55 protein-coding genes and 1 pseudogene (2 of these 56 only partly in view) are annotated in these 55,351 nt (G+C 75.0%); 34 read left to right on the forward strand and 22 right to left on the reverse strand.

What is annotated here, in order from left to right; all coding sequences use genetic code 11:
• On the forward strand, nt 1–532 hold the 3' portion of the coding sequence (locus tag ACGF15_RS26800; RefSeq protein WP_392802624.1) for an ABC transporter ATP-binding protein. It extends 491 nt beyond the left edge of the window; the window shows 532 of its 1,023 coding nt (coding positions 492–1,023); the start codon falls outside the window, past its left edge; it ends in the stop codon at nt 530–532.
• Entirely contained in the window at nt 525–1,679 is a 1,155-nt protein-coding gene (locus ACGF15_RS26805) for an ABC transporter ATP-binding protein (RefSeq protein ID WP_392802627.1), read from the forward strand. Before ACGF15_RS26800 ends, ACGF15_RS26805 begins: the two co-directional genes overlap by 8 nt.
• A gap of 244 nt (nt 1,680–1,923) precedes the next feature.
• Here the strand turns inward: ACGF15_RS26805 and ACGF15_RS26810 are convergent, their stop codons facing one another.
• Entirely contained in the window at nt 1,924–4,080 is a 2,157-nt protein-coding gene (locus ACGF15_RS26810; protein WP_392802630.1) for a prolyl oligopeptidase family serine peptidase, read from the reverse strand.
• 167 nt (nt 4,081–4,247) lie between these two features.
• Between ACGF15_RS26810 and ACGF15_RS26815 the strand changes: the two genes are divergently transcribed.
• From ACGF15_RS26815 to ACGF15_RS26830, 4 genes are all read left to right on the forward strand, one after another.
• A complete protein-coding gene (locus tag ACGF15_RS26815; protein ID WP_256524700.1) occupies nt 4,248–4,442 on the forward strand; it encodes a hypothetical protein in 195 nt (64 codons plus the stop codon).
• A gap of 173 nt (nt 4,443–4,615) precedes the next feature.
• Complete coding sequence (mshB, locus tag ACGF15_RS26820) at nt 4,616–5,584, forward strand: N-acetyl-1-D-myo-inositol-2-amino-2-deoxy-alpha-D-glucopyranoside deacetylase (protein ID WP_345612746.1); 969 nt, start codon at nt 4,616–4,618, stop codon at nt 5,582–5,584.
• On the forward strand, nt 5,581–5,982 hold the full coding sequence (locus ACGF15_RS26825; protein WP_392802635.1) for a DUF6113 family protein: 402 nt from the start codon (nt 5,581–5,583) through the stop codon (nt 5,980–5,982). Before mshB ends, ACGF15_RS26825 begins: the two co-directional genes overlap by 4 nt.
• 377 nt (nt 5,983–6,359) lie before the next feature.
• Nucleotides 6,360–8,390: a hypothetical protein gene (locus ACGF15_RS26830; protein WP_392802638.1), complete on the forward strand. Its 2,031-nt coding sequence runs from the start codon at nt 6,360–6,362 to the stop codon at nt 8,388–8,390.
• A gap of 109 nt (nt 8,391–8,499) precedes the next feature.
• On the opposite strand, the gene ACGF15_RS26835 is transcribed toward ACGF15_RS26830, so the two are convergent.
• Nucleotides 8,500–9,351 (reverse strand): transglutaminase-like domain-containing protein, encoded by an 852-nt coding sequence (locus tag ACGF15_RS26835; RefSeq protein WP_362615763.1) that lies wholly within the window; start codon nt 9,349–9,351, stop codon nt 8,500–8,502.
• A gap of 148 nt (nt 9,352–9,499) precedes the next feature.
• The gene (locus ACGF15_RS26840; protein ID WP_392802641.1) at nt 9,500–10,504 is read right to left on the reverse strand and encodes a GNAT family N-acetyltransferase; all 1,005 of its coding nucleotides are present in this window, start codon (nt 10,502–10,504) and stop codon (nt 9,500–9,502) included.
• A 113-nt stretch (nt 10,505–10,617) separates the two neighbouring features.
• Here ACGF15_RS26840 and fdxA point away from each other — a divergent pair, with 113 nt between their 5' ends.
• Nucleotides 10,618–10,938, forward strand: a complete 321-nt coding sequence (gene fdxA, locus ACGF15_RS26845) for a ferredoxin (RefSeq protein ID WP_003985062.1) — start codon at nt 10,618–10,620, stop codon at nt 10,936–10,938.
• Between the two features lie 128 nt (nt 10,939–11,066).
• Complete coding sequence (gene dapC / locus ACGF15_RS26850; protein ID WP_345612755.1) at nt 11,067–12,161, forward strand: succinyldiaminopimelate transaminase; 1,095 nt, start codon at nt 11,067–11,069, stop codon at nt 12,159–12,161.
• A gap of 101 nt (nt 12,162–12,262) precedes the next feature.
• Here dapC and ACGF15_RS26855 read toward each other — a convergent pair whose 3' ends face one another.
• Entirely contained in the window at nt 12,263–12,673 is a 411-nt protein-coding gene (locus tag ACGF15_RS26855; RefSeq protein ID WP_345612757.1) for an ATP-binding protein, read from the reverse strand.
• Between the two features lie 489 nt (nt 12,674–13,162).
• On the opposite strand from ACGF15_RS26855, the gene ACGF15_RS26860 reads away from it, so the two are divergent.
• Nucleotides 13,163–13,741 carry a hypothetical protein gene (locus ACGF15_RS26860; RefSeq protein WP_345612759.1) on the forward strand — a complete coding sequence of 193 codons (579 nt, stop codon included), beginning with the start codon at nt 13,163–13,165 and terminating at the stop codon, nt 13,739–13,741.
• A gap of 55 nt (nt 13,742–13,796) precedes the next feature.
• On the opposite strand, the gene ACGF15_RS26865 is transcribed toward ACGF15_RS26860, so the two are convergent.
• Nucleotides 13,797–14,711 (reverse strand): hypothetical protein, encoded by a 915-nt coding sequence (locus ACGF15_RS26865; protein WP_345612761.1) that lies wholly within the window; start codon nt 14,709–14,711, stop codon nt 13,797–13,799.
• A gap of 146 nt (nt 14,712–14,857) precedes the next feature.
• On the opposite strand from ACGF15_RS26865, the gene dapE reads away from it, so the two are divergent.
• Together dapE and ACGF15_RS26875 are read left to right on the forward strand one after the other, a co-directional pair.
• Nucleotides 14,858–15,937: a succinyl-diaminopimelate desuccinylase gene (dapE, locus tag ACGF15_RS26870; protein ID WP_345612763.1), complete on the forward strand. Its 1,080-nt coding sequence runs from the start codon at nt 14,858–14,860 to the stop codon at nt 15,935–15,937.
• A 278-nt stretch (nt 15,938–16,215) separates the two neighbouring features.
• Complete coding sequence (locus ACGF15_RS26875) at nt 16,216–16,974, forward strand: TIGR00730 family Rossman fold protein (RefSeq protein WP_345612765.1); 759 nt, start codon at nt 16,216–16,218, stop codon at nt 16,972–16,974.
• A 15-nt stretch (nt 16,975–16,989) separates the two neighbouring features.
• On the opposite strand, the gene folP is transcribed toward ACGF15_RS26875, so the two are convergent.
• Nucleotides 16,990–17,850 carry a dihydropteroate synthase gene (gene folP / locus ACGF15_RS26880; protein ID WP_345612767.1) on the reverse strand — a complete coding sequence of 287 codons (861 nt, stop codon included), beginning with the start codon at nt 17,848–17,850 and terminating at the stop codon, nt 16,990–16,992.
• Between the two features lie 145 nt (nt 17,851–17,995).
• Between folP and ACGF15_RS26885 the strand changes: the two genes are divergently transcribed.
• Both ACGF15_RS26885 and ACGF15_RS26890 read left to right on the forward strand, forming a co-directional pair.
• Nucleotides 17,996–18,346 (forward strand): DivIVA domain-containing protein, encoded by a 351-nt coding sequence (locus ACGF15_RS26885; RefSeq protein ID WP_345612769.1) that lies wholly within the window; start codon nt 17,996–17,998, stop codon nt 18,344–18,346.
• On the forward strand, nt 18,343–18,951 hold the full coding sequence (locus tag ACGF15_RS26890; RefSeq protein WP_345612771.1) for a DNA-3-methyladenine glycosylase I: 609 nt from the start codon (nt 18,343–18,345) through the stop codon (nt 18,949–18,951). The genes ACGF15_RS26885 and ACGF15_RS26890 overlap by 4 nt, the downstream gene beginning before the upstream one ends.
• A gap of 161 nt (nt 18,952–19,112) precedes the next feature.
• Here ACGF15_RS26890 and ACGF15_RS26895 read toward each other — a convergent pair whose 3' ends face one another.
• The gene (locus ACGF15_RS26895; protein WP_345612773.1) at nt 19,113–19,913 is read right to left on the reverse strand and encodes an enoyl-CoA hydratase-related protein; all 801 of its coding nucleotides are present in this window, start codon (nt 19,911–19,913) and stop codon (nt 19,113–19,115) included.
• A 334-nt stretch (nt 19,914–20,247) separates the two neighbouring features.
• Between ACGF15_RS26895 and ACGF15_RS26900 the strand changes: the two genes are divergently transcribed.
• Nucleotides 20,248–20,415: a DUF3117 domain-containing protein gene (locus ACGF15_RS26900; RefSeq protein ID WP_003966491.1), complete on the forward strand. Its 168-nt coding sequence runs from the start codon at nt 20,248–20,250 to the stop codon at nt 20,413–20,415.
• Between the two features lie 79 nt (nt 20,416–20,494).
• Here ACGF15_RS26900 and ACGF15_RS26905 read toward each other — a convergent pair whose 3' ends face one another.
• On the reverse strand, nt 20,495–21,172 hold the full coding sequence (locus ACGF15_RS26905; RefSeq protein ID WP_256524836.1) for an O-methyltransferase: 678 nt from the start codon (nt 21,170–21,172) through the stop codon (nt 20,495–20,497).
• 146 nt (nt 21,173–21,318) lie between these two features.
• Between ACGF15_RS26905 and sigE the strand changes: the two genes are divergently transcribed.
• From sigE to ACGF15_RS26930, 5 genes are all read left to right on the forward strand, one after another.
• Nucleotides 21,319–22,086: an RNA polymerase sigma factor SigE gene (sigE, locus tag ACGF15_RS26910; protein ID WP_345612775.1), complete on the forward strand. Its 768-nt coding sequence runs from the start codon at nt 21,319–21,321 to the stop codon at nt 22,084–22,086.
• On the forward strand, nt 22,083–23,039 hold the full coding sequence (locus tag ACGF15_RS26915; protein WP_392802652.1) for an anti-sigma factor family protein: 957 nt from the start codon (nt 22,083–22,085) through the stop codon (nt 23,037–23,039). The genes sigE and ACGF15_RS26915 overlap by 4 nt, the downstream gene beginning before the upstream one ends.
• Before the next feature lie 177 nt (nt 23,040–23,216).
• Complete coding sequence (locus tag ACGF15_RS26920; RefSeq protein WP_392802655.1) at nt 23,217–25,004, forward strand: S1C family serine protease; 1,788 nt, start codon at nt 23,217–23,219, stop codon at nt 25,002–25,004.
• Between the two features lie 167 nt (nt 25,005–25,171).
• Nucleotides 25,172–25,633, forward strand: coding sequence for a sec-independent translocase (locus ACGF15_RS26925; RefSeq protein WP_345612781.1), 462 nt, complete (start codon nt 25,172–25,174; stop codon nt 25,631–25,633).
• A gap of 116 nt (nt 25,634–25,749) precedes the next feature.
• Nucleotides 25,750–26,424: a hypothetical protein gene (locus ACGF15_RS26930; protein ID WP_345612783.1), complete on the forward strand. Its 675-nt coding sequence runs from the start codon at nt 25,750–25,752 to the stop codon at nt 26,422–26,424.
• 182 nt (nt 26,425–26,606) lie between these two features.
• Here the strand turns inward: ACGF15_RS26930 and ACGF15_RS26935 are convergent, their stop codons facing one another.
• From ACGF15_RS26935 to ACGF15_RS26945, 3 genes are read right to left on the reverse strand one after another with little or no spacing between them, the layout of a single operon-like run.
• On the reverse strand, nt 26,607–27,740 hold the full coding sequence (locus ACGF15_RS26935) for an Mrp/NBP35 family ATP-binding protein (RefSeq protein WP_345612785.1): 1,134 nt from the start codon (nt 27,738–27,740) through the stop codon (nt 26,607–26,609).
• 43 nt (nt 27,741–27,783) lie between these two features.
• The gene (locus ACGF15_RS26940) at nt 27,784–28,377 is read right to left on the reverse strand and encodes a DUF1003 domain-containing protein (protein WP_392802660.1); all 594 of its coding nucleotides are present in this window, start codon (nt 28,375–28,377) and stop codon (nt 27,784–27,786) included.
• Nucleotides 28,378–28,388: 11 nt separating this feature from the next.
• A complete protein-coding gene (locus tag ACGF15_RS26945) occupies nt 28,389–29,651 on the reverse strand; it encodes a magnesium transporter MgtE N-terminal domain-containing protein (RefSeq protein WP_345612789.1) in 1,263 nt (420 codons plus the stop codon).
• 165 nt (nt 29,652–29,816) lie between these two features.
• Here ACGF15_RS26945 and ACGF15_RS26950 point away from each other — a divergent pair, with 165 nt between their 5' ends.
• The gene (locus tag ACGF15_RS26950; RefSeq protein ID WP_376428818.1) at nt 29,817–30,587 is read left to right on the forward strand and encodes a hypothetical protein; all 771 of its coding nucleotides are present in this window, start codon (nt 29,817–29,819) and stop codon (nt 30,585–30,587) included.
• Nucleotides 30,588–30,702: 115 nt separating this feature from the next.
• Here the strand turns inward: ACGF15_RS26950 and ACGF15_RS26955 are convergent, their stop codons facing one another.
• A complete protein-coding gene (locus tag ACGF15_RS26955) occupies nt 30,703–32,013 on the reverse strand; it encodes an MFS transporter (RefSeq protein ID WP_392802665.1) in 1,311 nt (436 codons plus the stop codon).
• A 91-nt stretch (nt 32,014–32,104) separates the two neighbouring features.
• Here ACGF15_RS26955 and ACGF15_RS26960 point away from each other — a divergent pair, with 91 nt between their 5' ends.
• Nucleotides 32,105–32,680 carry a helix-turn-helix domain-containing protein gene (locus ACGF15_RS26960; RefSeq protein ID WP_392802668.1) on the forward strand — a complete coding sequence of 192 codons (576 nt, stop codon included), beginning with the start codon at nt 32,105–32,107 and terminating at the stop codon, nt 32,678–32,680.
• A gap of 115 nt (nt 32,681–32,795) precedes the next feature.
• Here ACGF15_RS26960 and ACGF15_RS26965 read toward each other — a convergent pair whose 3' ends face one another.
• Nucleotides 32,796–33,314: a hypothetical protein gene (locus ACGF15_RS26965; protein WP_362615466.1), complete on the reverse strand. Its 519-nt coding sequence runs from the start codon at nt 33,312–33,314 to the stop codon at nt 32,796–32,798.
• 118 nt (nt 33,315–33,432) lie between these two features.
• Nucleotides 33,433–34,548: a magnesium and cobalt transport protein CorA gene (locus ACGF15_RS26970; RefSeq protein ID WP_392802671.1), complete on the reverse strand. Its 1,116-nt coding sequence runs from the start codon at nt 34,546–34,548 to the stop codon at nt 33,433–33,435.
• A gap of 471 nt (nt 34,549–35,019) precedes the next feature.
• On the opposite strand from ACGF15_RS26970, the gene ACGF15_RS26975 reads away from it, so the two are divergent.
• A complete protein-coding gene (locus tag ACGF15_RS26975) occupies nt 35,020–35,610 on the forward strand; it encodes a suppressor of fused domain protein (protein WP_392802674.1) in 591 nt (196 codons plus the stop codon).
• Nucleotides 35,611–35,664: 54 nt separating this feature from the next.
• Here ACGF15_RS26975 and ACGF15_RS26980 read toward each other — a convergent pair.
• Nucleotides 35,665–36,965 (reverse strand): annotated as a pseudogene (locus ACGF15_RS26980) (MFS transporter).
• Nucleotides 36,966–37,178: 213 nt separating this feature from the next.
• Here ACGF15_RS26980 and ACGF15_RS26985 point away from each other — a divergent pair.
• The 3 genes from ACGF15_RS26985 (at nt 37,179) to ACGF15_RS26995 (ending at nt 39,592) form a co-directional block, all read left to right on the forward strand.
• Nucleotides 37,179–37,817 (forward strand): DUF6758 family protein, encoded by a 639-nt coding sequence (locus ACGF15_RS26985; RefSeq protein ID WP_345612805.1) that lies wholly within the window; start codon nt 37,179–37,181, stop codon nt 37,815–37,817.
• 177 nt (nt 37,818–37,994) lie between these two features.
• Nucleotides 37,995–38,861: a PHP domain-containing protein gene (locus tag ACGF15_RS26990; protein WP_345612807.1), complete on the forward strand. Its 867-nt coding sequence runs from the start codon at nt 37,995–37,997 to the stop codon at nt 38,859–38,861.
• A 125-nt stretch (nt 38,862–38,986) separates the two neighbouring features.
• Nucleotides 38,987–39,592, forward strand: a complete 606-nt coding sequence (locus ACGF15_RS26995; protein WP_256524667.1) for a MarC family protein — start codon at nt 38,987–38,989, stop codon at nt 39,590–39,592.
• Between the two features lie 78 nt (nt 39,593–39,670).
• Here the strand turns inward: ACGF15_RS26995 and ACGF15_RS27000 are convergent, their stop codons facing one another.
• A complete protein-coding gene (locus ACGF15_RS27000) occupies nt 39,671–39,808 on the reverse strand; it encodes a hypothetical protein (protein WP_345613275.1) in 138 nt (45 codons plus the stop codon).
• Nucleotides 39,809–40,001: 193 nt separating this feature from the next.
• Here ACGF15_RS27000 and ACGF15_RS27005 point away from each other — a divergent pair, with 193 nt between their 5' ends.
• Nucleotides 40,002–40,916 (forward strand): NYN domain-containing protein, encoded by a 915-nt coding sequence (locus ACGF15_RS27005; protein ID WP_345612811.1) that lies wholly within the window; start codon nt 40,002–40,004, stop codon nt 40,914–40,916.
• 40 nt (nt 40,917–40,956) lie between these two features.
• On the opposite strand, the gene ACGF15_RS27010 is transcribed toward ACGF15_RS27005, so the two are convergent.
• Together ACGF15_RS27010 and ACGF15_RS27015 are read right to left on the reverse strand one after the other, a co-directional pair.
• Complete coding sequence (locus ACGF15_RS27010) at nt 40,957–41,814, reverse strand: alpha/beta fold hydrolase (RefSeq protein ID WP_392802679.1); 858 nt, start codon at nt 41,812–41,814, stop codon at nt 40,957–40,959.
• A 128-nt stretch (nt 41,815–41,942) separates the two neighbouring features.
• Complete coding sequence (locus ACGF15_RS27015) at nt 41,943–43,793, reverse strand: DEAD/DEAH box helicase (RefSeq protein ID WP_392802682.1); 1,851 nt, start codon at nt 43,791–43,793, stop codon at nt 41,943–41,945.
• A gap of 474 nt (nt 43,794–44,267) precedes the next feature.
• Here ACGF15_RS27015 and ACGF15_RS27020 point away from each other — a divergent pair, with 474 nt between their 5' ends.
• Nucleotides 44,268–44,993, forward strand: a complete 726-nt coding sequence (locus ACGF15_RS27020) for a ferritin-like fold-containing protein (protein WP_345612817.1) — start codon at nt 44,268–44,270, stop codon at nt 44,991–44,993.
• Between the two features lie 95 nt (nt 44,994–45,088).
• Here the strand turns inward: ACGF15_RS27020 and ACGF15_RS27025 are convergent, their stop codons facing one another.
• The 4 genes from ACGF15_RS27025 to ACGF15_RS27040 form a co-directional block, all read right to left on the reverse strand.
• Nucleotides 45,089–45,364: a hypothetical protein gene (locus ACGF15_RS27025; RefSeq protein WP_256524663.1), complete on the reverse strand. Its 276-nt coding sequence runs from the start codon at nt 45,362–45,364 to the stop codon at nt 45,089–45,091.
• Nucleotides 45,365–45,615: 251 nt separating this feature from the next.
• On the reverse strand, nt 45,616–45,843 hold the full coding sequence (locus ACGF15_RS27030; protein WP_345612820.1) for a DUF3107 domain-containing protein: 228 nt from the start codon (nt 45,841–45,843) through the stop codon (nt 45,616–45,618).
• A gap of 118 nt (nt 45,844–45,961) precedes the next feature.
• Complete coding sequence (locus ACGF15_RS27035; protein ID WP_345612822.1) at nt 45,962–46,603, reverse strand: TetR/AcrR family transcriptional regulator; 642 nt, start codon at nt 46,601–46,603, stop codon at nt 45,962–45,964.
• Nucleotides 46,604–46,823: 220 nt separating this feature from the next.
• Complete coding sequence (locus tag ACGF15_RS27040) at nt 46,824–47,042, reverse strand: hypothetical protein (protein ID WP_256524660.1); 219 nt, start codon at nt 47,040–47,042, stop codon at nt 46,824–46,826.
• 138 nt (nt 47,043–47,180) lie between these two features.
• Between ACGF15_RS27040 and ACGF15_RS27045 the strand changes: the two genes are divergently transcribed.
• The 7 genes from ACGF15_RS27045 to moeZ all read left to right on the forward strand — a co-directional run.
• Complete coding sequence (locus ACGF15_RS27045; RefSeq protein ID WP_345612824.1) at nt 47,181–48,143, forward strand: alpha/beta hydrolase; 963 nt, start codon at nt 47,181–47,183, stop codon at nt 48,141–48,143.
• Between the two features lie 8 nt (nt 48,144–48,151).
• Complete coding sequence (locus tag ACGF15_RS27050; RefSeq protein WP_392802688.1) at nt 48,152–49,369, forward strand: DUF3152 domain-containing protein; 1,218 nt, start codon at nt 48,152–48,154, stop codon at nt 49,367–49,369.
• A 276-nt stretch (nt 49,370–49,645) separates the two neighbouring features.
• Nucleotides 49,646–51,628 (forward strand): DUF3492 domain-containing protein, encoded by a 1,983-nt coding sequence (locus ACGF15_RS27055; RefSeq protein ID WP_392802705.1) that lies wholly within the window; start codon nt 49,646–49,648, stop codon nt 51,626–51,628.
• Entirely contained in the window at nt 51,621–52,985 is a 1,365-nt protein-coding gene (locus ACGF15_RS27060; protein ID WP_392802691.1) for a hypothetical protein, read from the forward strand. Before ACGF15_RS27055 ends, ACGF15_RS27060 begins: the two co-directional genes overlap by 8 nt.
• A 183-nt stretch (nt 52,986–53,168) precedes the next feature.
• Complete coding sequence (locus ACGF15_RS27065; RefSeq protein WP_018489149.1) at nt 53,169–54,134, forward strand: NAD(P)-dependent oxidoreductase; 966 nt, start codon at nt 53,169–53,171, stop codon at nt 54,132–54,134.
• Nucleotides 54,122–54,961, forward strand: a complete 840-nt coding sequence (locus ACGF15_RS27070; RefSeq protein ID WP_392802694.1) for a phage tail protein — start codon at nt 54,122–54,124, stop codon at nt 54,959–54,961. The genes ACGF15_RS27065 and ACGF15_RS27070 overlap by 13 nt, the downstream gene beginning before the upstream one ends.
• Nucleotides 54,962–55,060: 99 nt before the next feature.
• On the forward strand, nt 55,061–55,351 hold the start of the coding sequence (moeZ, locus tag ACGF15_RS27075; RefSeq protein WP_019765891.1) for an adenylyltransferase/sulfurtransferase MoeZ. The gene runs 888 nt beyond the window's last position; the window shows 291 of its 1,179 coding nt (coding positions 1–291); it begins with the start codon at nt 55,061–55,063; its stop codon lies off the right edge, out of view.

The raw sequence follows: 55,351 nt of genomic DNA on the forward strand, positions 1-55,351 counted from the left end.
GCAGTACCCGCACCAGTTCTCCGGCGGGATGCGCCAGCGCATCATGATCGCCATGGCCCTCTCGCTGGAGCCGGACCTGATCATCGCCGACGAGCCCACCACGGCGCTCGACGTCACCGTCCAGGCCCAGGTCATGGACCTGCTCGCGGAGCTCCAGCGGGAACTCGACATGGGCCTCATCCTGATCACCCACGACCTCGGCGTGGTGGCCGACGTGGCCGACAAGATCGCCGTGATGTACGCGGGCCGGATCGTCGAGTCCGCACCCGTCCACGACATCTACAAGGCTCCCGCCCACCCGTACACCCGGGGTCTGCTGGACTCCATCCCGCGCCTGGACCAGAAGGGCCGGGAGCTGTACGCGATCAAGGGCCTGCCGCCCAACCTGCTGGCCATCCCGCCCGGCTGCGCCTTCAACCCCCGCTGCCCCATGGCCCAGGAGGTCTGCCGCCGGGACGTCCCGCCGCTCTACACCGTCGACGAGGACCGCCGCAGCGCGTGCCACTTCTGGGAGGAGACCCTGCATGGCTGAAGCGATCCTCGAAGTGCGCGGCCTGGTCAAGCACTACCCGCTGACCAAGGGCATCCTGTTCAGGAAGCAGATCGGCGCGGTCAAGGCCGTGGACGGCGTGGACCTGGACCTGACGGCCGGCGAGACCCTGGGGATCGTGGGCGAGTCCGGCTGCGGCAAGTCCACCCTCGCCAGGATGCTCGTCCACCTGGAGCGCCCCACGGCCGGGGCGATCCGCTACAAGGGCGAGGACATCACCAGACTGTCCGGCAGGGCGCTCAAGGCCGTCCGCCGCAACATCCAGATGGTGTTCCAGGACCCCTACACCTCGCTCAACCCGCGGATGACGGTCGGCGACATCATCGGGGAGCCCTTCGAGATCCACCCCGAGGCCGCCCCCAAGGGCTCCCGGCGCTCCAGGGTGCAGGAGCTGCTGGACGTCGTCGGCCTCAACCCCGAGTACATCAACCGCTACCCGCACCAGTTCTCCGGCGGCCAGCGCCAGCGCATCGGCATCGCCCGCGGCCTCGCGCTCCAGCCCGAGATCATCGTGGCCGACGAGCCGGTCTCCGCGCTGGACGTCTCCGTGCAGGCCCAGGTGGTGAACCTGCTGGACGCCCTCCAGAGCGAGTTCTCGCTCTCCTACGTCTTCATCGCGCACGACCTGTCGATCGTCCGCCACATCTCCGACCGGGTCGGGGTGATGTACCTCGGACGGGTGGTGGAGATCGGCAAGGACGCCGAGATCTACGACCACCCGACCCACCCCTACACCCAGGCGCTGCTCTCCGCGGTGCCCGTGCCCGATCCGGAGGCCCGCGAGCACCGGGAGCGGATCATCCTCACCGGCGACGTCCCCTCGCCGACCGACATCCCCTCCGGCTGCCGCTTCCGCACCCGCTGCTGGAAGGCGCAGGAGCGCTGCGCGCAGGAGGTGCCGCTGCTGGCGGTGCCCGCGCACCTCACCGTCGTCCCGGGGCCCGTGCAGCACCCCTCGGCCTGCCACTTCGCCGAGGAGCGGCACGTGGTGCCGGGAGGGCAGGAGGAGCCGACGGGCGGCGGAACGGGCGGCACCGGGGCGAGCGGCGGACAGGCCGCGGAGGGCGGAGACAGCGGCGACGGCACGGAGGGCGGGACCGGACGCGGGGGAGGCCTCGCCCCGGGCTGAGGGTGCGCCGGGCGGGGCGTGAACACGCCGCGCCGGGCGGGGCGTTAACACGCAGGCAACCCCGGCGACCCGTCACCGATATACGGACACGCCACGCTGGACTGCGTACGGCCGTGCGGGTGCCGTCGTGCCGGCCGGGACGCGCCATGCGCCCCGGCCGGCGCAACCGCGGGCACCGCCGCCGGGCCGCCGCCGCCCCGTCGGGGCCCCCACCGGCGGCTCCCTGAGGCCCGGGCGGCCGTGCTCAGCCGAGCCCCAGGGACCGGCGAAGGAAGTCCACCTGCAGCAGCAGCAGGTTCTCCGCGATCTGCTCCTGCGGCGTCATATGGGTCACCCCGCTCAGCGGCAGCACCTCGTGCGGGCGCCCCGCCGAGAGCAGCGCCGAGGACAGCCGCAGGGCGTGGGCCACCACCACGTTGTCGTCGGCCAGCCCGTGCACGATCAGCATCGGCCGGTGCGGGGTCCCGGCCACCGTCAGACCCTCGTCACCGACCAGGGAGTTCGCGGCGTAGACGGCCGGTTCGGCCGCCGGGTCGCCCAGGTAGCGCTCGGTGTAGTGGGTGTCGTACAGCCTGAGGTCCGTCACCGGCGCCCCGACCACCGCCGCGTGGAACACGTCCGGGCGCCGCAGCACCGCCATGCCGGCCAGATAGCCGCCGAACGACCAGCCCCGGACCGCCACCCGCGCAAGGTCCAGCGGGAACTCCCCGGACAGCGCCCGGAGCGCCTCGACCTGGTCCTCCAGCGCGAGCCCGAAGTCGCCTCGGACGGCCTTCTCCCAGGCCGGTGAGCGCCCCGGTGTGCCGCGTCCGTCGGCGACCACCACCGCGAAGCCCTGGTCGGCGAACCACTGCGAGGTCAGATGGGCGTCGTGGGCGGCCAGCACCCGCTGGCCGTGGGGCCCGCCGTAGGGGTCCATCAGCACCGGCAGCGGCCCCTGCTCCGCGTCGTACCCGGACGGCAGCAGCACCGCGCAGGGGATGCGGCGGGGGCCCGCCTCGACCAGCCGGGGCCGGGCCGCCAGCACGGGGGTGTCCGCGTACGAGGCCACCTCCGCCACCGGCTCGCCGTCGCGCAGCACCCGCACCGCCGCGCCGGGCGAGTGGACCGACGAGGAGGCCAGCACCGTCACCCCGCCCGAGCGGACCGCCCGGTGCACCCCGGCCCCGCGCGAGACGCGCTCCACCCCGCGCGCACCGACCCGGTACACGTGGATCTCGCCGGTCTCCGCCTCCGCGGCCTCCTCGCCCGCCGAGGCGGACACCAGCACGTCGTCCTCCCCGATGTCGAGGACGGCGCGGACGTGCAGCCGCGCCCCCGTCAGCACCCGGTCGCCGACGGCCAGCACCCGCGCCCCGCCCTCGTCCGCGACGCGTACCAGGCGGCCCCCGCCGGCGCCCGTCGCACCGGGGGACTCCGGCGCCCAGGCCGGGACGCCGGGCAGCAGTTCCAGCCACGCCTCGTCCTCGTCCGCGTGGACGCACCGCGTGGCGCCCGTCTCCGGGTCGGCGGCCAGGTACAGCTGGCTGCGCTGGTCCCGGGACTGCACCAGGAGCAGCGGAGGTCCGGCCTGCGACCAGTGCACCCGGGCCAGGTAGGGGTAGCGGGCCCGGTCCCAGAGCACCTCGGTGCGCTCCCCGCCGAGGGAGAGCGAGAACAGCCGGACGTCGGCGTTCGGGGTGCCGGCGGCCGGGTAGGCCACCGGGGCCGGCTCCCGGTCCGGGTGCGCCGGGTCGCCGATCCACCAGCGCCGAACCCGCCGGTCGTCCACCCGCGCGACCAGCAGCCGGTCCGAGGCCGGGGACCACCAGAACCCGCGTGAGCGCCCCATCTCCTCGGCCGCGACGAACTCGGCGACCCCCCAGGCGACGCCCTCCTCCCCGGGCTCCACCAGCGCGCGGTCGCCCTCTCCCTCGGCGCCCACCACCCGCAGGGCGCCCCCCGAGGCGTAGGCGACCCGCCTCCCGTCCGGGGCGGGCCGGGGGTCCACCACGGGCCCCCGGCAGGGCAGTTCGCGCGCCGTACCCGCGCGGAGCTCCGCCGTGAACAGGCGCCCCGACAGGGCGAAGGCCGCCAACTCGACGGAGCCGTCCACCGCGTAGCCGACCACGCCCGCGCCCGCCTCCCGGCTGCGCTCCCGGCGCGCCCGCTCCTGCGCCGGCAGGTCCTCGTCCGCCCCGCCGAGCAGTTTCCGGGGGTCGGCCGCCACCCGCTCCCGCGGTGCCGGTCCGTCCAGGTCCAGGACATGGAGCAGACCGGTCCGGTCCGTCCCCGACGCCGATCTCAGGAACACCACCCGGGAGCCGTCCGGCGAGACGGTGAAGGCACGGGGGGCTCCCAGGGAGAACCGCTGCGTCCGCGCCGACTGACGCGGGAAGGAGAGCTGCTGCGTCGCTGTCATGCGGCGAACCTATGGCACCGGGCCTGGCCCGTGCGCCCCCATGTGCTGCCGTGCACCGATCGATGCGGAGGCACGGATAGTTATGATCCGTAGCGCAAGGTGGGTATGAACCCTCCGGCACAGGCAACTGGACCGTCCCTACCGACATTCTGTGGAGGTGAACCGCCGTGGCACTCTCGATTTCGGCGGTGGTGCTGCTGGCGATCGTCGTCTTCCTGCTGATCCGGAAGTCCGGGTTGAAGGGCGGGCATGCGGCGGTCTGCGTGTTGCTCGGGTTCTACCTCGCCAGCTCCTCGATCGCCCCGACGCTCAACGAGCTGACCTCGAACGTGGCCGGGATGATCGGAGGGCTCAAGTTCTGAGGCCCGGCCCGCGGTTCGCCGGGGGGCGGACCGCGGACCGCTGAGCGCCCCCGCCGGGGCGGGCCCGTCCGCGTCCGCGGCCGGACGGCGCGCGGCGGCCGCCGCCCGACCCGCCGGACGGTCCCCGGCGCTCCGGGCCCTTTCGTGTGCCCCGGCGCTCTACGCTGTGCCGTATGAAGGATCTCCCCGTCCGCCGTCTGCTGCTGGTGCACGCCCACCCCGACGACGAGTCGATCAACAACGGCGCCACGATGGCGCTGTACGCGGCAGCCGGTGCCCATGTCACGCTGGTGACCTGCACGCTCGGCGAGGAGGGCGAGGTCATCCCGCCCGGGCTCGCCCACCTCGCCCCCGACCGTGAGGACCGCCTCGGTCCCCACCGGGTGGGCGAACTGGCGGCAGCCATGAAGGAGCTGGGCGTCGGCGACCACCGCTTCCTCGGCGGCCGGGGCCGGTACCGCGACTCCGGGATGATGGGCGTCGAGCAGAACCACCGCGAGGGCGCCTTCTGGAACACCGACGTCGACGAGGCCGCGGCCCACCTGGTGGAGGTGATCCGCTCGGTCCGGCCGCAGGTGCTGGTCACCTACGACCCGGACGGGGGCTACGGGCACCCCGACCACATCCAGGCGCACCGGGTCGCGATGCGGGCCGCGGACCTGGCCGGCGAGCGCGCCTACCGGCGGGACCTGGGCGAACCGCACACCATCGCCAAGATCTACTGGAACCGGGTGCCGCGGTCGGTGGCCGAGGAGGGCTTCGACCGGCTCCGGGCCGCCGGGACGCGGCCGTTCCCCGCCGTCGGCTCCCCGGACGACGTCCCCGGAGTGGTCGACGACGCGCGCGTCACCACCGAGATCGACGGTTCGGCGTACGCCGACCGCAAGGCCGCGGCGATGAGGGCGCACGCCACCCAGATCGCCGTGGAAGGGCCCTTCTTCGCGCTCTCCAACGACCTGGGCCAGCCGCTGTTCACCACCGAGTACTACGAGTTGGCCGTCGGCACCCCCGGCGAGGGGCACGGCGGCCGCGAGCGCGACCTCTTCGCGGGGATCCCCCTCCCGGACGGGGGCACCGTGCCCCGTCCGGCGGGGGAGGCCGTCCACGGCGCGGCCCGTGGCGCCGCCGGAGGTGCGGCATGAGCGGGCAGCACCTCCCGGGTGTCTTCCCCGGCGGGCGGCCGAGCCCGGGGCGTATCGCGGCCTACGCCGGACTGCTCCTGCTCGGGGCGGTCGTCGGCCTGGCCGGCTCGCTGCTCCAAGCCGCCTGGTTCCCGGGCGGCTTGGTCCTCTCCCTGCTGGGCACCGCGGCCCTCTTCGCCGGCGCCCGCGAGGCCACCGGTACGCAACTGGGTGTGGTCTGGCCGACGGTCGGCTGGCTGCTCGCGATCGTCCTGCTGAGCACCGGACGGCCGGAGGGGGACGCCCTGTTCGCCTCCGGTATCGGGCCGATCGCCTTCATGCTGGGCGGGATGGCCGCCGCTGTGATCTGCGCCACTCTGTGGCGGTCCGGGCGCCGGGACGGCGGTACGGGCCGGTAGGGACCACCGGGCGGCAGACGCCCGGGGGCCCGCCCGCGGGGGCGCCGAACGGCGCGCGGGCGGGCAAGTGCGGTGCCCGGCCCCGCCGGTGGGCCGTCCGCGCGCCGGGCCGGCGATGTCCACGGCTTCCGCACACCGCCGCCGCACCCCCGCTGCACCCCGCGTGCGCGCAGCGCCTAGGGTGAGGCGGTCAACGGGCGGGGGAGCCCGTGAACCGGCCGTGCGCACACGGTCCGCCGGGCACGGACGGGTGCCGCTTGACGCGGCCCCGGGGTGTCCGTCGGCGCCAAACAGTATGGTGGTGCGCGCCGCCGAGCCGCCCGCAGCAGCAGCGTTCCAGTAAGAACGGGCGGCGGAGCCAACCGGGAGAACCTGCTTTGAGTCGTGAAACTGACAGTTCGTCCTCCGGCCCCCAGGGGGGCGGTGGAGCCGCGTACCCCTCGGGAACCCCGCCGTACGGTTCCCGCCAGTATCCGTCGCTGCATCCGCAGGACGAGCCGGACGACGCCCGGACCCCGGAGCGCCGCCCGGACGAGCCGAAGACCGAGACGACCCTGACGACCCGGATCCGGATCAACATCCCGGGGTCCCGGCCGATCCCGCCCGTCGTGATGCGCACGCCGATGAGCGACACCGACGGGGCGGGCCGCCCGGACGCGGGCGCGGGAGGCGACGGCGCCGCCGAGCGCACCGGCAGCACTCCGCGGCCCCCCGCCGAACAGGAGGCGCCCCGCCCCGCGGCGGCACCCCCGGGCGAGGAGAAGGCGGCGACCAGCGACTGGTTCGCGCCCCGCAAGCCCGCCGTGCCCGCGCAGCCCCCCGGGAGCGGTCCCGCGCCCGGGACCCCCTCCGGTCAGGAGACCGGACCGGAGGCCGCGCCGCGCTCCTCCCTCGCCGACCTCGCCGAGGGAGCCGGGACCCCCGGGCCCCCGGGCCTGCCCACCCGGCCGCTCAGCGGTACCGGCGCGGGCACGGGCGGCGCCCTGCGCGGCACCGGCCCCAACCCGCTGCTGGCCCAGGACGGCCCCGTCGTCGGCCCCGCGCCCACCCCGCCCCCGGGAGACCCCTTCGCCGGGGCGACGGGCCCCGCCGGCCCCACCTCGGGTCCGGCCACCGGGGAGCTGCAGTTCGCCCCCGGCGACCTCGGCCAGGGCCCCGGCGGTCCGGCGGGGCCGCCGGGCGTCTCCGACGACACCGCCGTGCTCACCCCGCAGCGCCCCGCGCCCGAGCCGCCCGGCGGCCAGGTCTCGGGCGACACGCTGAGCAGCGGCATCCCGGTCGTCCCCGGCGAGCGGCGCGCCCCCTTCCCGCCCGCGGGCCGGGACGCGGGCCCGCGCGGCACCGCGCCCGGCAGCGGGTTCCCCCAGGGCCCGGGCGCCGGGTTCCCCGCGGGACGCCCGGGCCCCGCGGCGACCGCACCGGAGCCCGAGCCCGAGAGCCGCCCGGCGCCCGCACCCGCCAGGAAGGGACGCTCCAAGCTGGTGCTCGCCGGAGCGGGCGTGATCGGGCTGCTCGCCGTCGCCTACGGCGCGGGGCTGCTCCTCAACCACTCGGACGTGCCGAAGAGCACCACGGTGCTCGGCGTGGACATCGGCGGCGGCACCCGCGAGGAGGCGGTCGCAACGCTCGACGCGGCGCTCGGGGAGCGGGCGACCGCCCCGATGCAGCTCGCCGTCGGGGACCAGAAGAGCGAACTGGCGCCGGACAAGGCCGGGCTGTCGCTGGACAGCCAGGCCACGGTCCGCGCGGCGGCCGGCAGCGACTACAACCCGGTCTCCGTGATCGGCTCCCTCTTCGGGGGCGAGCGGGTCGCGCAGCCGGTGATCCTCGTCGACGAGGAGAAGCTGAGCGTGGCCCTCGCCGACCTGGCCGGCTCCGCCGACTCCGCCTCCGAGGGGACGATCCGCTTCGAGACGGGACGCGCCGTGGCCGTGCCGGGCAAGCCCGGCGAGACCGTGGACGTCGCCCGGTCGATGGTCACCGTCAAGGACGCGTACCGCGCGCAGGTCGAGACGGGCAGCCCCAACGTGGTGACGCTGCCGCTCACCACCCGGGAGCCCGCCGTCACCCAGGCCGAGCTCGACCGGGCGATGAAGGAGTTCGCCGAGCCCGCGATGTCCGGCCTGATCACCATCCAGGCCGGGGGCAAGCAGATCCAGTTCGGCCCGGCCAGGTCCCTGCCGAGGATCCTGTCGATGAAGGCCGTCGACGGGAAGCTGGTCGAGCACTACGACAAGGCCGCCATCGAGGAGCTCCTGGAGGGCGTCTTCGACGGCATCATGATCACCAAGGGGGACGGCCGCCAGTACGAGGTCTCCGCCGACGACGTGGCCCAGGCCATGGGCCCCGCGCTGCGGGGCACGACCCCCGCCGAGCGGACCGCCGTCATCGAACTCGACCCCAGCTGACCGGCCCCGCCGCACACCCGGCCGCAGGCCCGGGCGGATTCCGCGCGAGCGGTCCGCCCGGGCCTGCGGCGCTCCCGGCACCGCCCGGCCCCGGCTCCCCTCCGGCCGGTCAGTTCAGCCGCGCCCGTGCACCGCGTGCCTGGCTCCTCAGGGCCTCGGCCGCGGCGGGCTCCACCGCGGCCACCACGTCCGCGTACGCCTCCATCTCCGCGGCGCCCTCGGTGAAGGAGCCCCGCTGCACCAGCAGCCGGGCCCGCTCGTAGCGCAGGCGCGCGGGGTGCGAGGGCAGCAGGAGCAGCAGGTCCAGCGCCCAGAGCGCCACGTCCGACCGCTCGGGGCGGGCCGAGGCCCAGGCGCGGACGTTGTTCAGGATCCGGGTGACGACCGCCCGCGGATCGGCGGGTTCCAGCATCTCCGGGGTGAGCGCCGTGCCGGTGCCGCCCGCGACCAGCAGCCCGGCGTCCTCGGGCGACAGCGTCCGGCCGGCCGCGAACGGGTCGGCGAGCACCTGCCCGTCCGCCTCCCCGAAGCCCACCACGAAATGGCCCGGCAGCGCGACGCCGTACACGGGCCACCCCGCCCGGCGGGCCACCTCCGTCCACACCACCGACAACAGGATCGGCAGGCCCCGCCGGCGCCGCAGCACCTCGTGGAGCAGCGAGGACTCCAGCCGCCGGTAGTCGGCCGGGACCCCGTGGAAGCCCTCCCGGCCGCCCAGCAACCCGCCCAGGGCCCGTGCCTGGGCGCCCGGTCCGCGCACCCCGTAGGGCAGCGCCCCGGACAGCCGGTCGAGTTCGATCTGGGCCGCGTCGATGCCCTCCTCGCCGAACTCCTCGTCGGCCTCCGTGCCGATGAGCAGGCACAGCAGCGCCAGATCCGGCCGGTCCGCCCGGGCCTCCTCGGCGAACCGGCGCCGCCAGGGACTCCCTGCCCGGTCCTCGTGCGCGCGGTGGTGGTGCATATGGCTGTCGTACCCCGTCCAGGACTCGTCCGACCGGCGGCGCCCGCGCGCCGCTCGCGGCCGTGCGCACAGGGGCCCGAGGCCCCCGCCGGCCGCCGCGGTGCGCCCATTGTCCCTCCGGCCGCGCCCCCGGGGCACGGCCGGAGCCTCAGGCGCGGAAGTGGTGGTAGTGGTGGTGCACGGTGAAGCCGAGACCCGCGTACAGGGCCTGTGCGGCCCCGTTGCCCGCCTCGACCTGGAGCCAGGAGGCCGAGGCGCCCTCCGCGAGCGCCCGGCCCGCCAGGGCGGCCATCACCGCCGTGCCCAGGCCCCTGCGCCGGTGCTCCGGGGCCACCTCGACGGCCATGAAACCCGCCCAGCGCCCGTCGACGACGCAGCGGCCGATCGCCTCCGGCACCCCGTCCGCCCCCGGCACGGAGGCGAACCACACCGAGGGGCCGGCGGCGAGCACCGCCCGCACCGGGGCGGGCGGCTCCCCCGCCGCGCCCCCGAAGCGCCCGTAGCGGCGCAGCCAGCCCTCCCCGGCCGTGCGCGAGACCAGGACGCGGGAGCCGTCCGCGTCCCGGTCGGCCAGCGGGGCGAGGGGGCCGACCAGCACCTCCGCGGAGACCTCGCGCTGCCAGCCGCGCTCCTCCAGCGCCGCGCACAGCTCCTCCTGGGTACCCGCGGCGCCGGTCGCCGCCTGGACGTAGGCGGGCAGCCCGCGCGCCCCGTACCAGGCGCGCACCCGCTCCAGCGCCTGGTCCAGCGGCATCCCGGGGTCGCCCAGCGGCAGCACCGAGTTGGCGCGCCGGGTGAACCCGGACGCGGCACGCAGCTCCCAGTCGCCGAGGCGCTCGGCCTCCAGCGGCCGCCAGGCCCGGGACGTCGCCCGCGCGAGCTCCTCGAAGGACGCCGCCGGGCCCCGGCGCCGGGCGGGGGCGGCCGGCACCGTCCGGCCCGCCACCAGTGAGGACTCCGGGACACGGACGCTCTCGCCGGTGCGCCGTGTGATCAGCAGCACACCGTCGGTCCACGATGTGAGAACCCCGACCGTGTCGGTGAACCGGGCACCCGCTCGAGTGGCTGCCCCCGCACTCCTGACCGACACTCGTTTCCCCACGTCAGCCGGGCTGATTCGGACCACGAGCCGCCCGCCGGCAGTGAATTCCACGGTTCCTCCGCCCCTCCTGTTCGGATCGTCCCCAGGAACGGAGATACTAGGGGCGGGCATCGACGACGCCGCGCTCCCGCGCAAGCCAGCCCTTACCGAGGAGGAACGACAGCGTGACCTACGTCATCGCGCAGCCTTGTGTCGACGTGAAGGACAAGGCGTGCATCGAGGAGTGCCCCGTCGACTGCATCTACGAGGGCTCCCGGTCCTTGTACATCCACCCGGACGAATGCGTCGACTGCGGTGCTTGCGAGCCGGTCTGCCCGGTGGAGGCGATCTTCTACGAGGACGACACCCCGGAGGAGTGGAAGGACTACTACAAGGCGAACGTCGAGTTCTTCGACGAGCTCGGTTCGCCCGGTGGCGCGTCCAAGCTCGGCCTGATCGAGCGGGACCACCCCTTCATCGCCGCCCTGCCGCCGCAGAACGGCTGAGCCGCCCCGAGCGGTCCGGCCCGCCGCACCGGCGGGCCACCCCTGCGCACGCCCCGGTCCCGCACGGCACCCGTCGTGCGGGACCGCGGCGTATCCCCGCCCGCCGCACCAGAAAGTGAGTCCCCGCCGTGGCCGCAGTCTCGTCGCGCCTCCCCGTCTTCCCCTGGGACAAGCTCGAACCGTTCAAGGCGACGGCCGCGGCCCATGCCGACGGCATCGTCGACCTGTCCGTCGGCACCCCGGTCGACCCCGTCCCGGAGATCGTCCGGCAGGCCCTCGTGGACGCCGCCGACTCGCCCGGCTACCCGACGGTCTGGGGTACGCCCGCCCTGCGCGACGCGCTCACCGGCTGGGCCGCCCGCCGGCTCGGCGCGGTGGACCCGCAGCACACCAACGTGCTGCCGGTGGTGGGCTCCAAGGAACTGGTGGCCTGGCTGCCGACCCAGCTGGGCCTCGGGGCCGGCGACGCGGTCGCCTACCCCCGGCTGGCGTACCCGACCTACGAGGTGGGCGCCCGGCTGTGCGGCGCCACCCCGGTGGTGTACGACGACCCGACCGAGCTCGACCCGCGGGGGCTGCGCCTGCTCTGGCTCAACTCGCCCTCCAACCCCACCGGCAGGGTGCTGGGCAGGGAGGAGCTGGCCCGCACCGTGGCCTGGGCGCGCGAGCACGGGGTGCTGCTGTTCAGCGACGAGTGCTACCTGGAGCTCGGCTGGGAGGCGGAGCCGGTCTCGGTGCTCCACCCCGACGTCTGCGGCGGTTCCTACGAGGGCGTCGTCGCCGTCCACTCGCTCTCCAAGCGCTCCAACCTGGCCGGGTACCGCGCGGCGTTCCTCGTCGGTGACGCCGGGGTGCTCGGCGAGCTCCTGACCATCCGCAAGCACGGCGGGATGATGACCCCGGCGCCCGTGCAGGCCGCGACGGTCGCCGCCCTGGGCGACGACGTGCACGTGGCCGGGCAGCGGGCGCGCTACGCGGCCCGGCGGGCGGCGCTGCGCACGGCGCTGGAGTCGGACGGCTTCCGGATCGAGCACAGCGAGGCGAGCCTGTACCTCTGGGCGACGCGGGACGAGCCGTGCTGGGACACCGTGGCCCGCCTCGCCGAGCGGGGCATCCTGGTCGCCCCCGGCGACTTCTACGGCGAGGCGGGCGCCCGCTTCGTGCGGGTGGCGTTCACGGCCACCGACGAGCGGGTGGAGGCCGCGGTCAAGCGCCTCGGGTGACGGCTGCCGGGGCCCCGGCAGCGGGAGCCCCGGTCGCGCCCGCGGACGTGCGGAGGGGCCCGGCGACGCCGCCGGGCCCCTCCGCACGTGCGTGCCGGCGGTCAGCCGCCCAGCGGCAGACCCCCGCCGAGGGCGCCGGTGGCGCCGCCGGCCAGCGTGTCGGTCGGCAGACCGCCGCCGAGCAGGCCGCCCGCCTCACCCGCGGCGTCGCCGGCCGCCCGCTCCGCGACCGGGGCGGCCTGCCCGGCCGCCTTGCCCAGGGTCCCGGTCGCGGCGGGCGCGGCCTTCTCGGCGGTCGGGCCGCCGACCTGGCCGGCGACCTCGGTGGTCTCCCTGGAGACGCTGTCGACCGTACCGTCGACGTTCGCGGTGTCGAGCGCCGTCAGGCCCCCGACGGGGGTCTCGGGGAGGGTGGCAGCGCCCGCGGAGCCGGCCGCACCGACCACGGGAGCTGCTCCCGCCGCGATGAGCAGCGCGGCACGGGCGATCCGACGGGTCAGGGGGAGGGACATGGTGCTCCTTGAAGCGAGAGGACGTTCGGACTGTGCGGTGGTGCTGCTGTCCGTGCACGGACGTCCTGACAACCGGCGGGAGGGCGGGGTAAGTTGCGGCACCCCAAGGTAAAGAATCGGTAACGGGCCGAAGGGCCGGGCTCGGCCGAAAACGGGCGAACACCGTCATGTCCGAAAGGGCGCAGGAACGTCACTCCCGTTGCCGGGCGCCGCTCCGCCTCCCCTGACCGCCGGTTGTCCGCACGGCCCGCGCGGGACCCCCGGCGGGGGTGCCGTGGCTCCCGAGGGTGAACCTTCGTACTGGTGCCCCATCCGGGAGGCCCGTCGAGTCGTGGCCGATCCCCGGTGGGAACCGGGGCCGCGGTCGAGCGGCGACGGCTGACGGCGGATTTCCCGGATTGTGCCCGACCGGCGTGCAACCGTCCGGGTGCCGCGGGTTGTCTCACCTGACATCGGAGTCCGTGACCACACGCGATCAAAGGGGAAATGATGCGGCGTATCGGAGCGGCAGTGGCGGTGCTCGTGCTTGCGGGTGGCACCCTGGGGACGGCGGCGGGTACCGCGGGCGCGGCCCCGGCGGAGCGGTCGCGGGCGGCGGCGGCCGTCTGTCCCACGGGCTGGGGCAGCGGCGCGAAGGGCGGTGCCCCCCTGGGGGCCGATCACTTGGAGGACGTCCGGACCGGACGGCACGCGTGCTTCGACCGCATCGTGTTCGACGTGCCCGGCGGTGGTGACCGGATCGGTTACCACGTCCAGTACGTGGACCGGTTCCACGCGAGCCCCTCGGGCGAGTACATCCCGGTCGCCGGCGGGGCGATCCTCGACATCCGCGTCGGCGCGTGGAGCTACGACCTGGAGGCCGGCGCGCCGACCTACCCGGGCGAAGCCGGTGAGCCCCTGCCCGGCGTGAACGTCGGCGGGTACACCACCTTCCGGGACACCCGGTTCGGCAGCACTTTCGAGGGCGAGACACAGGTCGGTCTCGGTGTGCGTGCCCGACTGCCGTTCCGCGTGCTCCAGCTGGACGACCGGGTCGTGGTCGACGTGGCCCACAGCTGGACGAGCTAGTGCCCCATCAGGCACGAGGTGCGTATCGAGTCGTGACCGTTCTGCGGGACGGTCCCTAGCGGGCGACGCGTATCCGGACGCTGCCGGTGTCGTCGCCCCGGGCCGGCCGCTGAGCGCGCCAGCCCTCCACCGCCCGGTCGGAGCTCCACACGCGACCCGCGTAGGAGACCTCGGCGACCCGCAGCGCGTCGGAGCGCGCCACGGCCCAGTGCGCCAGCTCCCAGCCCCGGCGGTCGGCCCCGTCGGCCTCGTCGGGGTCCGGCCGGTCCACCGGCACGGAGAGGACCGAGGAGCCCGGGGCCCCCGCCGCCGGGGCGGACGGCGGCAGCACACCGGGGCCGAACGCCCGGGCCAGCTCCTCCTGCACGGCCGAGGCGTCCCCCGCCCGGCCGTCCGGGCGCACCGCGCAGCTGAGCGCCGCCGAGGCGCCGCCGGTGAGCGCGGCGGACAGCAGGGTCGCGTCCGGCTCGTGCTTGGCGTAGGCCTGCGGGAAGCCGCTGCGCTGGACCCGCTGCGCGGCCACCGTCAGCGGCAGCCGCGAGTAGCCGGGCACCTCGGCGAGGTGGTCGTAGAAGATCCCGGCCGAGTAGACCGGGTCGAGGATCTGCTCCGGCGTCCCCCAGCCCTGCGAGGGGCGCTGCTGGAACAGGCCGAGGGAGTCGCGGTCGCCGTAGGTGATGTTCCGCAGCGCCGACTCCTGCATGGCGGTCGCCAGCGCGATGGTGACCGCGCGCTGCGGCATGCCGCGGGTGGTGCCCACCGCGGCGATGGTGGCCGCGTTGTCGGCCTGCTCGGCCGTCAGCCGGTACGCCGCTCCGCCCTTCTCCGAGGCCCGGACGACGCAACCGGGCGGGCCGCCGCCGGTGACGTACCGCACGGCGACGTAGCCGGCCAGCGCCAGCAGCACGAGGAGCGCGGCGGCGAACCGCCGCAGGCGGCCGCGCCGGACGGGGGAGGCGGTCTCGGACACGAGGCACACGGTACTGGAGCCCCGCCGCGGCGGCTCCGGCCGACCTCCCCCCGGCGGAGGGAGCCCCCGGGACGGCCCCGGCCCCGGCCCCGCGGGGGCCGGACCGCGACCGCCTCGCGGCGGGCCGAGGACATAGGCTCGGGGCCATGCCCGACACCACGCTCGACCTCAGCCTCGACGGCCCGGCGCTCACCGCCGCGCTGGTCGACTTCCCCTCGGTCAGCGGCCAGGAGAAGCCCCTCGCCGACGCCATCGAGCAGGCCCTGCGCGCCCTGCCCCACCTCACCGTCGACCGCCACGGCAACAACGTCGTGGCCCGCACCCGCCTCGGCAGGGCGGAGCGCGTGGTGCTCGCCGGGCACATCGACACGGTCCCGATCGCCGACAACGTCCCCTCCCGGCTCGACGGGGACGGGGTGCTGTGGGGCTGCGGCACCAGCGACATGAAGTCGGGCGTGGCCGTGCAGCTGCGCATCGCCGCCACGGTGCCCGAGCCCAACCGCGACCTGACCTTCGTCTTCTACGACAACGAGGAGGTCGCCGCCCACCTCAACGGCCTCGGGCACGTCGCCGAGGCGCACCCCGACTGGCTGGAGGGGGACTTCGCCATCCTGCTGGAGGGCTCGGACGCCGAGGTGGAGGGCGGCTGCCAGGGGACCCTGCGGGTCCATCTGCGCACCGCGGGGGAGCGGTCCCACTCCGCGCGCGGCTGGATGGGCTCCAACGCCATCCACGCGGCCTCCCCCATCCTGGCCCGCCTCGCCTCCTACCGGCCCCGCCGGGTGGAGATCGACGGCCTGGAGTACCGGGAGGGCCTCAACGCGGTGGGCATCGAGGGCGGCGTCGCCACCAACGTCATCCCGGACGCCTGCACGGTCGTGGTGAACTTCCGGTACGCGCCCGACCGCAGCATGGCGGAGGCCGAGGCGCACGTCCGCGAGGTCTTCGCCGACTGCGGGGTGAGCGAGTTCGTGGTCGACGACCACACCGGGGGCGCCCTGCCCGGTCTGTCGCACCCGGCCGCGGCCGCGTTCATGGCCGCCGTGGGCGGCACCGCGCGCCCCAAGTTCGGCTGGACGGACGTCTCGCGCTTCAGCGCACTGGGCGTCCCGGCCGTCAACTACGGACCCGGGGACCCGCTGTACGCGCACAAGCGGGACGAGCACGTGCGGACCGACCGGATCGTCCACTGCGAGCGGCGGCTGCGGGAGTGGCTCAGCTCCTGAGGGCGCGGGAGCGGCTCGGCTCCCGAGGCGTGCGCGCGGGAGCAGGCCCCGAGGGGTGCGGGGAGCGGGCGGCACGCTCCGGCCCGGGCGGGTGGGCACCGCACGGCCGCCCGGACCGGCCCGGGCGTCCGGGCCGCCCCGGCCGGTCCGGCGGCGGTCGGCGTCCGGGCCGGGGAAACCAAGCCCACCCCCCGTCGATCGCCCTGATTCCGCCATTCGTCACCTGCGCCGACCTACCCTGTCCCGAAGCACATGATGTTCGGCGGAGGGAGCAGGTCATGAGCGGCAACTCCGAGGGGCTGCGCGCGTTGGAGGAGCAGCGACTGGGGCCGGTACTGCGCCGCAGGGGGCAGGTCCAGCCCGGAACGACCGACCAGCGGCTGCTGGACACCGAGGGCGACTCGCAGTGGGTCCACACCGACCCGTGGCGGGTGATGCGGATCCAGTCGGAGTTCGTGGAGGGCTTCGGCGCCCTCGCCGAACTCCCCAGCGCCATCAGCGTCTTCGGCTCGGCCCGCACCAAGCCCGGCACCCCGGAGTACGAGACGGGCGTCGAGCTCGGCCGGGCGCTGGCCGAGGCGGGCTTCGCGGTGATCACCGGCGGCGGGCCGGGCGCCATGGAGGCGGCGAACAAGGGGGCCCGGGAGGCGAAGGGCGTCTCGGTGGGGCTCGGTATCGAGCTCCCCTTCGAGCAGGGCATCAACGCCCATGTCGACATCGGCGTGAACTTCCGCTACTTCTTCGTCCGGAAGACGATGTTCGTCAAGTACGCCCAGGGCTTCGTGGTGCTGCCCGGCGGGCTGGGCACGCTGGACGAGCTGTTCGAGGCCCTCACCCTCGTCCAGACCCGCAAGGTCACCCGCTTCCCGATCGTCCTCTTCGGCAGCTCCTACTGGAGCGGGCTGGTCGACTGGCTGCGGGACAGCGTGGTGGCCGGGGGCAAGGCCTCCGAACACGACCTGACCCTGTTCCACGTCACGGACTCCGTGGAGGAGGCCGTGGCCCTGGTCACCAAGGAGACCGGCCACCAGGCCTGACGCCCTCCCCGGGGCTCAGGCCAGGCCCCTGCGGGCCACCGCCGGCGGGCGGTGGCCCGCGATCGAGGCCACCATGTCCAGCACCTGCCGGGTCTCGGCCACCTCGTGGACCCGGTACACCCGGGCGCCCAGCCAGGCGGAGACCGCCGTGGTGGCCAGCGTGCCGAGGACCCGCTCCTTGACCGGCTTGTCCAGCGTCTCCCCGACGAAGTCCTTGTTCGACAGGGACACCAGCACCGGCCAGCCGGTCGCCGCCATCTCGCCGAGCCTGCGGGTGGCCTCCAGGCTGTGCCGGGTGTTCTTCCCGAAGTCGTGGCCGGGGTCGATCATGATGCCGTCCCGCCGCACGCCGAGGGCCACCGCGCGTTCGGCGAGCCCCACGGTCACTCGCAGGATGTCCGCCATCACGTCCTCGTAGGCGATCCGGTGCGGCCGGGTGCGCGGCTCGGCGCCGCCCGCGTGGGTGCACACCAGGCCGGCGCCGTGCCGGGCGGCCACCTCGGCCAGCTTGGGGTCCACCCCGCCCCAGGCGTCGTTGAGCACGTCCGCGCCCGCCTCGCACACGGCCTCGCCCACCTCGTGGCGCCAGGTGTCCACACTGATCACCACGTCCGGGTGGCGCCTGCGGACCTCGGCGACGAAGCCGACCGTGCGCCGGGCCTCCTCCTCGGCCGTGACCTCCTCGCCGGGGCCCGCTTTCACCCCGCCGATGTCGACGATGGCCGCGCCCTCGGCCACCGCCTGCTCGACCCGGGCGAGCGCCGGCTCGTCGCGGAAGGTGGCTCCCTGGTCGTAGAAGGAGTCGGGGGTCCGGTTCACGATCGCCATGATCACCGGCTCGTGCGTGGCGAACTCACGCCGTCCCAGCCGCAGCATCCGCAGTTCCTCCTCGGGTCGTCCGCCTGCGACCCTACTGTCAGAGTGCCGTGGCACCATCGGCACCGTCAGTCTCCCGTGGCACGATCGGCACGGGACGTCGACACCGGGCCGGGGTCCGGGCTTTTCGGGGAGAGGGTCGCTCGTGTTCTTTTTCTTGCTGATCACCATGGTGGTGGTGGTCGCCGCGGTCACGCTCGCGGTGGTCGGCGGCACCGGCAGCGCCGTGCTGCCGGACGCCGCGCCCGAGCAGCCCGTGGACCCGCTGCCCGCACACCGCCCCGTCGCCCGTGCCGACGTGGACGCCCTGCGCCTGCCGGTGACCCCGCGCGGGTACCGCATGGGCGACGTCGACGAGGTGCTGGACCGGCTGGGCGCCGAGCTCTCCGAGCGCGACGCCCGGATCGCCGAACTGGAGTCCGCCCTCGCCGGGGCCCGGGCCACCGCCGTGCGGCCGGACCTCTTCGACGAGCGCGGCGGGGAGGAGGGCCGATGAGCACCGGCGCGCTGCCCGGCCCGGACGGGCGGCTCCGCTGCCCCTGGGGGGTGTCCGCCGAGGACTACACGGCCTACCACGACGAGGAGTGGGGCCGCCCCGTCCACGGCGACGACGAGCTCTTCGAGCGCCTGTGCCTGGAGGCCTTCCAGTCGGGGCTGTCGTGGATCACGATCCTGCGCCGCCGGGAGGGGTTCCGGCGCGCCTTCGCCGGGTTCCGCATCGCCGAGGTGGCCCGGTTCACCGAGGCCGACGCGGAGCGCCTGCTCGGCGATCCCGGCATCATCCGCAACCGGGCCAAGGTCGAGGCCACCCTGGCCAACGCCCGGGTGCTCGCCGACTGGCCGGCCGGGGAGCTGGACGCCCTGATCTGGTCGCACGCGCCCGCCGCCGAGGGGCGGCCCGCCCCGCGCAGCACGGCCGAGGTGCCGGCCACCACGGACGAGTCGGCGGCCCTCGCCAAGGCGCTGAAGAAGCGCGGGCTGCGGTTCGTGGGCCCGACGACGGCCTATGCGCTGATGCAGGCCTGCGGGCTGGTCGACGACCACCTGGCCGACTGCCTGGCCCGCCGCTCTCCCGTCCCCGCGCTCCGGCCCCCCGGATAGCTCCGGTCCCCCGGACGGCTCCGGCCCCCCGGACGGGGGCGGCGCGCTCCGCACGGCTGCCGGGACGCCGGGCCCGGCGGCGCGGCGGCGCCCGCCCGGCCGACCGGGGCCCGGCCTCCCCGCCGCGCCCCGGTCCGCGGTCCGCGGTCCGCGGTCGCGCGTCAGCGGCCCACGTAGGCCGGGCGCTCCTTGGCGAGGAAGGCCTTCACGGCGATCGCGTGGTCCTCGGAGGCTCCCGCCCTCGACTGGAGCTCCTCCTCCTTGGCAAGGGACTCGGTCAGCGAGTGCGCCGCCCCGTAGGCGAGGGACTCCTTGAGGGCCGCGTAGGCCAGCGTCGGCCCGGCCGCGAGCGCCCTGGCCGCCTTCTCCGCCTCGGCGTGCAGCTCGGCCGCCGGCACGACCCGGTTGGCGATGCCCCAGTCGTACGCCTCCTGCGCGCCGAAGGAGCGGGGGAAGAGCAGCAGGTCGGCCGCACGGCTCGGCCCGACCAGCCGCGGCAGCGTCCAGGAGACCCCGGAGTCCGCGGTCAGCGCCACCCCCGCGAAGGAGGTGGTGAAGGTGGCGGTGTCGGCGACGATGCGGTGGTCGGCGGCGAGCGCGAACCCCAGGCCCGCCCCGGCGGCGACGCCGTTGACCCCGGCGACCACGGGCTTCGCCATCCCGGCGAGCGCCTCCACGATCGGGTTGTAGTGCTCGCGGACGGTGGTCATCACGTCCCGGGACCCGGTCTCGGCGGCAGCGGCGAGCAGCGCCACGTGCTCCTTGAGGTCCTGCCCGACGCAGAAGGCCTTCCCCGTCGCCGTCAGGAGCACCGCCCGTACGGCCTCGTCCGCCGCGGCGGCGCGCGCCGCGTCGCGGAGGGCGACCTTGGCCTCGACGTTCATCGCGTTCATGGCCTCGGGCCGGTTGAGCGTGATCGTCGCGAGTCCGTCGCTCACGTCGTAGAGCACGGCGTCCGCCATGGCGGTGTTCCCCTTTGCGGTGTGACGGCAGTGTCGGGGCCCAGCATGGCGGAGATCACCGCTGTGCGTCCGGTGCGGTGGTGTGACCTGCGTCAAAGTGCCGGAGGTCCGGTGGCGGCACCGCGGCGACCGGTGAGCGCGAAGTATCGCAGGCTGATCGCCGAATTGGGTGGTTTTGCGGAAGCGCGTTGCCCAAGCGATGCGGACTGATGTTGGTCTTTGGGTCCCGCCATGCGGGATAATGGCCTGGAAGCAATGTGTTCGATGCCGGTGACACAGCACCTGTCATGGGGCCGCCGGCTGCGGTGAGCTGGTTTCAGGAAGGGGAACGAGCATGGCGGCCATGAAGCCGCGGACGGGCGACGGCCCGCTCGAGGTGACCAAGGAGGGGCGGGGCATCGTCATGCGCGTTCCGCTCGAAGGCGGCGGTCGGCTTGTCGTCGAGCTGACTCCAGACGAAGCCGACGCACTCGGTGACGCCCTGAAGAAGGTCGTCGGCTGACGCAGCCCGGCTCAAGCGGCCCCGGTACCGGAGTGTGCCGGGGCCGCGGTGCGTCCGGGCCCGGTCCTCGGCGCGCCGGTCAGGGCCTGCGTACGGCGCAGAGCAGCCCGTCGCCCACCGGCAGCAGCGTCGGGAGCAGTTCGGCGCTCTCCCGCACGGCGCGCAGCAGTTCGCGCACCCGCAGCACCTCGACCGGCTGGGCCGCGGAATCCACCGTACGGCCGTCCGTGAAGACGCCCTCGAAGCAGACGACGCCGCCCGGCCGCAGCAGGCGCAACGATTCAGCAAGGTACTCCAGCGACTCCGCCCGGTCGCCGTCGCAGAAGACCAGGTCGTATCCGCCGTCCGCCAGGCGCGGCAGGACGTCGAGGGCTCCGCCGGGGATGAAACGGGCGCGGTTGGCCGCGAATCCCGCGGCCCGGAAGGCCTCCCGGGCGAACTGCTGCCGCTCGGGCTCCAGGTCCACCGTGGTCAGGACGCCGTCCGGCCGCATGCCCTGGAGGAGGTAGATCCCCGAGACACCGGTGCCCGTGCCGATCTCGGCCACCGCCTTGGCCTCGGCGGTGGCGGCCAGCAGACGCAGCGCCGAGCCCGTGCCGGGCGACACCGGGGACAGCCCCGTCTCCCGGGCCCGCTCGCGGGCCCAGTGCAGAGCGTCGTCCTCGGCGAGAAAGGCGTCGGCGAACGCCCAGCTCGTCTGCCGGTTGGCGGTAATGACCCTCTCCTGTCCCCTTGGTTGGCGCGACGCTGACTGTATCCGCTGCGCCCGGGAACCCGCAGATGGGACCAGGCGTTGTGACAGGGCGGGGGACGGTCCCGGAGGGAGGCGCCGGCGGAGGGGGCGGAGCGTCCGGCCCAAATCCACGTAAAGATTCTTATCCGGAGCTAACGGGCGAGGTGGCTATGGTAGGGGCTCCGCTGGACACCACCAGATCTGACAGGGGAGGTGCGGCTGCGCCTGCGGATCGGAGAGGCGTACTGAGGCGCCTCCTCAGGTCGGTGGGTGAGCCCGAATCCGTGACCAAGAGCGCTGACCGTTCCATGTCCTCCGACTCCGTGACCACCGCGAGCTTCGCATCGGATGCGGAATCGCAGGCGTGGACCCCTCCCACCTGGGAGGAGATCGTCAGCACGCACAGCGCCCGGGTCTACCGCCTCGCCTACCGGCTCACGGGCAACCAGCACGACGCGGAGGACCTCACCCAGGAGGTCTTCGTCAGGGTCTTCCGCTCGCTGTCGACGTACACCCCGGGCACGTTCGAGGGCTGGCTCCACCGCATCACGACCAACCTCTTCCTGGACATGGTCCGCCGCAAGCAGCGGATCCGCTTCGACGCCCTCGGCGACGACGCGGCCGAGCGCCTGCCCAGCCGCGAGCCGTCCCCGCAGCAGGTTTTCAACGACACCCACTTCGACGCGGACGTCCAGCAGGCACTGGACACCCTCGCCCCGGAGTTCCGCGCCGCCGTGGTCCTCTGCGACATCGAGGGCCTGTCCTACGAGGAGATCGCCGCCACCCTCGGCGTCAAGCTCGGCACCGTCCGCAGCAGGATCCACCGGGGGCGCTCGCATCTGCGCAAGGCGCTGCGGCACCGGTCGCCCCAGGCCCGCTCCGAGCGGCGCGGCCCTGCCGTGGCCGCCGGTCTGGCAGGGGAGGGCGGACTGGCGTGAGTGCAACAGGTCCGACCCCCGCGGAGCAGCACCTGGGGGACAGGCTCGCCGCGCTCGTCGACGGTGAGCTGACGCACGACGCACGGGACAGGGTCCTCGCGCACCTGGCCACCTGCCCCCGGTGCAAGGCCGAGGCGGACGCCCAGCGCCGGCTCAAGAACGTCTTCGCCCAGTCCGCGCCGCCCCCGCTCTCGGAGAGCCTGCTCGCCCGGCTCCAGGGGCTGCCCGCCGGCCCCGGTGAGGGCGGCGGGCCCTTCGCGGGCCGTCCGGTCGACAGCGACTACGGAGCTCTGAACCCCTCCGCGGGACATCCCCCGCACCGGCGCGGGGAGACCTTCGGGTACATCCCCGCGGGGTCCCATGCGGCGGCCCTGCCGGGCCGCGCCGAGAGCGGGTTCCGGATACACGACGTGGGCCGCGCCGAGGCTGAGCGCTCGGGCTGGCGCGGACGGCGCTTCGCCTTCGCCGCCGCCAGCGCCGTGTCCTTCGCCGCGATCGCCTTCGGCGGGGCGGTCCCCCTCGACCTGTCGGGCGAGACCACCGCCCGGGGGAGCGGGGCCGGGAACAAGGTCACCCCGGTGCGCACGGCCGTGCCCTCCGGCACGCCCGGGACGGGTGGCTCCTCCCTGCGCAGCGCCTCGGACGCCGAGCGCCGCCGCACCACCGGCCGCACCGACGGCGGCCCGGTCGCGGCGGCCTCCCCCGCGGCGCCGCCCGTCGTACAGGCCCAGTCGGCCCCGTTCCCTCCGCTGTTCCTGAGGAACGGCTTCGCGCCGCTGCCGCCGCTGATGCCGCCGCCAGCAGCGGGCTTCCGGCTGTCCTCGGCCACGGGAGCGCCACCGGCGCCCGCCGTGCCGTCCGCACCGGGAGCACCCGCGGCCACGGCCCCTGCCGTGCCGCCGGTGGCCGCCTCCCAGGCTCCGCCCACCTCCCCGCTGAGACCCCTGCGCTGACCGCCGGGGCCGTCGGGTCGGCCGGGCGTGCCCGGCGGTCGGCCGCCCGCCCGGTCCGCCCCGGGCAGGCGGCGGGAACCGGTCGCAGTGTCCTGCGCACCGAATCGCAAACCTGGTTGAATCCTCGGAGCGTGCCCGGCGGAGGCAGCGCGTTGGCCGGCAGTTTGCGGGGAGAGCATGGACGACGGGAAGCCCACCGGACCGAAGGCGAAGTGGTGGAGCCGCCCCGGTGAGGCCGGGAGGGCCGGGGCGGACGCCCCGCCCGGTGCCCCCGCGCCCGGTGCCCCCGCGCCCGGTGCCCCCGCGCCCGGTGCCCCCGCGCCCGGGGGCCCCGCGCCCGGGGGCCCCGCGTCCGACGCCGGGCAGCCCGGGCCGGATGCGCCCCTCGCGCCGGAGGCCGCCTCCCCCGGGACCCCGTCCGCACCACCCGCCCCCGCTCCCGCCCCTGCTGCCGGACCGGCCCCCGAGCAGCCTCCCGCGCGCGCCGTCCCGCTGCACGACCCCGATCCCTACAGCACCCCGCCGTACGGCGACCCGGGGCCCTGGGCGCCCGCGCCGCCGGTCCAGCGGCCGGTGCCCACCCCGGCGCACGGCACGTCCGTCCCCACCCCGGCCCCGGCGCACGGTCCCGCCCCGGGGCCGTACGCCCCACCGCCCCCCGCGGTGCCGCCCGGCCAGGACGGCCCGGGCGCCGTCCGGGGCCCGCTCCCGCTGCCCGCGCAGCCGCCCGCCGGGCACCCCCACCACTCCCCGGCGCCGGGCGACCGCCCCCAGCCGCTGGACTCCGTATGGCTCCAGTACGACCCCTGGAGCGCCCCCGACGGGCCCCTGACCTCCTCCGGCGAGCCGGTGCCCCGCCGACGCCGCCGCGGCGGGCTCCTCGCCGGGGCCCTGGCCGTCGCCCTCCTCGCGGGCGGTGCCGGAGGTGCGATCGGCGCCTACGTCGAACGCAACGGCGGCTTCACCCGGCTGGAACTCCCGCAGGCGGACGCCGAGAACCGCGACCGCGCCCCCGACAGCGTCGCGGGGATCGCCGCCAGCGCCCTGCCCAGCGTCGTCACCCTGCACGTCAGCGGCAGCGGGGAGCAGGGCACCGGCACCGGCTTCGTCCTCGACCGGCGGGGGCACATCCTGACCAACAACCACGTCGTCGACCCCGCGGGCGAGTCGGGTGACATCACGGTGACCTTCAGCGGAGGGGAGACGGCCGAGGCGGTCCTCGTCGGCAAGGACAGCGGCTACGACCTGGCCGTGGTCAGGGTCACCGGCGTCTCCGGCCTCAAGCCGCTGCCGCTCGGCAACTCCGACGACGTCCGGGTCGGCGACCCCGTGGTGGCCATCGGGGCCCCCTTCGACCTCCAGAACACCGTCACCTCGGGCATCATCAGCGCCAAGGAGCGGCCGATCACCGCCGGGGGCGAGAGGGGCGACGGGAGCGACGTCAGCTACGTCGACGCCCTCCAGACGGACGCCCCGATAAACCCGGGCAACTCCGGCGGCCCCCTGGTCGACGCGCAGGCCCGGGTCATCGGCATCAACAGCGCCATCCGGGCGGCCGACACCGGAGGGCCCGACGGAGGCCAGGCGGGCTCCATCGGCCTGGGCTTCGCCATCCCGATCAACCAGGGCAAGCGGGTCGCCGAGGAGCTGATCAACACCGGCAAGGCCACCCACCCGGTGATCGGCGTCAGCCTCGACATGAAGTTCGCCGGGGACGGCGCCCGGGTCGGCGACAAGGGCCGCGACGGCGCTCCGTCGGTCACCCCCGGCGGTCCCGCGGCCACCGCGGGCGTCAGGCCCGGCGACGTGATCACCCGGGTCGACGGCCAGCGGGTGCACAGCGGAGAGGAGCTCATCGTGAAGATCCGCGCCCACCGCCCCGGCGACCGGCTGGAGCTGACCCTCACCCGCGGAGGGCGGCAGCGCACCGTGGAACTGACACTGGGCTCGGCCGACGGCTCCTGAGCCCCCCGGCCTCACCCGGGCGCCCGGGTGAGCGCACCCCCGGCGGTGGCCGGGGACCACCTGCCGGGCACCGGGGAGGTACCGGCACGACGGACACGACAGGTACCGTGGACGGGGTCCGGATCCCCTCGGGCCCGAGGGCCGCGGAGAACACGAGGAGCTGCAGGGTGTTCAACGACATAGGCGGACTGGAGCTGGTGGCTCTGGTCGTCCTCGCCGTGCTCATCTTCGGCCCCGACAAGCTGCCGAAGGTGATCCAGGACGCCGCGCGCTTCATCCGCAAGATCCGCGCGTTCTCCGAGAGCGCCAAGCACGACATCCGCAGCGAACTCGGCCCGGAGTTCAAGGACTTCGAGTTCGAGGACCTCAACCCGAAGACGTATCTGCGCAAGCAGCTCGCGGAGAACGAGGACCTGAAGGAGCTCAAGGAGCTCCGCGGCAGCTTCGACCTCAAGAAGGAGATCAACGAGGTCGCTGACGCGGTCAACGGCAAGGAGCCGTCCGACGCGCCCGGGCCGGCCGTGCCGGCCGCCGTGAACGGCTCGCCCGGCGGGGGCCCCGACCTGCTGAAGAAGCGCGACACACCCGCCCGCGACGAGCGGCCGCCCTTCGACTCCGACGCCACCTGAGCGGTCAATGCGCTGAGGCCGCCCCCGGGTGGCTATTCTCTCCATCTGTCCGTCAGTGTGCCGCACGCCCGTGGGCGGGGGCCGCTGAAGGTGCGGAGATCTCAGGAGGCGGCCGGATGACGGCGCACAGTACGGCCGGTGTGGCACCGGTCCCGGGCGGCGACCCGGGGACCGAGGGGGGCGCGGCGGCGGCAGCGGCACGGCGCACGGCCGATGGGTTCCGGAGCGCCGCCTTCCCCTGGTACGGCCTGGACGGTGCCTTCACCGGCCCGCGCAGGCTGCTGCAGGTGGGCACCGCGGCCGACGGGACCGTCCAGCACGGGGCGATCAACCACGGCGACGAGCCCTCGATACGGAACGAGGCGACCGGCGTGGAGAAGGAGCGGTTCGCCGTGGTCGTGACCGTCGCGGCCAGCCCCCTGCGGCGCAGCGGCGACGGCACGGGCGTCCTGGACGCCACCTCGGTCTCCACCGCGGCCTGGCTCGCGGGGTCGGGGCTGCTCGCCCACACCTGGCCCCCGCAGCTGGACCACGCGCTGCGCGACGACTGGCTCGACCAGCAGACCGAGACGGCGTTCGCGCTCGCCGACGACCTGACCGGCGAGGAGTGGTCGGCGCTGGCGCTTCCCGTGGACGGCGCGCCCACCCCCTTCCACTACCGCGAGTCCGAGTTCGGCTGGGTGCTCGCGGGGACGGCCGGCAACGGCTGCCACATCGGGGCCTACGGGCGGGGGATGAGCGCCTACGGGCTCGCCTTCACCGCGATCGAGGACCTGGCGCCCTACCTCTGACGGCGCCCGCCCGCGCTCCCGGCACCCGGCGCGCCGCGGGGACCGCCGGGAAGCTCGGCGGACGGGCCGCAGGACCGCCCGGAGCCCGGGGAAGCCCGGGTCCGGACGCGCAGGGCCCCCTGCGGCCGTCGACGGCCGCAGGGGGCCCTGCGCGCGCCGCGCACGGGAGCGCGGCCGGTGTCTCAGAACTTGTTGCGCGGCGTGATGCCCAGACTCATCCCCGACAGGCCCCGCTGCCGTCCGCCGAGCTTCCCGGCGATCGCCCGCAGCGCGGACCCGGCCGGGGAGTCCGGGTCGGTCAGCACCACCGGCCTGCCCTCGTCGCCGCCCTCGCGCAGCCGGACGTCGATGGGGATGGCGCCGAGCACCGGCACGGTGGCGCCGGTGGTCCTCGTCAGCCCCTCCGCCACCTTCTCCCCGCCCCCGGTCCCGAAGACGTCGACCATCTCGTCGCAGTGCGGACAGGGCAGCCCGGACATGTTCTCCACGACGCCGACGATCTTCTGGTGGGTCTGCACCGCGATGGACCCGGCGCGCTCGGCCACCTCGGCGGCCGCCTGCTGCGGGGTCGTCACGACCAGGATCTCCGCGTTGGGCACCAGCTGGGCCACCGAGATGGCGATGTCGCCGGTGCCCGGAGGGAGGTCGAGCAGCAGGACGTCCAGGTCGCCCCAGTAGACGTCCGCGAGGAACTGCTGGAGGGCGCGGTGCAGCATGGGCCCCCGCCACACCACCGGGGCGTTGCCCGGGGTGAACATGCCGATCGAGATGACCTTCACGCCGTTCGCCGAGGGCGGCATGATCATGTTCTCCACCTGGGTGGGCCGGCCGTCGGCCCCCAGCATGCGCGGCACGCTGTGGCCGTAGATGTCGGCGTCCACGACCCCGACCTTCAGCCCGTCGGCGGCCATGGCGGCCGCCAGGTTCACGGTCACGGACGACTTGCCGACGCCGCCCTTGCCGGAGGCCACCGCGTAGACCCGGGTGAGGGAGCCCGGCTTGGCGAAGGGCACCTCGCGCTCCGCGGTCGTGCCGCGCAGCGAGGCGGCCAGCTCCTTGCGCTGCTCGTCGCTCATCACGTCGAGGGAGACGTCGACGCCGGTGACGCCGTCGACCCGGGCGACCGCCTCCGTCACGTTCCGGGTGATCGTCTCCCGCATCGGGCAGCCCGAGACGGTGAGGTACACCGTGACGGCGACCGTGCCGTCGTCCCCGATGTCGACCGATTTCACCATGCCCAGTTCGGTGATCGGTCGGTTGATCTCGGGGTCGTTCACCGTCGCCAGTGCCTCGAGCACCGCGTCTTCCGTAGCCATACCGACGATGGTACGGCGCTGGAGGACGCCTCCGGAAAGGCCGTCAGCGGTCGCCTTCGTCACGTCGGGCGGGGCGCTCCGGCGGGAGGGGTGCGCGCCGCTCCTCCAGCTCGCGCACCAGGTCCTCCAGCTCCGAGCGGATCCAGTCGCGGGTGGCCACCTCGCCGAGGCCCATGCGCAGGGCCGCGATCTCGCGGGTGAGGTACTCGGTGTCGGCGATGGACCGCTCGTTCTGCTTGCGGTCCTGCTCCAGGTTGACGCGGTCCCGGTCGTCCTGGCGGTTCTGCGCGAGCAGGATCAGCGGAGCGGCGTAGGAGGCCTGGAGGGAGAGCACGAGCGTGAGGAAGATGAACGGGTACTCGTCGAAGCGCAGCTCGGCGGGGGCGCCGATGTTCCAGAGCACCCAGGCGATGATCGTCAGCGTCATCCAGACCAGGAACCGGCCGGTGCCGAGGAAGCGGGCGATCTTCTCCGACAGCCGGCCGAAGGCCTCCGGGTCGTAGTCGGGCAGCAGGGTGCGGCGCGGCGCCCGGGGCAGGTCCAGCCGCACCCGCCGGGACGCCGCCGAGGCCCCGGAGGGCACCCGGTCGCGCGCCTCGCCGCGCTCGGGGTGGCCGGGCTCGCCGCCGCTAACCACGGGCGCCCCCCTCAGTCATGGCCGGACTCCTCGAACTCGGTCTCCCGCCAGTCGTCGGGCAGCAGGTGGTCGAGCACGTCGTCCACGGTCACCGCGCCGAGCAGCGAGCCGCCCTCGTCCACGACCGGGGCGGCCACCATGTTGTACGCGGCGAGGTAGCTGGTGACGTCCGGCAGCGCGGTGTCCGGCGACAGCGGCGGCAGGTCGCTGTCCACGATCGAGCTGACCAGGGTGAACGGCGGATCCCGCAGCAGCCGCTGGAAGTGCACCGTCCCCAGGTACTTCCCGGTGGGCGTCTCGTCCGGCGGGCGGCAGACGTACACCTGGGCGGCCAGGGCCGGGGAGAGGTCCTGCTGGCGCACCCGGGCCAGTGCGTCGGCGACGGTGGCGTCCGGGCGGAGCACGATCGGCTCGGTGGTCATCAGCCCGCCCGCGGTGCGCTCCTCGTAGGAGAGCAGGCGGCGCACGTCCGCGGCGTCGCCGGGGCGCATCAGGGTCAGCAGCCGCTCCTTGTCGTCCTCGGGGAGCTCGGAGAGCAGGTCGGCGGCGTCGTCCGGGTCCATCGCCTCCAGCACGTCGGCCGCCCGCTCCTCCTTGAGCTTGCCGAGGATCTCGACCTGGTCGTCGTCGGGGAGCTCCTCCAGCACGTCGGCGAGCCGGTCGTCGTCGAGGGCCGCCGCCACCTCGGCGCGGCGCTTGGGGGTGAGGTGGTGCAGCACGTTGGCGAGGTCCGCGGGGCGCAGCTGCTCGAAGGTCGCCAGCAGGCTCTCCGCGCCCTGCCCGTGCTCCTCCAGCGAGAAGCCGGTCACGGCGGACCACTCCAGCGTCAGGGTCTCGCCCTTGCGCCGCAGGGCACCGCCCTTGCCCTTGCGGACGAACACCTTGTCGATCTCCCAGTCGCGGCGGGCCGGGAGCTGCTGGATGGCCACGTCCAGGACGGTGACCTCCTCGTCGGTCTCCACCAGGCGCACCCGCCGGTCCAGCAGCTCGCCCAGGACCAGCCGCTCGGTGGGCCGCTGCTCGAAGCGCCGCACGTTGAGCACACCGGTGGTGATCACCTGGCCCGACTCCACCCCGGTGACCCGGGTCATCGGCAGGAAGATCCGGCGACGGCTGATGACCTCCACGACCAGCCCCAGCAGCCGCGGCGGCCGGTGGCCGACGCGCAGCATCGCCACCAGGTCCCGGACCCGGCCGACCTGGTCGCCGTTGGGGTCGAAGACCGGCACGCCGGCCAGGTGCGAGACGAAGACCCGGGGGGCGCCCGCTGCCATGCCGCCCCTCCTTATGGCGTGAAAGGTGCAGTTCGACGCGTTCAGGCTAGCCCGTACCGTTCCGCCTCGCCCTCGGCCCACCGCCGTACGGCTGCCTCCGGCGGCCGCGCGACGCCCGGGTACGCTGCGGTCTGCCATCCCCGACAGATGAGAGGCAGGGTGCCGGTGACTCCCCTTCCTATCGCCGGCCGGGCGCGTCGCGCGGCTCTCGCCGCAGCCCTGTGCGCCGTCGTGACCTCGGCGGCGACGGCCTGCGGCGGTCCGGATCCCGACGAGGGCACGAACGGGATCGGCAAGCTCGGTGCCGCGGAGATCGAGAAGAAGGCCCGGGCGGCGGCGGACGCCGCCTCCGCGGTGCGCCTCTCGGGCACGCTGGTCAGCAAGGGCGGCACCTACAAGCTGAACATGCGCCTCAAGCAGGACGGTGCCAGCGGCTCGGTGGCCTCGAAGGAGAACACCTTCGAACTGCTCAGGGTCGGCGACGCCCTCTACCTCAAGGCCGACGCGGGCTTCTGGACCCATGCGGGCGAGGACGGCGACGACAAGCAGACCGAGGCGGACCAGGAGGCGGCCCGCAAGCTGGGCGACAAGTACGTCAAGGTGCCCCGGAACGACCCCTCGTACGCGCAGTTCCGCGGTTTCACGGAGATGGACGTCATCCTCGACGGCCTGCTCGGGATGCACGGCGAACTCAGCAAGGGGGACCGCACCCGGGTGGGCGGGGTGAAGACGATCGAGGTGCGCGCCGCCGAGGGCGCGGGCGGGGTCCTCGACGTGTCCCTGATCGGTGACCCCTACCCGCTCCGCTTCGCCCGCGCCGGGGGAGCCGGGGTGCTGGTGCTGGCGGACTGGGACAAGGACTTCGCCCTGGCGGAGCCCTCCAAGGGCGAGACCCTGGACTACAGCGGCCAGCTCCCCGAGACCTCGGGGGACTGACGGAGCGCCGCGGCGGCCCTCGCGGAGGGGCCCGCCGCGGCCTTTCCCCTGCGAAGGCAGCGCACCCGGCCCCTGCGAAGGCAGCGCACCCCGGCCCTTCCTCCGGGCGCCGCGCTCAGCTCTGCGGCGCCTTTCGGGCCCCGGCGGCCCCGGCGTGCGGCGGACGGTCCTCCCCCTCGGCGGTGCGCACCGCCCGGGCCTGCCGGGCGCGGTCGAGGAGGATCAGGGGGACGGCGGCCGCCGCCAGCGCGGCCCCGATCAGGCAGACGGCGGTGAGGGCCGCGCCCCGGGCGAGGGCGGACGCGGCGAGCACGGGGGTGAGGCTGATGCCCAGCTGGAACGCCGAGACCGTGGTGGCCCCGGCGAGCGCGGGTGCGTCCGCCGCGATGGCGAAGACCCGTGCGTAGACCGCGGGGTTGAGCACGAACGCGGCGATGCCGAGCAGGAGGACCACGGGCACCGCGGCCCACACCCGGTGGAGGGCGACGGCCATCAGGGCCGACAGGAGCACGACCGCCGAAGCGCCGGTCAGGAGTGCCAGGTGGGGGCGCCGGTCGGAGATCCGGCCGCCGACGGCCAGGCCGGCGAAGGCACCGGCCCCGAAGAGCGCCAGGACGGCCGGGACCCACACCCGGGGCAGGGCGGTGACCTCGGTGAGCAGGGCCGCCAGGTAGTTGAAGGTGATCATGTACGCCGCGGTGGTGAGGATCGTGATCGCGTAGACGCCCCACAGCGCCGGCCGCCGCATCGCGGAGAGCTCCCGCGCCAGGCTCGGTGCGGCGGACCTGCCGGAGCCGCCGCGCCGGGGGAGACCCAGCAGGCAGCCGGCGATCCCGGCGCCGGTGAGCGCCACGACGCCCCAGAAGCCGCCGCGCCACTCGGTGACATGGCCGAGCAGGGTGCCCGCGGGCCCCCCGGCGACCATGGCCATGCTCAGGCCGCTGACCACCACGCCGGAGGCGCGTGCGGTGCGCTCCGGCGGCACCAGGCCGATCGCCGTCACCGACGCGACCGCGAAGAAGCCCGCGTAGGCGAGCCCCGCGACCACCCGGGTGACCAGCAGGACCCGGTAGTCGCCCAGCAGCCCCGCGGCCACGGCGAGGGCGAACACGCCCTGTGTCACGACCAGCGCCGTGCGGCGGGGCCAGCGCAGGCTGAGCACGGCGAAGGGCGGACCGCCGACCACGACCCCCAGCGCGAAGGCGGTGATCAGGAACCCGGCCGAGGACAGGCTGACACCGAGATCGTCGGCGGCCTCGGGCAGCACACCCGCCATCAGGAACTCCGCCGTGCCCATCGCGAACAGGCTGAAGCCCAGCAGGTACACCCCGGCGGGCAGCCTTCTCGGCGGTGGGGCGGGAGCCGGGCCCGCTGCGGTCCTCGGGCCGGCTCCGATGGCATCCGTTGTTGCGTCCACTGCTTCCATGGGCGACACCTCCACCGGGAGCATCGTGAGGGAGAGGCCGTTCCGGCAAAAAATCTTGCTGATTCAGGGATGTCCTGCTTCGCTGCGCGCCATGGACCAGCAACCGAGCGTGGACGCCGTGATCGAGCAGATAGCCCCCCGGCTGCGGCACGCCCGTGAGAAGAAGGGCGTGACCCTCGCCCGCCTCGCCCGGGCCACGGGTATCTCGACGAGCACCCTCTCCCGGCTGGAGTCGGGAATGCGCAAGCCGAGCCTGGAGCTGGTGCTGCCGATCACGGCGGCGCTGGGCGTCCCCCTCGGCGACATCGTCGCGGCGCCCCGGACGCAACCGCCCCTCCCGTCCGCCCCCGCGGGAGGCGAGGGCCGGCTGCTGATCCCGCTCGCGCGCCGGGGCGGCGGACCGCGTGCCGAGAAGATGGTCATCCCGGTGCACGACGGCCGGCCGCACCTGCGCACCCACGAAGGGCAAGCGTGGGTCTACGTCCTGACCGGGCGGCTCCGGGTGCGCCTGGGGGAGCGCGACTTCACCATGAGCCCGGGCGAGGCCGCCGAGTTCGACTGCCGGGTGCCGCACTGGTTCGGGGCCGCGGGGCGCGGCGGTGCGGAGGTGCTGAGCCTCTTCGGCAGCCGCGGGGAGCGCATACGGCTGCGCACTCCCCGGAGCTGACGCTCCGGGCGACGGTGCGGACACCGTGCCGTGTCCCGCTGCCGCGGTCCCGCCGTCCCGCGCACCGTGGACGGCGCACTGCGGACGGCGCACCGCCGACGGCGGGACCGCCCGCTCAGCGGCGGCGGCCGCGGCGTCCCAGCAGCAGCTTCGGCAGCGCGGCGGGGACGGGGCGCCGGGTGACCGCCGGGCTCGGCAGCGGCGCCGCGTCGAGGGGCCCGTCGGACAGCTCGGTGACGGCCGCGCCCCGGGGTTCGAGCCGCAGCACCCGGCACTCGCGGGCCCAGCGCTCCGCCATGCCCTCCGCGTCCGTCGCGTTGAGGCGCTTGCCCCGCAGCTCGGCCACGGCCGCGTCCCAGGCCGGGGTGCCCGGCTCCAGCCGCCGTACGGAGGCCGTCCACTGCACGAGCCGGCCGCCCTTGTCCTTGCTGCGCACGGTGACCTCGGCGGTGCCGCCGTCGGCCAGCCCAGGCAGCGGCTGCTCGCCGGGACCGTCGCCGACGACGTGGACGGCGCCCTCGTGCCACACGTGCCACAGCGCGCGGGCGGGGACGCCGTCGCCGCGTACCCAGAGCAGCCCGGACTTCTTCGCGGACTCCTCGACGAGCGCCTGGCCGAGCCGTTGCGTTGTCATACGGGGCAGCCTACCGAGCGGCCCGGGGGCGGGCCGGGGGCCTCGTCGTGGCCCGGGCCGGAGGTGCGCCGGCCGGGCCCGCGCCCTCCGGCCCGGGCCGCCGGGCCGTGGCCGGTGCCTAGAGCCAGCCGTTGCGCTTGAGCGTGCGGTGGATGGCGAAGCAGGCCACCGCGATACCGGTGAGCACCGCGGGGTACCCGAAGCGCCACTCCAGCTCGGGCATGTGCGTGAAGTTCATGCCGTAGATCCCGCAGACGGCGGTCGGCACGGCGATGATGGCCGCCCACGAGGTGATCTTGCGCATGTCCTCGTTCTGGGCCACCGTCGCCTGGGCCAGGTTGGCCTGGAGGATGGAGTTGAGCAGCTCGTCGAAGCCGATGACCTCCTCCTGGACCCGTGCGAGGTGGTCGGCGACGTCGCGGAAGTACTTCTGGATGTCCGGGTCGACCAGCCGCATGGGCCGCTCGCTGAGCAGCTGCATCGGCCGCAGCAGCGGCGAGACGGCCCGCTTGAACTGGAGCACCTCGCGCTTGAGCTGGTAGATCCGCCCGGCGTCGCTGCCCCGCGGGCTGCCCTTCGCGGGGGCGGAGAAGACGTCGATCTCCACCTCGTCGATGTCGTCCTGCACGGCCGAGGCCACCGCGATGTACCCGTCGACCACGTGGTCGGCGATGGCGTGCAGCACCGCCGAGGGCCCCTTGGCGAGCAGTTCGGCGTCCTTCTGGAGGCCGTGGCGGAGGGCGCGCAGCGAGCCCTTGCCGCCGTGCCGCACGGTGATGACGAAGTCCCGGCCGGTGAACACCATCACCTCGCCGGTCTCCACCACCTCGCTGGTCGCGGTCAGTTCGGCGTGGTCGACGTAATGGATGGTCTTGAAGACGGTGAACAGGGTGTCGTCGTAGCGCTCCAGCTTCGGCCGCTGGTGGGCGTGGACGGCGTCCTCCACCGCGAGGGGGTGCAGGCCGAACTCGGCGGCGATGCCGGCGAACTCCTGCTCGGTCGGCTCGTGCAGTCCGATCCAGGCGAAGCCGCCGCCCTCGCGGACGCGCAGCATCGCCTCGTGCGGGGTCTGGCAGCCTCCGCCCTCCAGGCGCCTGCCGTCGCGGTACACCGCGCAGTCCACGACGGCGGTCGAGGCGGAGGGGTCGCGGGTGGTGTCGTAGGCGTGGAAGCTGGTGCGGTTCCTGCGCAGGGAGGGGCGCACGACGGCGCGGAGGTCGCGGATCATCGACATGGCTGGCTCCTTCACGGAGAGGCCGTCGGCGACAGGCGTGGCGCAGCCCGGAACGGGGACGTGGACACACGTCCGCAAAGCGGGCGGCACCGCGGGGAGCGCGGTGACGGCGATTCGCTGCAGACAAAGAGAGACGTGGTGCTCTTCCGTCGTGCGGCACGCCGTGCGACCCGTGGGGGAGGACCCGGGGACGCGGTGCTCAGCGGTGCGCCGGGATCAGGCGGCGTACAGGAGGACGGGCCGTGCGGAAGAGCTGCCGGTACTGCACGATCGACTTCGGTCCATCGCAGCCCCACCTCCTCCTGCCGGTCCCCCGTGGGGGATGACGTGTCGTCGGGACCGGAGCAGGGCTCCTGCGGCGGCCGCGGGGAGGAGTCCCTGCAAGCCGTCCCGACCAGCGCTTCACAGTATCAGCCGCTCGCGGGCCAATCCCTGTGTTTGCCCGTTCCTTACGCGTTTTATGCTCACTCCATGGAAGAAGTTCTCGCTCTCGTCGAAGCACGGCTCCGCGGCACGCTCGGGGAGCCCGACGCCCGCGCGGCGGTCACCTTCCTCGGCACCGACCGGATCGAGGTGCTGCGCTTCGCCGACGAGGCCGGGGGGATCGTGCGCTACGCCACCCTCGGCATGGCGGGCTCGCCGATGGCGGACCCCACCGCGGCCTTCGCCGACCCCCACAAGGGCCCCCGGGCCGAGCTGCTGCTCTCGGTCCGGGCGGGGCGGGCCGAGACCGACGGGGTGCTGCGGCCGCTCGCCGTGCTGGCCGCCTCCCCCCAGGTCGAGGGCGTCGTGGTGGTGCCCGGAGCCTCGCTCGACGTGGGCGAACCCCTGTGGCCGGGCGCGCCGTTCACTTCGGTGCTGGTCGCCGAGCCCGGCGGCCTGGTGGAGGACCTCGACCTGGACGAGCCCATGGAGCCGGTGCGGTTCCTGCCGCTGCTGCCGATGACCTCCAACGAGGCGGCGTGGAAGCGGGTGCACGGCGCGGCGGCCCTCCAGGAGCGCTGGCTGACACACGGTACGGACCTGCGCGACCCGGTGCGCCGCTCGGTGCCCCTGGACTGAGCCCGTGGGCGGCCACCGGACCGGTGCGGCCCGCCCGGGAGCGCCGCGCCGTCGTCAGTCGGTGAGGGCCGCCGTGCCGTCGCGGGTGCTCCCGCCCGGCTCCGGGCGTCCGGCCCGCGGGGTGAGAAGTCCGCGCCGGGCCCGGACGATGGCCGCCCCCGCCACCGCGGCCGCGCCGGCGACCAGGAACGGCATCCTCGTCCCGCCGCTCCACTCCTCGATCCGGGGCGCCAGGTAGGGGGCGGCCGCCGCGGCGAACCAGCGCACGAAGTTGTACCCGGCTCCGGCCACCGCCCGGGGCGCGTCGGACACGTCGAGCGCCAGCTCCGTGAAGACGGTGTTGGCCACCCCGATGAGGGCGCCGGAGAGCACCGTGCAGAACACGGCCGTGCGGTGCCCGCCGTACCCGAGCGCCGCCACGTCGGCGGCCAGCATCAGCAGGGCGGCGCAGAGGACCGGCGGCGAGCCGAAGCGCGACTGCAGGCGCGGGGCGACGACTACCGAGAACAGGGCGAGCAGCACGCCCCAGGCGAAGAAGACGCCGCCCGCCCGGTAGGGCGTCAGGTCGAGGACGAAGGGCGCGAAGGCGAGCACGGTGAAGAAGGCGTAGTAGTAGAAGAAGGCCGCGGCCGCGGTGGAGGCGAGCCCGCGGTGCCCCAGCGCCCGGAGAGGGTCGAGCACCGAGACGGGGCGTGCCGGCCTCGGCTGCTCCCGCAGGAACGCGGCGATGCACAGAAGCCGACCGCCATCAGCAGGGCCGTGCCGAAGAAGGGGTAGCGCCAGCTCGCCTCGCCCAGGACGGCGCCGAGCAGCGGGCCGCAGGCCATGCCGAGGCCCAGCGCCGACTCGTAGAGCAGGATCGCCGCGGCGCTGCCCCCGCTCGCCGCGCCCACGATGACGGCCAGCGCGGTGGAGACGAACAGGGCGTTGCCCAGCCCCCAGCCCGCGCGGAACCCCACCAGCTCGCCCACCGAGGACGAGGTTCCCGACAGCGTGGCGAAGACGACCACCAGGGCGAGCCCGGCCAGCAGGGTGCGCCGGCCGCCGAGGCGGCTGGAGACGGCGCCGGTCACCGGCATGGCGCAGGCGGTGATCAGGAAGTACGAGGTGAACAGCAGGGAGACCTGGCTCGGTGTGGCCCTCAGCCCGTCGGCGATCGAGGGCAGGATCGGGTCGACCAGTCCGATCCCCATGAAGGCGACGACGGACGCGCCGGCCGTGGCCCAGACCGCCTTCGGCTGGCGCAGGATGCCGCGGGCCGCCTCGCGTTCCGTCTCGCCGGGTGCCGCCTCCCCGGCCGGGGCCCCGACCGCCGGGCCGTCGGCGCGGGAGCCCGCGCGGTCCTCTGCCTGCATGGAGTCGCCCCTCCGTGTCCTCGTCCCCGTCCGTGCCCGGGTGCGTCCTGCGCCGGGGCGTGCGTGCCCGCGTCGCCGCCGGGGTGGTGCCCGCCCACAGTATTTTAGAGAGGCTAACTACTGCAATATGCATGCATGTTTCCAGGCGGAGGCACGCTCCGGACGGGTGATCGTCCTTGACGCGGCGTCGGCGGGGGAGGACCGTGGTTCCCTATGAGGGGCGAACCCAGTTGCCCGAAGTGCGGTGGCCGGGTGAGGGCGCCCGGTCTCTTTGCCGACTCCTGGCAGTGCGATGTGCACGGGGCCGTGTATCCGCTGCAGCCGGTGATCCCGCCCAGTGTCGAGGCCCTCGGCGTCGTCGTGCACCGCGCCCGGATCCCGGTGTGGATGCCGTGGCCGCTCCCGGTCGGCTGGCTGTTCACCGGCGTCGCCCATGCCGGGGACGACCGCAGCGGGGGGCGTGCCACCGCGGTCGCCTGCTCCGGCCCCGGCCCCCTCGGCGGGATCGGTGAACTGCTGCTGGTCGCCGAGGAACTGGGGGTGGGGCTGGGCGCGCGCTACGCGGGCATCGACGGCCCCGATCCCGGCGCGCGCCTGAAGGTCGACGGCGCCCCGCAGGCCAAGGTCCTCGCCGCGGGACGCCCCACACCGCTGTGGCAGGTCGAGGACGTCCCGGCGGACCGCGCGGTCTTCGCCGGCGAGGCGCGCGGCCTGTGGCTGTGGGCCGTGGTCTGGCCCGAGCAGTCCGGACTGCTGCTCTACGACGAGCTGGTGCTCACCGATCTGCGCGATGCCGGTGCGGAGATCGAGCTGCTGCCCTGCGGCGCGCTCTCGCCCCGCCTGATTCCGTAGGCCCCGCCGCCTCCGGGCCGAGGGCTGCGGGGAGCGGTGCGCCGACGAGCCCTCGGTAAGGGGCGCGTTGGCAGGTGTGGCGTTACCCTCATCGGCCTGCCCGGCGGAGTCCGGGGCTCCGTGCGGCGGTTATCCTGAAGCGTCCCCGTCCGCCCCGAGCCCCTGGAGTACCGCGTCGTGCGCATCGACCTGCACACCCACTCCACCGCCTCGGACGGCACGGACACCCCGGCCGGGCTGGTCCGCAACGCCGCCGCGGCCGGGCTGGACGTCGTCGCGCTCACCGACCACGACACCACGCGGGGCCACGCGGAGGCCGCGGCCGCCCTGCCCGCCGGGCTGACCCTGGTGACGGGCGCCGAACTCTCCTGCCGCCTCGACGGGGTGGGCCTGCATCTGCTGGGGTACCTCTTCGACCCGGAGGAGCCCGAGCTGCTGCACCGGCGCGAACTGGTCCGGGACGACCGCGTCCCCCGGGCCCGCGCCATGGTCGCCCGCCTGCGGGAGCTGGACGTGCCCGTCACCTGGGAGCAGGTGGCGCGGATCGCGGGCGAGGGGTCCGTCGGCCGGCCGCACATCGCCGAGGCCCTCGTCGAACTCGGCGTGGTCTCCTCGGTCTCGGACGCCTTCACCCCGGCATGGCTCGCCGACGGCGGCCGGGCCCACGTGGAGAAGTACGAGCTCGACCCGTTCACCGCGATCAGCCTGGTGAAGGCCGCGGGCGGTGTCACCGTCCTCGCCCACCCGCTGGCGGTCAAGCGCGGCCGCACGGTGCCCGAGGAGGCCCTCGCGGCCCTGGCAGCCCACGGCCTCGACGGCGTCGAGGTGGACCACATGGACCACGACGCCGCCGCCCGGACCAGGCTCCGGGGCCTCGCGGCCGACCTCGGGCTGCTGGTCACGGGCTCCAGCGACTACCACGGCAGCCGCAAGACCTGCGCCCTCGGCGAGTACACCACCGACCCCGAGATCTACGGGGAGATCACCCGGCGCGCGAGCGGTGCGTTCCCCGTGCCGGGCGCCGGCGGAGCACCGCGCCGGTAGCACCGCTCCCCCCCGTCCTCCTCCTCCGCGCTCCCGGGGCACGCCCGCCCCGGCAGCACCGCGCGCGGCGTGCCCCGGCGCGCCGCCGCCCCGGACAACACCCCTTCCTCACGCAAGGCCCTCACGTGTTCGACGCCGCCGTCTTCGGCTCCCTGTTCCTGACCCTCTTCGTCATCATGGATCCCCCCGGGGTCACGCCGATCTTCCTGGCGCTCACCTCCGGCCGCGCCGCCAAGGTCCAGCGGCGCATGGCCTGGCAGGCCGTGGCCGTCGCCTTCGGTGTGATCACCGTCTTCGGCATCCTCGGCCAGCAGATCCTCGACTACCTCCACGTCTCCGTCCCGGCCCTGATGATCGCCGGAGGTCTGCTCCTGCTGCTGATCGCCCTCGACCTGCTCACCGGCAAGACCGACGAGCCCCAGCAGACCAAGGACGTCAACGTCGCCCTCGTCCCGCTCGGCATGCCGCTGCTCGCCGGCCCCGGGGCCATCGTCTCGGTGATCCTCGCCGTGCAGCACGCGGACACCGCCGGCGAGCAGGTCTCGGTCTGGGCGGCGATCGCCGCGATGCACGTGGTGCTGTGGCTGGCGATGCGCTACTCGCTGGTCATCATCCGCGTGATCAAGGACGGCGGAGTGGTCCTGGTGACCCGGCTCGCGGGGATGATGCTCTCCGCCATCGCCGTGCAGCAGATCATCAACGGCGTCACCCAGGTCGTCCGGGGCGCCTGACCCCGGACGCCCCGCACGCGCGGCGCCCCCGTACGGAACGTTCCGTACGGGGGCGCCGCGCGTGCGGATGGGCGAGGGCTACGAAGCCGAGGTCTCGGCGGGCCGGATGAGGATGCGCTGGCCGGTCGAGGCGGCCTGCTGCACGATCCGGTTGACGGAGGCGGCGTCCACGACAGTGCTGTCGACAGCGCTGCCGTCGACGTCGTCCAGTCGCATGATCTCGAAGCGCAACGGCTTCTCCCTTCGTCGTGATCCTCCTGTGCGGAGAACTGCTGACAGACGGAATTCTCCGTCCGTGTCCAGGTCTCTACAACGCGATGCATCCTGCAAACATTCCCTACGCTAAGGAAATTTTTCGGACGCCTAACTACTAGCGGGTAGCGTCCCGGGCGCGGAGAATGGGGCCGGTATGAACGACGACGCCCGCAGTATCAGCACCGACACCGCCGAACTCGCCGCCCGCCTGGAGCACACCGATGAGCTCCTGCGGCGCATGCTCGTCGAGGTCGCCAGAAGTCCCTCGACACATGCCATCTTCGTGGACGCCGGTTACGTCCATGCTTCGGCCGGGTTGCTGGTCGCCGGTACCGAGGACCGGCGCGCATGCGACCTGGACGCCGGCGGCCTGATCGAGGCCCTCATCGACACCGCGCGCGGCGTCTTCGGCGACAGCCGCCTGCTGCGCGTCTACTGGTACGACGGCGCACGGCGCCGCGTCCACACCCCCGAGCAGCAGGCCATCGCCGAACTCCCGGACGTCAAGGTCCGCCTCGGCAACCTCAACGCCAACAACCAGCAGAAGGGCGTGGACTCCCTCATCCGCGGCGACCTGGAGTCCCTCGCCCGCCACCGGGCCATCAGCGACGCGGCCCTGGTCGGCGGCGACGAGGACCTCGTCCCGGCGGTCGAGGCGGCCCAGGGCTACGGTGTGCGGGTCCACCTGTGGGGCATCGAGGCCGCCGAGGGCCGCAACCAGGCCGACCCGCTGTGCTGGGAGGCCGACAGCCGCCGCGTCCTGGACGCCGACTTCTGCCGCCCGTACGTCAGCAGGCGCCCCGTGACCACCCTGGAGACCGAGGGCCCCCCGCCCTCGCGCGAGGAGGTGCGGACCACCGGCGCGAGGATCGCGGCGGCCTGGGCCGCCGAGCGGGACGCCGCGGAGCTGTCCGCGCTGCTCCCCGGGCACCCCTATCTGCCGGGCCCCGTCGACCAGGAGCTCCTCGTCGAGGCGGAGCGGCTGCTCGGGAGTTCCCTGCGCGGTCAGGGAATGCTGCGCCGGGCGCTGCGGGACGGCTTCTGGGGGAGCCTCCAGTCCGCCCTCTGAGCATCCCGGGGGCGGCCCTCCGCGGCCTTGCGGACGGCCGTCAGCACCCCTCCCAGAAGCGCACCAGCGCCCGCGCCGTCTCCTCGGGGCGGTCCGTGTTGGGGGAGTGCCCCGCGCCGTCGACCACCGTGCGCGCCGCCTTCAGCCGGAGGGCCATGTCGTCGAGCAGCCCGATCGGCCAGGTGTCGTCCTCGTCACCCGAGAGCACGTGCAGTGCCAGCCCGACCGCCGCCAGCTCCTGAGTGCGGTCGGGCTCGCTGCGCAGCTGGCGCCCCGTGGCCAGGAGCTGCGCCGGGCTGTGGAGCAGCCAGCGCCGCCGCAGGTCCTCGCGGTCGCCGTCGGTCCCCTCGGCGGCGTCCTCGGGCGCGGAGCCCTCGAAGGTCTGCATCGCCGTCCATACCTCGTCCATCGACATCACGGCCAGGGCGCCGGCGAGCAGCTCGACCTTCTCCTGCTGGGCCGGGCTCACCTCCGCGGGCCCGGAGGACATCAGGGTGAAGCTGGCGAAGGGGGAGGTGTCCCGCAGCACGGCCGCGCGGGAGATCTGCCCGCCCAGCGAGTGCCCGACCAGATGCACCCCCGGGCCGACCGCGGCGGCCTGGGCGAGTACGTCGCTCGCCAACTCCTGCTGGGCGTACGGTTCTTCCCGGTCGGCGGGGCCGCCGGTCTCGTACTGGCCGCGCCCGTCCACCGCGACGGCGCGGAAGCCCGCCCCGGCGAGCGGCGCGAGCAGGGCGATGAAGTCCTCCTTGCTCCCGGTGTACCCCGGGAGCAGCAGTGCGGTCCCCCGCGGCTCCCCCGAGGGGCGCGCGTCGAGGACGGCGAACTCGCCGCGGGAGGTGGCCAGGCGCAGGGAGCGGGCGCAGGACGGCGGAACGAAGGTGGGAGGGCGGCTCATGGCCAGAGGCTAGCGTGCCGGTGCGCCCGGACCGCGGAGCGGGTGCGGGGCCACGGGCCGGAGGGCCGGGGACGGCGAACGCCCCGCCCGGGAGGGGCGGGGCGTTCGCTCGGCGCACTGCCGCGGGCTCAGGCCCCGGTCGCCGGCTCGGCGGCCTCGGGCGCGGTGGCCTTGGCGGCGGTCTTGCGAGTGCGGGTCCGCCGCGGCTTGGCCTCGGCGGCCTCGGCCGCATCCGCGGTCGGAGCGGCCTCCGCCGCCTTGGCGACGGCCTTGCGGGTACGGGTCCGCCGCGGCGTGGCCTCGGCGGCCTCCGGCTCCGCCCCGGTCGCCGGCTGGGCGGCCTCGGGCGCGGTGGCCTTGGCGGCGGTCTTGCGGGTGCGGGTCCGCCGCGGCGTGGCCTCGGCCGCCGGGGCGGTCTCGGCCTCCGGGGCCGCGGAGGGCACCGCGGCCTCGGCGACGGCCTCGGCCGCCCGGGCCCGCCGACGGCGCGGAGCCGCCACGGCGGCCTCGTCCGCCTCCACGGTGATCCCCTCCGCGGGAGCCGCGGCCTCGGCCACGGCCGCGCCCGCCGACGGGGCACCGGACCGGGTGCGACGGCGGCGGCGCGGTGTGCGCGGCTCGGCCGGCTGCTCGCCGCCGCCCTGCTCGGGAACCGTCCCGGCGGCGACCTCGGCGCCGCCCCGGGTGCGCCGCCGCTGCCGCGGCGTGCGGGCCGGGCGCTCCTCGCGGACCGCCGGTCCGGCGGACCGGCGGCCGCGGCCGCCCGTCTCGCCCAGGTCCTCGATCTCCTCCGCCGCGAGCCCGGCGCGGGTGCGCTCCGCCCGGGGCAGGACACCCTTGGTGCCCTCGGGGATGCCCAGCTCCGCGTAGAAGTGCGGCGAGGTGGAGTAGGTCTCGACCGGGTCGTTGAAGTCCAGCTCCAGGGCCTTGTTGATCAGCTGCCAGCGGGGGATGTCGTCCCAGTCGACCAGCGTGATCGCGGTGCCGGAGGCCCCGGCGCGGCCGGTCCGGCCGATGCGGTGCAGATAGGTCTTCTCGTCCTCGGGCGACTGGTAGTTGACGACATGCGTCACACCCTCGACGTCGATGCCCCGCGCGGCCACGTCCGTGCACACCAGCACGTCCACCTTGCCGTTGCGGAAGGCCCTCAGGGCCTGCTCGCGCGCGCCCTGCCCGAGGTCGCCGTGGACGGCGCCGGAGGCGAAGCCGCGGCGGGCGAGCTGGTCGGCGATGTCCGCGGCGGTCCGCTTGGTCCGGCAGAAGATCATCGCCAGCCCCCGGCCCTCGGCCTGGAGGATGCGGGAGACCATCTCCGGCTTGTCCATCGAGTGGGCGCGGTAGACGTGCTGGGCGATGTTGGCGACCGTCGCGCCCTGGTCGTCCGGGGCCGTGGCGCGGATGTGCGTCGGCTGCGACATGTAGCGGCGGGCCAGGCCGATGACCGCACCCGGCATGGTCGCCGAGAAGAGCATGGTCTGGCGGCGTGCCGGGAGCAGCTGGATGATCTTCTCGACGTCGGGCAGGAAGCCGAGGTCGAGCATCTCGTCGGCCTCGTCGAGCACGAGCGCCCGCACATGGGAGAGGTCGAGCTTCTTCTGCCCGGCCAGGTCCAGCAGGCGCCCGGGCGTGCCGACGATCACGTCGACGCCCTTCTTCAGCGCCTCGACCTGGGGCTCGTAGGCCCGGCCGCCGTAGATCGCGAGGACGCGGACGTTGCGCACCTTGCCGGCGGTCAGCAGGTCGTTGGTGACCTGGGTGCACAGCTCGCGGGTGGGGACGACCACCAGCGCCTGCGGCGCGTCGGTGAGCTTCTCGGGTCCGGCGCGGCCGGCCTCGACGTCCGCGGGGACGGTGACGCGCTCCAGCAGCGGCAGGCCGAAACCGAGCGTCTTGCCGGTGCCGGTCTTGGCCTGGCCGATCACGTCGGTGCCGGAGAGCGCGACGGGGAGGGTCAGCTCCTGGATGGGGAACGGGGACACGATGCCGACGGCCTCGAGGGCCTCGGCCGTCTCGGGGAGGATCCCGAGATCCCGGAAAGTCGTGGTCTGCGTAGTCAGGGTGTTGCCTCTTCTGTGAGACGCGGCACGAGGCGAACGATGGGGGTCGTACCGCAGCCGGGTGCAGGGCCGACCCTGGATTGGCCGGACGGTGCGGGACCACTGCCGTCGCTCGAGCGTCATGCCGCTGAGGGCCCCTCATCTGCGACCCGGCGCACGAGTGCACTCGGACCGCGTGGAGGGCGGGCGGGTCGGAGCCGATCGGGCCACCGACCGGGCATCCTCATTCATGAGACGGCCCACCGAGCAGAGGCAGCTGACGCTGATGCTCAGCAGGCGCATTACCACTGTACCCCCAAATCGCGCATCTGTGTTGGACGAATTCCCGACGGATGTGCTGGGGGCATCGCTGACCAGCCCCTTCACCCGCCGGACGGGCGGGCTATTGTGCGCTCCATGGAGAGCCCTGACAACGCCACTGAACACACCGGGATCGCCGCCCAGGACTGGGCCGCGGCCTCCGCCGACCCCCAGTACCGCGCCGCGGTCGTGGACCTCCTCGGCGCCCTCGCCTACGGGGAGCTGGCGGCCTTCGAGCGGCTCGCGGAGGACGCGAAGCTGGCGCCCACGCTCGGCGACAAGGCGGAGCTGGCGAAGATGGCCTCCGCGGAGTTCCACCACTTCGAGCGGCTGCGGGACCGGCTCGCCGCGATCGACACCGAGCCCACCGAGGCGATGGCCCCGTTCGCCCGGGCCCTGGACGACTTCCACCGCCAGACCGCGCCGTCCGACTGGCTGGAGGGCCTGGTCAAGGCCTATGTCGGTGACTCGATCGCCAGCGACTTCTACCGGGAGGTGGCCGCCCGGCTGGACGGCGACACCCGCGCCCTGGTGCTGGCGGTGCTCGACGACACGGGCCACGGCAACTTCGCCGTGGAGAAGGTCCGGGCGGCGATCGAGGCCGACCCGCGCGTCGGCGGCAGGCTCGCCCTCTGGGCCCGGCGGCTCATGGGGGAGGCGCTCTCCCAGGCCCAGCGTGTGGTGGCCGAGCGCGACGCCCTGTCCACGATGCTGGTCGGCGGGGTCGCCGACGGCTTCGACCTCGCGGCCGTGGGGGAGATGTTCTCCCGGATCACCAAGGCGCACACCAAGCGGATGGCGGCGCTGGGTCTCGCCGCCTGAACCACCGGCCGGGCGGCTCCCGCAGGACGCCCCGGCCGCGTGGCCGCCTCGCCTGAAGAACCGCCCGCCGGGCAGGGCTCGGCCGCCGGCCGGACTCAGAAGGGGAAGGCGCGGTGCAGCCGCCGCGCCGACCCTGACGGGCGCACGAGCAGCGAGAGCAGGACGGCGCCGATCGCCGCGGAGCCGATCAGCACGGCCACCGCGTTGCCGGGGCCGACGGCGACATGGGTGACGTAGGCGCCGAAGAGCGTGCCCAGCGTGCCGGTGGTGAAGACCGCACGGCGGGAGGGGAGGCGTTCGGGGAGGCGGCGGGTCGCGGCCCAGGACAGGGCCAGGCCGATCAGGATGGAACCGAGCGCTTCCAGGAGCACGTCAGATCACCTCACGCCGGTGTCGGGCAGGGACGGTCGGTCACTGCCGGTCCTACCCGGGGCGCACCGGCCACAACCCTCTCCCGGCGGACACGGCGCGCCCCTTTCGCCGGAGGCGCGCCGAGCCCGGATCGGGCCGTTTCGAACCGCCCGCCCGGGACCGCGCCGCGGCCCCGTCCGGCCGTCCCCGGGCACGGCGAAGGGGGCCCCGCGGACCGTTCCGCGGGACCCCCTTCGCCGTGTGCCGCGTGCTACAGGGCGCCGAAGCCCACGCGCCGCGCCGCCGCCTCGCCGATCTCGACGTAGGCCAGGCGATCCGACGGGATCAGGACCTTGCGGCCCTTCTCGTCCATGAGGCTGAGCAGCTGCGCCTTGCCGGCCAGCGCATCGGCCACCGCGCGCTCGACCTCCTCGGCGGACTGCCCGCTCTCCAGCACGATCTCCCGGGGTGCGTGCTGCACGCCGATCTTGATCTCCACGGCTATGTCCCTCCGAACGGTCCGTGCGTTGCGCGGTGAACCGCGCCGTACGCAGCACACACTAGCCCGCTGGCCGGGCCCTCCGGCGCCCTGCGCCCACGCCAGGAGCGAACAGCGCTCAGTGCTGCTCGGCGCCCTGCAGCGGGAAGCCCGCGATGCCGCGCCAGGCGAGCGAGGTCAGCAGCTGCACCGCGGTGTCCCGCGGGATCGCGGAGCCGCTGGAGAGCCAGTACCGGGCGACCACCTGCGAGACGCCGCCGAGGCCGACGGCGAGCAGCATCGACTCGTCCTTCGACAGCGCCGTGTCCTCGGCGATGACCTCCGAGATCGCCTCCGCGCACTGGAGCGACACCCGGTCCACGCGCTCGCGCACCGCGGGCTCGTTGGTCAGGTCCGACTCGAAGACCAGCCGGAAGGCGCCGCCCTCGTCCTCGACGTAGGCGAAGTAGGCGTCCATGGTCGCCGCGACGCGCAGCTTGTTGTCGGTCGTCGACGCCAACGCCGTCCGCACCGCCTGCAGCAGCGCCTCGCAGTGCTGGTCCAGCAGGGCCAGGTAGAGATCCAGCTTCCCGGGGAAGTGCTGGTACAGCACGGGCTTGCTGACGCCCGCCCGCTCGGCGATGTCGTCCATGGCGGCGGAGTGGTACCCCTGCGCCACGAAGACCTCCTGGGCCGCGCCCAGGAGCTGGTTCCTGCGGGCTCGGCGCGGCAGGCGGGTGCCCCGCGGGCGCGCCGCCTCTGTCTGCTCGATGGCTGTCACGCCGCCTCCCAGTGTGGTGAACAAGCACAGTCGATCGTTCCGTGTGCGCTGTGCGCCGCGCCCGCCATCGTACTTTTCGGTAATGACCGGGCGCGTGGTGCGGACGCAGAATTTCACGGACCGGACAGCCGTGGAAGCCGCCCGACCGGCGGCCGGGGGACATACCGGCGGTAACCGTGGCGGCCGGAACACCCCGGCCCCCCGTTCGCGGGCGGCCGTCTCACCGGTAGTCGTCCTCGTCGAGCGAGACCACACGGGCCTGCTCGGCCGCGTCCGCCTCGTTCGAGGAGGCGGGGTCGGTGCGGTCGACGGGATCGTCCCGCTCGGAGCGGACCTCGGTGTGCTGCTCCGCGGCGTCCGCCTCCGGCACCTCCGAGTCCTCGGCGGCGGAGTCGCCGTTCTGGGTGAAGGTCTCCGGTTCAGTGGGATCGACTGTCATGCCGCACCGCTCTCCCTGGAATGCGCCCCCATGCCTACGAGCCTAGGAGCTGTGGAACCCGGGCGCTATGCGGTGGGCGTGCGGGCTGTGACGCCCGACACACCGGGCCGGGCGTGATCGTCTCGTAACATTGCCCGCATGTCTTCGACCGAGCTGCCGGGAGCCCCCGCGGTCGGCAGGGCGTCGGCCCCGGATTCCGGGGTCCGCGTCGCCGAGGGGGAGGAGCTGCGCTCCGTCGCCCTGCCCGGCCTGACGCTGAACGTCCGCGCCCGTCCGCCCGCCCCGGCCGGGACGCCCCCCGCGCTCTTCGTGCACGGGCTCGGCGGCTCCTCCCAGAACTGGTCGGCGCTGATGCCGCTGCTGCAGGACGTGCTGGACGGCGAGGCCGTCGACCTGCCCGGCTTCGGCGTCTCCCCGCCGCCCGAGGACGGCGACTACTCGGTCCGGGGCCACGCCCGGTCCGTCGTCCGGCTCCTGGACGCCTCCGGCCGCGGCCCCGTGCACCTGGTCGGCAACTCGCTCGGCGGCGCGGTCTGCACCCGGGTCGCCGCCGTCCGCCCCGACCTGGTGCGCACCCTCACCCTGGTCTCGCCGGCCCTCCCCGAGCTGCGGGTGCAGCGCACCGCCGTCCCGACGGCGCTGCTGGCGATGCCCGGCACGGCCCGGCTCCTGACCCGCGCGACCGCGGGCTGGTCCGCCGAGGAGCGCACCCGGGGGGTGCTCGCCCTCTGCTACGGGGACCCCGGACGGGTGACGGACGAGGCCCTGCGCGACGCCGTCGCCGAGATGGAGCGCAGGATGGGCCTCCCCTATTTCTGGGAGGCGATGTCCAGGTCGGCGCGGGGCCTGGTCGACGCCTACACCCTCGGCGGCCAGCACGGCCTGTGGCGGCAGGCCGAGCGGGTGCTCGCCCCCACCTTGCTCGTCTACGGGCGCAGGGACCGCCTCGTCTCGTACCGTATGGCGCGCAAGGCGGCGGCGGCCTTCCGGGACTCCCGGCTGCTGACGCTCCCGGAGGCCGGGCACGTTGCGATGATGGAGTACCCCGAGGCGGTCGCCCAGGCCGTGCGGGGCCTGCTCGACGACTGCGGTGGGAGCTGATCCGGGGCGTGGGACGACACAGCCGCAAGGGCCCCGCGCCCCAGGGCGCCGACACCGGGGCGCGGGAGGCCGCCGCGGCCGACCGGCCCGGCACCGGCAGGCGCCGCCGCGGCGGGGTGCAGGCCCCCGCGCCGGGCGCCGACGGCGTCCGGGGCGGCCACCCCGAGCACCGCGAGGCGGGCGGAGGCTGGGGCGGGCCGCAGGACTGGAGTGCCGGCGCGGGCCCGCGGCAGCGCACCCTCGCGCCGCCCGCGACGGGCGCCGCGCCCCGGATACCGGGCCCGCGGCAGGAGTTCCTGGAGGCCTTCGACGACCCCGGCGCCGTCCGCCGGGAGGCGGGCCCCGGCGGCGGCCCCCCTGCCGGGGCGGCCGACCCGGCGGAGGGGGCCGAGCCCCCCGCCCGCGGTGGCAGGGGCCGGACCGCGACGGGGATCGCCGCGGCGGCCGTCACCACCGTGCTCGCGGTCGTCGTGGCGGGCCAGGTGGCCGACGGGGGCCCGCAGGAGATCGGGGCCCAGTCCGCCGGGCAGGAGCGCGGTGCGGAGCAGGTGCGGCCGGACCGCTCGGAGGGCAGGCCCACTCCCTCCGAGGCGGGTACCCGGCCGTCGCAGCCCGCCGAGCCGCCGGGCTACGAGCAGCTGATGGCCTCCCAGTTCGAGATCGACCCCGGGCTGGAGGGCTCCGGGGAGTTCGAGGCCGTGCCCGGAGCGGACCGCGCGCCGGGCACCGGGCGCACGGTCCGCTACCGGATCGACGTGGAGAAGGGGCTGCCGCTGGACTCCTCGGTGTTCGCGCGGGCGGTCCAGGAGACCCTCAACGACGACCGGAGCTGGTCGCACGGCGGGGCGATGACCTTCGAGCGGATCTCCTCCGGCGAGCCGGAGTTCGTGATCACCCTGGCCAGCCCGGGCACCACGGGCGTCTGGTGCGCCAAGTCGGGCCTGGACACCACGGTGGACAACGTCTCCTGCGACTCGGCCGCCACCGAGCGCGTGATGATCAACGCCTTCCGCTGGGCGCGCGGCGCCGAGACCTACGGTCCGGAGCTGATGCTGGAGTACCGGCAGATGCTGATCAACCACGAGGTGGGCCACCGCCTGGGCCACAACCACGTGAACTGCGCCACCCCGGGCGCCCTCGCCCCGGTGATGCAGCAGCAGACCAAGACCCTGGAGATCAACGGCGTGGCCTGCCGGGCCAACCCCTGGGTGCACCCCGGGGGCTGACCGCGCGTCTCGCGGGCGCCGCGCCCGCCGCGCCGCCTGACGGGGGATCCGCCTGCCGAGGCGCTCTCCGGAGCCTTCGATGATGACTCCGCGTGACGAAGCGCGACTCTATCGCAACAGAACGCGACGCCGCGGCGAAAGTTACGTGCATTCACCCCTTCCGGTGGCGCGACGGACAACCGTCCGTCGCGCCACCGGCGTATCCGCTTACGGTCGTCCCGCTGCGAGTCGCCGTTCCAACGGCGGCTGCCCACAAGGGAGATCGGGGGTGTGCTCGTGCGGATCGGACTGCTCACGGAGGGTGGCTACCCGTATGCGACCGGTGAGTCCAGGCTCTGGTGCGACCGGCTGGTGCACGGCCTGCCGCAGCACGAGTTCGACCTCTTCGCACTGAGCCGCTCCGCCGACCAGGAGGACCAGGGCTGGGTCCGGCTGCCGCACCACGTCGGCCGGGTGCGGACCGCACCGCTCTGGACACCGGAGGACGGCACCCCGCGCGGCAGCGGTGAACGCGGCCTGCTGGCCCGGCTGGTGACCGGCGGAGGCGTCTCCTATGGGCGGCGCGACCGCAGGCGCTTCGCCGCCCACCTGACGGCGCTCGCCACCGCGGTCTGCGCCACCGAGGAGGCCGGGTCCGACCCGGCCGCCGACGGGGCGCCGGGCGCCGAACTCTTCACCGAGGGCTTCTACGGCCTGGCCGAGCTGGCCCGCGAGCGCGGCGGACTCCACCTCGCCCTGCGCTCCGAGGCCACCGTACGGATCCTGGAGGCCGCCTCCCGCGCCCGGGGCGCCGGCCGCATCGTGCGGGGCGCCACCGTCGTGGACCACCTCGCCTTCGCCGCCGAGCTGGAGCGCCTCCTGCGCCCGCTCTCGCTCGACTGGTACGACCCCGAGGGCCTCGGTGCGGTCGACCTCTGCCACGCGGCCTCGGGCGGGGCGGCCGCGATTCCGGGGCTGCTGGCCAAACGCTTCTTCGGGGTGCCCCTGCTCGTCACCGAGCACGGCGTGCAGCTCCGCGCGCACTACCTGGCCGCGCCGGAGGCGCCCTTCGGCGCTCCCGTACGCGCCCTCCTCGCCCGCTTCCACGCCCTGCTGGCGGCCGAGGTCTACCGGCAGGCCGCGCTCGTCGTCGCGGGCAACACCCACGTACGCCGCTGGCAGCAGCGGTGCGGCGCCGACCCGGCCAAGCAGCGCACGGTCTATCCGGGCATGGCGGCCGAGCGGTTCGCCCGGGTCGGTGAGCACGACGACAAGGGCGGCCCGGACACCCTGGTCTGGGCCGGCCGGATCGAGCCCGCCAAGGACCTGATCGCCCTGCTCCACGCCTTCGCGGAGGTCCGCCGCGCTGAACCGGACGCCCGGCTGCGGATCTTCGGCGCCCCGGCGGAGGGCGAGGAGGCCGCCACGTACCTCGCGCACTGCCGGGCGCTGGCCGCCCAGCTCTTCCCCGACGAGGCCCCCGGCGCCCACGCCGAGGGCGTCAGCCCGGTCACCTTCGAGGAGATCGGCGGCCCCGAGATCCCCGACCTCGCGGAGGCCTACGCGGCGGGCGGTGTGGCCGTCCTCTCCAGCGTCGTCGAAGGCTTCCCGATCGGCCTCGTCGAGTCGATGTTCTGCGGCCGGGCCACGGTCTCCACGGACGTCGGTGCCGTCGTCGAGGTCATCGGCGGCACCGGCCTGGTCGTCCCCCCGCGCAACCCCCGGGCGCTCGCGGACGCCTGCATCGCGCTGCTGCGCGACCCGGAGCGCCGGGCGCGCCTGGGGGCGGCGGCGCGGGCCCGCGCGCTCGAACTCTTCGCCGTCGAACAGAACCTCGCGGCATTTCGCGGCATTTACCTGGAGCTGATCTCGCAGGCTTCGGTCCGTCGGGAGCCCGACGGCGCCCCCCTCCTCTTCGCCACCCCACCGGAGGCCCGCCTCCCCGGGCCCTGGACCCGGCCCCGCGCCGCGGCGACCGGCACGGACCGGGCCGGTGTCGCGGTGGTGGCGGCGGACGGGCCGGAGTGTGCGGTGGGGGAGGGCGCGGGGGAGACGGTGGTTGCCGGGGAGCCTGCGGCGGCTGAGACGCGTGCCGGGGCCGGGGAGGGGCGGGTGGAAGCGGTCGGCGAGCGCGCAGCCGTCAGGGCGACGGGGCGTGAACCGGAACCGGCGGACGAGCGCGCGGTGGTCGGGGCGCGAGGGTGTGCGCCGGAGCAGATGCGGGAGCGCGTGCGGGTCTGTGCGGCCGCCGACCGTGGACCGGGGGACGGCGATGCGTGACCGACCGACCCGCCCCGAACAGGGAGAAGGGATCACGGTGCCTGCCGACCCCGCCTCGCCCGTTGCCGAGCCTGCCGCCGGGCCTGCGGCCGACCCCACCCCGCCCGCCGCCGGGCCTGCGGCTGAGCCCGCCGAGCCTGCTCAGCCCGCCGAGCCCGCTGCCGGGGCTACGGACGGCCCCAGCCCTACCCCGTCCACCGCCGGGGCTACGGAAGCCCCGACCCCAACCCCCCTCCGCCCCGCCGAGATCCCGGCGCGCGTCGGGCAGCGCAGGCACCCCGGTCCCGCGCGCCGGGGGACCGCCGACCCCGTGAAGTCGCTGATGCACCACCACCGCGCCCTCTGCGAACGGGCCGTCAGCCCGCTGGAGATCGCGGCCGGTCTGGAGGCCCACGGGCTCACCGACCGGACCGCCGCCCGCTACCGGCACCGGGACGTCTTCGCGCTGGCCGAGGAGCTGTACGCCCGCACCCCGGCCGGGCCCGCCGAGTCCCCGCCCCCGGTGGCCCCGGCCCCGCACCCGGATGGCGGGGCCCGCGCCGGGTGGACGCTGCTCGCGCTGCTGCCCGGCGCCGCCTGCCTCGCCACCGCCGGGGTGCTCCGGCTCACCGAAGGGGCGCTCGGCGGGGGAGTGCGGGCCGCCGTGGTCCTCACCGGCGCACTCCTGGCCTGCCTGGCGCTCCGGCTCTGCCTCCTTCGGGGGCCCCTGCGCGCCCCCGAAGGAGCGGGGCGCGCAGGGTTGTACGCCTGCTGGCTCCTGAGCTTCGCGGTGTACGGCGAGGAGCTGATCGCCCAGGTCATCAGCGGCGGCCCGGACGGGCCCTGGCAGCCGGCGCCCGCCCCGCTGTTCGGGCTCGCCGCGGCCATCGCCCCGGCCGCCTGGTGCGCGCACCTCTTCACCGTGCGGGCCCGCCGCAAACTCCACGGAAGCCGCGCACTGGACGAGTTCGGCGCGGGGGTGCGCCCCCTGCTCCTGGCGGCCGTCGCCCTCTTCCTCTGCGCCCTGCTGCCCCTGCTGCACCTGGCCGATCTCGGCCTCGGCGGCACCGGGACGCCGGTCGCGGCCGCCGCCCTCGGGGTGCTGCTCTTCCTGGCCCGGCTGCTGGCCGCCCACGGACTGCCCGGACCGGGCGCCGCCGCGCTCGCCGCCGCCTGTGCCGTGGAGGCCGCGGCCCCCGCCCTCGTCCTCGCCGCCCGGCTCCCCGGCCTCGATCCGCTGGCCCGGCCCGTCCACGCGCTCGTCCAGGCGGGCGGCACCGGCGCCGTCCCCGCCCTGGCCTGCGGCGCGGCGGCGCTCGGCCTGCTCGTCCACGCCTCCGCCGCCCTGTCCCGGGCCTCCGCCCATACGAGGACCTGACCGGCCCCGCCCCCGTACCCCCGAAACCGCCACCCCCCCCGAACCGCACCACCGCACCACTCCCGCGGAGCCGACGCCGCGGGCCTCACCCCGCCAGACCGACCGATCCACCAAGGAGTAACCCGCCATGACCCCCCAGTCCCCCGCACCGGCAGCCCGCCGTCGGCACCGAGGCGGTGCGCGATGAGGGTGCTGCTGCTCGGAGCCAACGGATTCCTCGGCCGCTTCGTCGCCGACCGGCTGCTCGCCGACCCCGCCGTCCACCTCACGGCCCTCGGGCGCGGCGACGACGCCGACGTCCGGTTCGACCTCGCGGGCGGCAGCCCGGGAGCGCTCACCCGCTTCCTGGACGCCGTCCACCCCGGAGTCGTCGTCAACTGCGCGGGCGCCACCCGCGGCGGCGCCCGGGAGCTGACCCGCCACAACACCGTCGCCGTCGCCACCGTCTGCGAGGCCCTGCGCCGCAGCGGCTGCGGGGCCCGGCTCGTCCAGGTCGGCTGCGCCTCCGAGTACGGCCCCTCGCAGCCCGGCTCCTCCACCGCCGAGGACGCCATCCCGCGCCCCGGCGGTCCGTACGGCGTCAGCAAGCTCGCCGCCACCGAGCTGGTCCTCGGCTCGGGCCTCGACGCCGTCGTGCTCCGGGTCTTCTCGCCCGTCGGCCCCGGCACCCCCGCCGGCTCCCCGCTCGGCCGGCTCGCCGAGGCCATGCGCCGGGCCATGCAGGCGGGCGACGGCGAGCTGAAGCTCAGCGGCCTCGGCGTGCAGCGGGACTTCGTCGACGTACGGGACGTGGCGCGGGCCGTCCACGCCGCCTCGCTCTCCGCCGCCCAGGGCGTCGTCAACATCGGCACCGGGCGGGCCGTCCGGCTCCGGGACGCCGCCGCCGTACTGGCAAGGGTCGCCGGGTACGCGGGCGCACTCCATGAACTGGACTCGCCCCCTCCGCGCCTCCCCATCGGCGCCCCGCGCACCTCCGCCGAGTCGGTGATCGAGCACCTCTCCGCGACCCCGTCCCCCTACCCGGACGGCTGCGGGGCCTGGCAGCAGGCCGACGTCCGCACCGCCCGGGACCGGCTCGGCTGGCGCCCCCGGATCAACCTGGAGGAGTCGCTCGCGGACATCTGGATGGAGGCGGCATGCCGTATCTGACCGCCTCCGCCGACACCCTCAGGACCGCGGGCGGCGAACAGCTCGGCTTCGGCGTCCCCGGCTACGCCCACCCGCTGCTCGCCCCCGCCGAGTGGGCCGAGCTGGTCCGCCCCGGCACCCCGCTCCACTGGGCCGTCCTCAACATCGCGGGCGGCCCCGGCACCCGGCCCGACCCGCACTGCCTGGAAGTGGCCGGGCGGCTCCGCAACGCCCGGGAGCGCGCCCTGCACGGCGAGGAGCCGGACGACTCCGTACGCGCCTGCGGCGGCCGGCTCGTCGGCCACCTCGATCTGGCCCACGGCGGGCGGCCGTTCGACGAGCTGATCGCGGACGCCCGGTCCTTCATCGACTGGTACCGGGTCGGCGGCTTCTATCTCGCCCGCTGCCCCACCGAACGGGCCGAGCTGCCCGCCGTCCGGCGGCTCACCGGCACCCTGCACGCGCTGCTGGCGGAGAGCGACAGCGCGGACGACGGCGGTCGCCTGGTCCTCGGCCACGGCACCCACCCCCACCCCGGTTACGCGGAGGCGGCCGACCAACTGGTCACCTTCCAGGGCCCGTGGACCGACTACCGCTGGTCGCAGGTGGCCGAGTGGACGGCGGACTATCCGCCGAGCCGGTTCGCGCACTTCGTCCACGGGGTGCCCCGCACCCATCTCGACGAGGCGATGCGCATCGCCCGCTGGCAGGGCGCCGGGACGATCTTCTTCACGGACCGGGGCGGACAGAGCGCCGACGGACGGAGCGGACAAACCGATCCATTCGCGGCGCTGCCCAGGTACTGGGACGAAATCGTCTCGCGGATCGGACCCGGTATCTCGGAATGAGAAGGGGCGTGGCAGTGTTACCGGAAGAACAACCGTACGTAGTCGATGTACGCGCAGTCGATGTACGTAAATCCGACCACCTGCATTGTTGAGGTTCCTGTGTCGCTGCCACCCCTGGTCGAGCCAGCCGCTGAGCTCACCGTCGACGAGGTCCGCAGGTACTCCCGCCACCTGATCATCCCGGATGTCGGGATGGACGGACAGAAGCGCCTGAAGAACGCGAAGGTGCTCTGTGTGGGCGCCGGCGGTCTCGGCTCACCGGCCCTGATGTACCTGGCCGCGGCCGGGGTCGGCACGCTGGGCATCATCGAGTTCGACGAGGTCGACGAGTCGAACCTGCAGCGCCAGATCATCCACAGCCAGGCCGACATCGGCCGGCCCAAGGCGCAG

The sequence above is a fragment of the Streptomyces sp. NPDC048001 genome (assembly GCF_043203115.1).
Classification (GTDB): domain Bacteria; phylum Actinomycetota; class Actinomycetes; order Streptomycetales; family Streptomycetaceae; genus Streptomyces; species Streptomyces sanyensis.

Bases quoted from the DNA above. Each gene is read 5' to 3' on its own strand.
- ACGF15_RS26810 (WP_392802630.1), bottom strand. From the start codon at position 4,080: ATGACAGCGACGCAGCAGCTCTCCTTCCCGCGTCAGTCGGCGCGGACG.
- ACGF15_RS26930 (WP_345612783.1), top strand. From the start codon at position 25,750: ATGACGGCGCACAGTACGGCCGGTGTGGCACCGGTCCCGGGCGGCGAC.
- ACGF15_RS26805 (WP_392802627.1), top strand. From the start codon at position 525: ATGGCTGAAGCGATCCTCGAAGTGCGCGGCCTGGTCAAGCACTACCCG.
- sigE (WP_345612775.1), top strand. From the start codon at position 21,319: ATGGTAGGGGCTCCGCTGGACACCACCAGATCTGACAGGGGAGGTGCG.
- ACGF15_RS27065 (WP_018489149.1), top strand. From the start codon at position 53,169: ATGAGGGTGCTGCTGCTCGGAGCCAACGGATTCCTCGGCCGCTTCGTC.
- mshB (WP_345612746.1), top strand. From the start codon at position 4,616: ATGAAGGATCTCCCCGTCCGCCGTCTGCTGCTGGTGCACGCCCACCCC.
- ACGF15_RS26945 (WP_345612789.1), bottom strand. From the start codon at position 29,651: ATGGCAGCGGGCGCCCCCCGGGTCTTCGTCTCGCACCTGGCCGGCGTG.
- ACGF15_RS26835 (WP_362615763.1), bottom strand. From the start codon at position 9,351: ATGCACCACCACCGCGCGCACGAGGACCGGGCAGGGAGTCCCTGGCGG.
- ACGF15_RS26965 (WP_362615466.1), bottom strand. From the start codon at position 33,314: ATGACAACGCAACGGCTCGGCCAGGCGCTCGTCGAGGAGTCCGCGAAG.
- ACGF15_RS26985 (WP_345612805.1), top strand. From the start codon at position 37,179: ATGAGGGGCGAACCCAGTTGCCCGAAGTGCGGTGGCCGGGTGAGGGCG.
- ACGF15_RS26875 (WP_345612765.1), top strand. From the start codon at position 16,216: ATGAGCGGCAACTCCGAGGGGCTGCGCGCGTTGGAGGAGCAGCGACTG.
- ACGF15_RS27005 (WP_345612811.1), top strand. From the start codon at position 40,002: ATGAACGACGACGCCCGCAGTATCAGCACCGACACCGCCGAACTCGCC.
- ACGF15_RS26920 (WP_392802655.1), top strand. From the start codon at position 23,217: ATGGACGACGGGAAGCCCACCGGACCGAAGGCGAAGTGGTGGAGCCGC.
- ACGF15_RS26935 (WP_345612785.1), bottom strand. From the start codon at position 27,740: ATGGCTACGGAAGACGCGGTGCTCGAGGCACTGGCGACGGTGAACGAC.
- ACGF15_RS26955 (WP_392802665.1), bottom strand. From the start codon at position 32,013: ATGGAAGCAGTGGACGCAACAACGGATGCCATCGGAGCCGGCCCGAGG.
- ACGF15_RS27070 (WP_392802694.1), top strand. From the start codon at position 54,122: ATGCCGTATCTGACCGCCTCCGCCGACACCCTCAGGACCGCGGGCGGC.
- ACGF15_RS27020 (WP_345612817.1), top strand. From the start codon at position 44,268: ATGGAGAGCCCTGACAACGCCACTGAACACACCGGGATCGCCGCCCAG.
- ACGF15_RS26975 (WP_392802674.1), top strand. From the start codon at position 35,020: ATGGAAGAAGTTCTCGCTCTCGTCGAAGCACGGCTCCGCGGCACGCTC.
- dapE (WP_345612763.1), top strand. From the start codon at position 14,858: ATGCCCGACACCACGCTCGACCTCAGCCTCGACGGCCCGGCGCTCACC.
- ACGF15_RS27060 (WP_392802691.1), top strand. From the start codon at position 51,621: ATGCGTGACCGACCGACCCGCCCCGAACAGGGAGAAGGGATCACGGTG.
- ACGF15_RS27010 (WP_392802679.1), bottom strand. From the start codon at position 41,814: ATGAGCCGCCCTCCCACCTTCGTTCCGCCGTCCTGCGCCCGCTCCCTG.
- ACGF15_RS26960 (WP_392802668.1), top strand. From the start codon at position 32,105: ATGGACCAGCAACCGAGCGTGGACGCCGTGATCGAGCAGATAGCCCCC.
- ACGF15_RS26825 (WP_392802635.1), top strand. From the start codon at position 5,581: ATGAGCGGGCAGCACCTCCCGGGTGTCTTCCCCGGCGGGCGGCCGAGC.
- ACGF15_RS26895 (WP_345612773.1), bottom strand. From the start codon at position 19,913: ATGGCGGACGCCGTGCTCTACGACGTGAGCGACGGACTCGCGACGATC.
- ACGF15_RS27000 (WP_345613275.1), bottom strand. From the start codon at position 39,808: ATGCGACTGGACGACGTCGACGGCAGCGCTGTCGACAGCACTGTCGTG.
- ACGF15_RS27045 (WP_345612824.1), top strand. From the start codon at position 47,181: ATGTCTTCGACCGAGCTGCCGGGAGCCCCCGCGGTCGGCAGGGCGTCG.
- ACGF15_RS26890 (WP_345612771.1), top strand. From the start codon at position 18,343: ATGAGCACCGGCGCGCTGCCCGGCCCGGACGGGCGGCTCCGCTGCCCC.
- folP (WP_345612767.1), bottom strand. From the start codon at position 17,850: ATGCTGCGGCTGGGACGGCGTGAGTTCGCCACGCACGAGCCGGTGATC.
- ACGF15_RS26970 (WP_392802671.1), bottom strand. From the start codon at position 34,548: ATGTCGATGATCCGCGACCTCCGCGCCGTCGTGCGCCCCTCCCTGCGC.
- ACGF15_RS26860 (WP_345612759.1), top strand. From the start codon at position 13,163: ATGCGGCGTATCGGAGCGGCAGTGGCGGTGCTCGTGCTTGCGGGTGGC.
- ACGF15_RS27040 (WP_256524660.1), bottom strand. From the start codon at position 47,042: ATGACAGTCGATCCCACTGAACCGGAGACCTTCACCCAGAACGGCGAC.
- ACGF15_RS26855 (WP_345612757.1), bottom strand. From the start codon at position 12,673: ATGTCCCTCCCCCTGACCCGTCGGATCGCCCGTGCCGCGCTGCTCATC.
- ACGF15_RS26900 (WP_003966491.1), top strand. From the start codon at position 20,248: ATGGCGGCCATGAAGCCGCGGACGGGCGACGGCCCGCTCGAGGTGACC.